Origin of the sequence: Streptomyces sp. NPDC090022, assembly GCF_044748145.1 — a bacterium.
Classification (GTDB): domain Bacteria; phylum Actinomycetota; class Actinomycetes; order Streptomycetales; family Streptomycetaceae; genus Streptomyces.
This window is the reverse complement of the sequence record NZ_JBIVFN010000019.1, coordinates 57,672-115,342: the sequence shown is the minus strand read 5'-3', so window position 1 is coordinate 115,342 and position 57,671 is coordinate 57,672. Positions and strand designations below refer to the sequence as shown.

Genomic DNA, 57,671 nt, shown 5'->3' with positions numbered 1-57,671 from the left:
GCTCGCGGGCGTATTCCGTCGAGATGCCATGGATCGCCGACGCCTGCTCGGGTATGGCTACCCCGGGATTCAGCAACCAGGTTCGCTCGGCCGAGACGGCCCCGGCCGAATCCAGGCGCACGACCGCCGCCGTCACAATGCGGTCGGTTTCGACGTCGGTGCCCGTGGTCTCCAGGTCAAAGGCCACCAATGGACCACTGATCCAGCTCATCACGCGGCCACCATTCCGGCGTGGGCTGCCGGCTGGCGCCGCGCTTCGCCATGAGACACCTGAGACGTGACTGGCGTGCGGGGATAAAACGCCGCGTTGTACGCGACGACCACCGCCCCCTGCCGCCAGCACGCGACCAGCGCCGCCGCGACCTCGTCCGCGACCTCCCGCGCCGGCCGGCCCTGCGCGACCGCTCGCTCGGTCGAGATCCCGTGGATCGCCGACGCCTGCTCCGGGATCGCCACGCCCGGGTCCGCGAGCCAGCCGCGCCGCTCGCCCACCACGCCGTCCCGTACCTCGACCACCGCGGCCGTCACGATCCGCGACCGCGCCGGCTCCGTGCCGGTCGTCTCCAGGTCGAATCCGACCAGCACTCCCCGGTGCCACTCCCCCATGGCGTGCCCCTCCCCCGCTTCTTTCGGTCAACGGCTTTCAGCCTGCCACGGGCCACTGACACCCCGGTCGCCCCGCACGGCAAGCGCGCCTCAGGACACCGGCCGGGAGTCCTCCCACACCGACTCGAACTCCTCCCGGTACGTCGTGAACAGCCCGTGGTCCGCGTCCCGCGGCACCCCGCGACCGCCCCCGCGCAGCACCAGGACCGGCGCCTCCATGCCCCGCGCCCGCCGCAGGTAGGACTGGACGACGGCGATCCCCGAGTTCTCCCCCTCCACCAGGTAGGCGGTGAAACGCGGCGTCTCGTCGAAGACGTGGATCGCGAACCCCGACGGGTCCCGCAGTCCGGCGCGGACCCGCCGTACGTGCAGGATGTTCATCTCCACCGAGCGGCTCAGCTCGCCCTTGCGCAGGCCCAGCTCCCGCTCGCGCCGCTTGACCGCGCTGCTGGCCGGGTTCAGGAACAGCAGCCGTACCCGGCAGCCGGCCTCGGTGAGCCGCACGAGTCTTCGGCCCGAGTAGTTCTGCACCAGCAGGTTGAGGCCTATGCCGATCGCGTCCAGCCGGCGCGCGCCCCCGAAGAGGTCCTCGGCCGGCAGCTGCCGCTGCAGGCGCACCCGGTCGGGGTGCACGGAGATGACGTCCGCGTAGCGGTCGCCCACCAGGTCCTCGACCGCGTCGATGGGCAGCCGGTCCGCGCCGGGGCTGCCCGCACCGCCGCCGAGCACCTCCAGCAGCCGCGCCGAGGCCCGCTCCGCCTGGGAGAGCACGGCCTGCGACAGGGCGCGGTTGCGCGAGACGACGTTGCGCGTGACCTCCAGCTCGTCCAGGGCCAGCTCGATCTCGCGCCGGTCGTCGAAGTACGGCTCGAAGCAGGGCCAGTGCTGGACCATCAGCTCCCGCAGCTGCGGGAGCGTCAGGAAGCTGAGCACGTTGTCGTCGGCCGGATCCAGCAGGTAGCCCTTGCGGCGGCTGACCTCGCGCACCGCGACCGCCCGCTGCACCCACTCCTGCCCGGCGGGGCCCGCGGCCGCGACCACCCAGTCGTCCTCGCCGTGCACCGGCTCGTAGATCGGGCGCAGCACCGCGCCGACGACCGCCCGCAGCCGCTGTTCGATGAGATTCAGCCAGATGTACGCACGGCCCGCGCGCTGGGCGCGGGTGCGGACCTCGGTCCACGCGTCCGCACCCCAGTCCAGCTCGGCCCCGGTCCGTATCGTCCCGGCCGGCTCCGGACCCGCCAGGGACACCGCTCCGGCGGCGACCCCGCCGGAGCCGCCGCCCGGTGCCTGCTCCGCCGGGCCGCCCTCGTGACCGCCGTCACCAGGGGGCAGCTCCAGACCTCCCGAGCTCACCCGTGCACCGCCTTCCGCTACCCCTCCAGTGATCAAGGAAGGGTACTCCGCGTACGCGGCCCGATGCAGCCGGATGGTCCCTACACCGGCCGTCCGTTGACCCGATCATGCGATGCGCGCATCGTCGGCCGACCTGACTGTCAGGTCTACGGGGTCACCCGGTAGGCCCAGCCCAAGTCCCCACGCGCCGCCCCTCTTTCGGGGAAGATCTGGAGCGGACGTAAGTGACCCATGCCGGATCGGGAGTGGAAGAGTCGCAGCTATGCAGGTCTGGCCGGGACAGGCGTACCCCCTCGGCGCCACGTACGACGGCGCCGGCACCAACTTCGCGGTCTATTCGGAGGCCGCCAGACGCATCGAGCTGTGCCTGTTGCACGACGACGGCTCGGAGACCGCCGTCGAACTGCGCGAGACGGACGCGTTCGTGCGGCACGCGTACCTGCCGGGCGTCATGCCCGGTCAGCGGTACGGCTTCCGGGTGCACGGCCCGTACGAGCCGGAACGCGGCCGGCGGTGCAATGCCGCCAAGCTGCTGCTGGATCCGTACGCCCGTGCGATCAGCGGGTCCATCGCGTGGGGGGAGGAGGTGTACGGCTATCACTTCGGCCGCCCGGACTCGCGCAACGACCTGGACTCGGCGCCGCGCACGATGAGTTCGGTCGTGGTCAATCCGTACTTCGACTGGGCCAACGACCGGCCGCCGCGCACCGAGTACCACCACACGGTGCTGTACGAGGCCCATGTGAAGGGCCTGACCATGCGCCACCCGGACCTGCCGGAGGAGCTGCGCGGGACGTACGCCGCGCTCGCGCACCCCGCGGTGATCGGGCACCTGACCAAGCTCGGGGTCACGGCGCTGGAGCTGATGCCGGTCCATCAGTTCGTCAACGACCACCGGCTGGTGGACGACGGGCTGAGCAACTACTGGGGCTACAACACCATCGGCTTCTTCGCCCCGCACAACCGCTACGCCTCGGGCGATCGCGGGCAGCAGGTGCTGGAGTTCAAGTCGGCGGTCCGCGCGCTGCACGAGGCGGGGATCGAGGTGATCCTCGACGTGGTCTACAACCACACCGCCGAGGGCAACCACCTCGGGCCGACGCTGTCCTTCCGGGGGCTGGACAACGCCTCGTACTACCGGCTGGCGGAGGACCCGCGCTACTACACGGACACCACCGGCACCGGGAACTCGCTGCTGATGCGGTCCCCGCACGTGCTCCAGCTGATCATGGACTCGCTGCGCTACTGGGTCACCGAGATGCACGTCGACGGCTTCCGCTTCGACCTGGCGGCCACGCTGGCGCGGCAGTTCCACGAGGTGGACCGGCTGTCGTCGTTCTTCGACCTGGTGCAGCAGGATCCGGTGGTCAGCCAGGTGAAGCTGATCGCCGAGCCCTGGGACCTGGGCGAGGGCGGCTACCAGGTGGGCAACTTCCCGCCGCTGTGGACCGAGTGGAACGGAAAGTACCGCGACACCGTACGGGACCTGTGGCGGGGCCAGCCGCGCACGCTCGCGGAGTTCGCGGGGCGCCTGACCGGCTCCTCCGACCTCTACCAGGACGACGGACGGCGGCCGCTGGCCTCCATCAACTTCACCACCTGCCACGACGGTTTCACGCTGCACGACCTGGTCTCGTACAACGAGAAGCACAACGAGGCCAACCGGGAGGGCAACCGGGACGGCGAGAGCCACAACCGGTCCTGGAACTGCGGGGTGGAGGGTCCGACCGAGGATCCCGAGGTGCTGGAGCTGCGGGCCCGCCAGATGCGCAACTTCACGGCCACGCTGATGCTGTCGCAGGGTGTGCCGATGCTCAGCCACGGCGACGAGTTCGGCCGCAGCCAGGGCGGCAACAACAACGCCTACTGCCAGGACAACGAACTGTCGTGGGTGGAGTGGCCCGATCCCGGCAAACCGCCGCCGGTGCTGCTGGAGTTCACCCGTCAGATGGTGTGGCTGCGCCGCAACCACCCGGTGTTCCGGCGCCGCCGGTTCTTCCACGGCCGGCCGGTGGAGGGCACCCACGACGAGCTCTCCGACATCGCCTGGTTCACCCCGCACGGGGAGGAGATGCGGGCCCGCGACTGGCAGGCGCAGAACACCCGTGCGCTGGCGGTGTTCCTCAACGGCGAGGCGATCTCCGAGCCGGGCCGGCGCGGGGAGCGGCTCACCGACGACTCGTTCCTGCTGATGTTCAACGCGAGCCCCGATCCGCAGGACTTCACCCTGCCGGCCGGGCACGGCGCGCAGTGGCGGGTGGTCGTGGACACCGCGCGGGCGGAAGTACTGGCACCCGGTACCGGGCCGCAGTACGCGGCCGGGGACCGGGTGGCGTTGACAGGACGGAGTCTGGTGGTGCTTCAGCGGCCGGCGTAGGCCGCCGCGTCACCCGGGAGAGCGGGGGTGCGGATCGGCGCGCCCGCCGGGACCGCGGGGCTGTGGGTCCGGGTCGCGGGCACCCGGGTGGCCAGCGCGATCGTCAGGCAGGCCGCGGCCGCGCCGACCGCGACCGCGAAGGCCCCGGCCGGCCCGTACCACTCGGCGAGCCGCCCGGACACGGCCAGCGCGGCCGCCTGGCCCGCCACCAGCGAGCTGGCGGCGAAGGCCATCGACTCGGCGAGCCGGGCCGGGGCCACCACCCGCTCGGTGAGCGCGAACGCGGTGATCAGGTGAGGTGCGTACGCCGCGCCGAGGACGGTGACGACGGCGTACAGGCTCCACAGGCTGTCGGCGAACAGCAGCGGGACCGACAGCACCAGGGCGGCGCAGGTCGCCGCCCGCCAGCGCAGGCAGAGCCCGTAGCGGGCGGGCAGCGCGCCGAGGGCCAGGCCCACGCCGGCACTGGCCACGCCCATGGCGGCGTAGACGACACCCGCCTGTCCCGGCGCGCCCGACCGGGCGGTGAGCGCGGCGATTCCGGCCTGGCAGGCGCCGAACATGGCGCCCTGCAGGGCGAGCGAGCCGCGGACTGCGTACACGACCCCGTGCCGGCGGCCGCGGCGCGGCTTCCCGGCCCGCGCGGGGGGCTGCCCGGCCGTGACGGTGGCGGTCGGGTGCAGGGCGTACGCGGCTCCGAAGCAGGCGACCAGGGCGGCGGCTCCGCCCAGGGCGACGGCGGGGTGCGCGACGAGCGCGGCGAGGCCGACCAGGGCCGGGCCTATGACGAACGAGACCTCGTCCAGGGTGCCTTCGAGCGAGTGCACGGCCGCGACCACGCCCTCGTCGGCCTTCGTGCGGTGGGCGAGGGCCACGGAGCGGGCCCGGGCCAGCGGCCCGATCAGCGGTACGGAGGCGCCGGTGACGGCACCCAGCGCGGCGAGCGGGACCGTGCCGAGGCCCGCGAGGGCCCCGGTGACCAGGGCGCCGGTGGCGAGGGCGTTCACGGCGGCGGCGGCGAGGACGACGGGCCGCTGCCCGCGGCGGTCGGCGAGGCGGCCGAGGAGGGGGCCGCACACCACCTGCCCGGCGGAGAGGGTGCCGCCCACGATGCCGGCGGCCGCCAGGGATCCGCTGGTCTGCGCGACCAGCAGCACGCTGCCGAACTGGGACATCGCCACGGGGAGTCGGGCGAGGAAGGAGACGAGCGGGAGAAGGGGCCCGGTGAGGGCGATGACTTTGCGATAGGTGTCGACGGTTCCGGCCACTCGAGGAACGCTAACGCGGCGCAGTCACCCGGATGCACTGGGCAATGGCACGGAAATCGTCAGGCTGGGTACGTACGTTCTCATGACCCAGCAGTACTCGAGCACCCGTCGGGGCCGCGTACGCCCCGCCGCCACCTACCGCCTGCAACTGCGCCCGGAGTTCCCCTTCGCGGCGGCCGCGGCAGCCGTACCGTACCTGGCCGCGCTCGGCGTGTCCCACCTGCACCTGTCGCCGGTGCTGGAAGCGGTCCCCGGCTCGGCGCACGGCTACGACGTGGTCGACCACACCCGGGTGCGGGAGGAGCTCGGCGGGGAGGAGGGCCTGCGCACGCTCGCGGCGCGGGCGCGGCGGCACGGGCTGGGGCTGGTGCTGGACATCGTCCCGAACCACATGGCGGTCCCGGCGCCGCTGCGGCTCAACGGGCCGCTGTGGGAGGTGCTGCGCGCCGGGCCGCAGTCGCCGTACGCGCGCTGGTTCGACATCGACTGGCCGGCGGGCGGGGGCCAGGTGCTGCTGCCGGTGCTGGAGCGGCCGCTGGAGGGGTGCGGGCCGGTGGTGGCGGACGGCGCGGTGCTGCGCGTCGGCGACCACGAGTTCCCGCTGCGGGAGGGGACTGCGGGGCTGGCGCTGCCGGAGCTGCTGGCGGCGCAGTTCTACCGGCCGGCGTGCTGGCGCGAGGCCCGGACGTCGCTCAACTACCGCCGGTTCTTCACCATTTCGGAACTGATCGGGGTCCGTGTGGAGGATCCGGAGGTGTTCGCGGCCACCCACGCCAAGGTGCTGGAGCTGGTCCGGGACGGGGTGGCCGCGGGACTGCGCATCGACCACGTGGACGGGCTGGCCGACCCGGAGGGCTATCTGCGGCGGCTGCGCGCGGAGGTGGGGGACGACTGCTGGGTGGTGGTCGAGAAGATCCTGGCCCGGGACGAGCGGCTGCCGGCCTCGTGGGCGGCGGCGGTCGCGGGCACCACGGGCTACGACGCGCTGCACCGGCTGGACGGGGTGTTCCTGGACCCGGCGGGGGTGGTGGAACTGGCGCGGGCGTACGCGGAGTTCACCGGCCTGCCGGGGTGGGAGGCGACCGAGCGGGAGTGCGCGCGGGAGGTCCTGACGGTTGACCTGGCGGCGGAGCTGGCGACGCTGGAACGGATGGCGGGGGCCGGCCCGTACCACGATGTCCCCGAACTGTCCTCGGCGATCAGGGAATTACTCATCTCCTATCCCGTCTACCGGCCCTATCCGGGTGCGGCGGCACTGCCGGAGGCGGCCCTGGTGGGGGCCCGGAAGCGGGCGCCGGCGCCGGCGGTGGACGCCGTGGCGGAGCTGGTGCTGCGCGACGCGGCGTTCGGCGCCCGGTTCGCCCAGACGTCGGCGGCGCTGCGCGCCAAGTCCCTGGAGGACCGGGCGTTCTACCGGTTCGCGCCGCTGCTGTCGGCCACGGAGGTGGGCGGCGAGCCGGGGAGCCCGGCGGTGTCGGTGGCGGAGTTCCACGCGTACGGCGCGCGCACGGCCGCGCACTGGCCGGACGCGGGCACGGTGCTGTCGACGCACGACACCAAGCGCAGTGCGGACGTGCGCGCCCGGATCGCGGCGCTGAGCGAGGACCCGGCGGCGATGGGCCGCCCCGACGGCCGTGACCCCCAGCTGGCCTGGGTGGCCCGGCAGACCTCGCTGGGCCTGGGTCCGGCCCCGGACCGTGAGGAGCGGCTGGCGGCGGCCCTGCTGAAGGCGGCCCGGGAGGCGGGGCTGCGCACGAGCTGGACGGAGGCCGACGAGGCGTACGAGGCGGGCATCGCGGAGCACGTCCCGGCCGGGTGGGAGCTGCCGGCCGGGCTGGAGGCGGCCGCCCGCGCCAATGTGCTGGGCATGACCGCGCTGCACCTGACCGTGCCGGGCGTGCCGGAGGTCTACCAGGACTGCGAGGCCGGCTACCGGGCCCTGGTCGACCCCGACAACCGGCGCCCGGCCCGCTTCCACCGCGAGGCGCTGGCGCGGCTCGACGCGGGCACGCGGCCGTCGGGCCTCTCGGAGGAGAAGCTGGCCCTGACGGCGGCACTGCTGCGGCTGCGGCGCGACCGGCCGGAGCTGTTCACCGGGTACGCCGCCCTGCGCCCCGCGGGTCCGGCGGCGGACCACCTGGTGGCGTACGGCCGCGGGCCGGGCCTGGTGGTGGCGGTGACCCGGCTCTCGCACCGCCTGCGGGCGGCGGGCGGCTGGCGCACCACGACCCTGGAACTCCCCCCGGGCACCTGGCTCCCCCTCCTGCCGGGGGCGGCCGGGGCTGCGGAACCGGGACCGGCGTACCGGGGCACGGTGCCGGTGGCCCGGCTGCTGCGGGACACCCCGGTGGCGGTCCTCACCTCGCCCCCCGCCGACGGAACGCGGGACGCGCCGCCGACATGACCGGCGCGCGGGCGGCCGGCTGGGGGGCGGACGCGAGGGGCGGCTGGCAGCGGGCGGGCGGGGGGCGGGCGGTGGCCGGTCGGGCGGGCCGGGGGCGGGCGGTGGCCGGTCAGGCGGGCCGGACCGTTCGGTCAGGACGGGCTCAGGAGGCGGACGAACTCCCGGGCGGATCCGCTCGGTTCCACCCGGGAGAACACGGCCGGCTCCCGGCGCCACGGCGGGTCCACCGACAGCTGGACGCGGTCCTCGCGTGTCCGAGATGATCGCCGAGAGCCAGCTGATCGTGGGATGGGACGCCGAACCGGGGGGACGTCGCACGGCACGTCCACGCCCACCCGACGCTGTCCGAGGCCGTCGGGGAGGCGTTTCCTGAGACCGGCGGGGCGGGGCTCCACCAGCAGTAGTGCGGATCCGGCCCCATCGCGTGGCCCGCACAGCAGTACATCGGCCGCCCGGCGGGCACAGCATCCCTTGTGACCCTCATCCGTGACATGTGTTACCCCACACCGCATGAACTCGCCCTGGCCGGACGCGCACTGGCCGACGAACATCCCGGACTGGTCCGGCTCCGCCAGGCCGGCACCTCCCGGGGCGGGCGGCCGCTGTGGCTGCTGTCCGTGGCCGGCCGGCCGACGGGCAACGGCAACGGCCGGGCGGGCGGCGGACAGGCGGGCGGCGGCGGCGGCCGGCGCAACGTACTGGTCGTCGCCGGGGCCCACGCCAACGAGCCCGTCGGCGGCGCCACCGCGCTCTCCGTCGCCCGCCGGGTCATCCACGATCCGGCCCCGCGCGCCGGGTGCGGCTGGCATTTCCTGCTGTGCGCCGATCCGGACGGCGCGGCCCTGCACCGCACCCCCCGCCCGTACTCGCTGCTCGACTACCACCGCAACTTCTACCGGCCACCGGGCCCCGAACAGCCCGAGTGGGCCCCGTCTTTACTGCCTCCCGACCGGCTCCCGCCCGAGACCCTGACCCTGACCGCGCTGATCGACGAGCTCCGGCCGCTGCTCCAGGTCTCCCTGCACGGGACGGACCTCGGGGGCAGCTGGGTCCAGCTGACCCGCGGCATACCGGGGCTCGCCGAGCCGTTCGCCAAGTCCGCCGCCGAGCTGCGCATCCCTGTGGAGACCGGGGCCTCGGACGCGGCCGGCTGGCCCTCGCCCGGTCCCGGCATCTTCGTGATGCCGCAGCCCGGTACGGACGCCTCCGGCGTCTTCCACCCGGAGGACACCCGGCTGAGCACCTGGTACCACGCCCATGCCTACGACGGGACGACCGCGATCGTCGAGGCCCCCATGTGGGCCAGCGACCTGGTGGACGACCCCGCTCCGCACCCCGACCCCCGGCAGGCCCTGCGCGTCCTGGCCCGCCGGCTCACCGAGGACGCCGCGCAGGTGACCCGGGTCCTCGACGCGGCCCGGCCCGACCTGCCCGCCCATGACGAGGCCCTGGCCGCCCCGCTGCTGCGGGCGGTGGACTGGACGCTGGCCCTGATCCCCAAGATCACGGAGGCGTGGGCGGGGGGCGCGGCGCCGGCCGAGGCGACCGCGGCGTACATCGGGAGCATCGACGCCTTCGCGCGGCGGCTGGCGCTGCGGGCCGCCGCGATGCTGCTGCGGGTGCTGCGCTCGGTCGGGCACGGCGCGGCCGCGGAGCTGGACCGGCTGGTCACGGGCTGGTGCGAGGCCTTCGCGGCCCGGTTCCAGGCGCGCTGGGTTCCGGTGGCCACCCAGGTGGAACACCAGTCCCGGACGGTCCTGGCGGCGTACGCCCGGCTGGCCGCGGCGCACGCCGCCCGCGGCGTCGGCGCCGGCGTCGGGACCGCCATCGGGAACGGTGCCGGGACCGGCGTCGGGACCGGCGTCGTTCCGGTGGCCGCTCCCGCCGTCAGACCGGCGGCCGGTCCGTAGCGGCGGCGGGGGCAGGGGCGGCGGCCGCGGCCTCGGCCGGTACGGCCAGTCCGTACCGGCGCTTGGGCATGCCCACCGCGCCGGACCGGTCGTAGAAGCGGATCGCGCCCTCGTTCCACTCCGGGGTCTGCCACTGGACCTGCTCCATGCCCAGCGTACGGGCGAGCTCGGCGACCGCGTCCAGCAGCGCGGCGCCCAGGCCGTGCCCGCGCGCGTTCTCGGCGAGGTAGAGGCAGTCCATGTGCAGGAAGTACGCGGCGTCCCAGAACGCGAACTCCGGGGAGCAGGCGGCGTATCCGGCCACCGGGCCGGCCGGGTCGTCCGGATCCTGCGCGACCAGCACCCACAGCCTGGCGTCCGGCGCGAACAGCTGGGGGCCGAGCCGCTCGGCCAGGCCGGGCGGGCGGGGCGCCGCCTTCTCGTAGGCGGCGTGTTCGTGGACGAGCTCGACGAGCCGCGGCAGGTCCTCGGGGCGCGCGGGGCGCACCATCGGCATATCGGTCATGAACATCCGTTCGACAGGAGGTGGATCGCCGGACGCCGTCGGGCGGCCCGTGCCGGCGCTCAGTTCGCGGACAGCCGGTAGTTGACGCGGCCGAAGCCCACCTGATCCCCGTCGCGCACGACCGTGGCCCCGGTCACCCGGCGGCCGTTGACCGTGGTGCCGTTGGTCGAGCCGAGGTCGCGCAACACCCACAGGCCGTCCCGCAGGCTCAGTTCGGCGTGCATCCGGGAGACCGTCTCGTGGGTCAGCCGCAGCCCGTTGCCGGGGTCGCGGCCGATCCGCAGGGTCTCCGCGCCGAGCTGGGGCAGCAGCAGCCGGGGGAGCTTCTCGGCGTGCCAGGCACGGCGGACGCCGACGCTGACGGCCGAGGCCCTGCCGACCCAGGCGAACAGCCGCTTGACCCAGGGACTCTCGGGGGTGTCCAGGTCGGCGGTGAGCACCGCGAGGTCCTCGGAACGGCGGGCGACCAGGGCGAGTTCCATCCGGCGCAGGAAGGTGTCGTGCGAAAGCCGGCCCTGCGCCGCTCCTTCCCTGAGCAGGCCCAGGGCCCGGTCGCGCTCGGCATCGGTGAGCCGCGGCGCGGGGTAGGCGGGAAACTCGAAACTGGACGTCACAGGGTGATTGTCGGCCCGTCCTGCCCAGAGTGTCCAGAACTCCCCGGCCGCGCCCGGGATGATGGGCTCGGCAAGGCCGCAGGGCACCGTGGGCTACGAGGGGAACGTCCGTGCAGTTCGAGGTGTGGGCACCGCAGGCGGGACAGGTCGGGTTGCGGCTGGACGACGGCACGCACGCCATGGCGCGCGACCCGGAACGCGAGGGCTGGTGGGTGGTGTCGGCCCCGGCCACCGACGGGGACCGGTACGGCTTCCTGCTGGACGACGACCCGGCCGTACGGCCCGACCCGCGCGGGCGGCGGCTGCCCGACGGACCGGACGGGCTCTCGGCGGTGGTCGACGTCGAGGCCCTCGCGCCGGATCCGGAACGCCAGGCCCCTCCGCCGCGCACCCCGTTGCAGGACGCGATCCTGTACGAGCTGCACATCGGCACCTTCACCTCCGAGGGCACCTTCGACGCGGCCGCCGCCCGGCTGCCGCACCTGGCGGCCCTGGGCATCACCCATGTCGAACTGATGCCGGTCTGCTCCTTCCCCGGCCGGCACGGCTGGGGCTACGACGGGGTGGCGCCCTGGTCCGTGCACGAACCCTACGGCGGACCCGCCGGGCTCGCGCGCTTCGTGGAGGCCGCGCACACGCACGGCCTGGGCGTGGTGCTGGACGTGGTCCACAACCATCTGGGTCCCTCGGGCAACCACCTCCAAGCCTTCGGGCCGTACTTCACCGACACCCACCACACCCCGTGGGGCGCGGCCGTCAACCTCGACGCACCCGGCTCCGACGAGGTCCGCGCCTACTTCCTCGGCAGCGCCCTGGCCTGGCTGCGCGACCACCGGATCGACGGACTGCGCCTGGACGCCGTGCACGCGCTCGCCGACGGCCGGGCGCTGACCTTCCTCGAGGAGCTGGCGGCGGCCGTGGACGACCTGGCGGCCGAGCTCGGCCGTCCGCTGTTCCTGATCGCCGAGTCCGACCAGTGCGACCCCCGGACCACCGCGCCGCGCGCGGCCGGCGGCCTCGGCCTGCACGCCCAGTGGAACGACGACTTCCACCACGCCGTGCACTGCGCGACGACCGGCGAGTCCCAGGGCTACTACGCCGACTTCGCCCAGGAACCGCTCGCCGCCCTGGCCAAGACCATGAACCGGGTCTTCTTCCACGACGGCATCTGGTCATCCTTCCGCGGCCGCACCCACGGCCGCCCGGTGGACCGCCGCCACACCCCCGCGCACCGCTTCCTCGGCTACGCCCAGACCCACGACCAGGTCGGCAACCGTGCCCTCGGCGACCGCCTCTCCGCCTCCCTCTCCCCCGGCCTGCTGGCGTGCGCCGCCACCCTGACCCTGACCGGTCCCTTCGTGCCGATGCTGTTCATGGGCGAGGAGTGGGGCGCGCTCACCCCCTGGCAGTACTTCACCGACCACCCCGATCCGGCACTGGGCGAGGCCGTACGCACCGGCCGCCGCCGGGAGTTCGCCGCCCACGGCTGGCACGCCGAGGACATCCCGGACCCTCAGGACCCGGCCACCCGGGAACGCTCCTGCCTGGACTGGTCGGAGCCGGAGAAGGCGCCCCACGCCCGACTGCTGGACTGGTACCGCACGCTGATCACCCTGCGTCGCACCCACCCGGACCTGCGCGACCCGGACCTGGCCGCCGTCCGCGTCGCCTTCGACGAGGAACGCCGCTGGCTGACCTTCCGCCGGGGTGACGTCCGCGTGGTCGTCAACCTGTCCCCCGACCCGACGACGATCGCCCTGGGCCGCAACGGCGTCCGGGTCCTGGCCGCCTGGGAGCCGTTGGAACATCCCGGCCCCGACGGGCGCATCCACGTCCCCGGCGAGTCGGCGGTGGTCCTGGCCCCGTAGGCCCGTCGCACGGCCGGCCGTTCGACGCCGGCCGGCCGTTCGACGCCGGCCGGCCGTGCGGCGCGGCGGCCGTACGGCGCGGCGGCCGTACGGCGCGGCGGCCGTACGGCGCGGCGGCCGTACGGCGCGGCGGCCCGGGAGACCCCTGTACCCCCGGGCCGCCGCGAGTCAGGGGGCGTCCTGCGGGTGGGCAGGGTCCTCGGCGGAGTCATATATGAGCGTGCCCAAGGAGTCGTACCCCTTGATCCGCGGCGGGCGGTCGTCCTTGCGGTCGATGACCCCCGACGCCGCGTATCTGCCGTCCTCCACCCCGGCCTCCACGGTCTTCCCTCCGTAGGTGACGGTCACCTTGACGACACTGCGGTCCACGGTGCCGAAATCCCCCCACCGGTACGGCAGTTTCCAGGGCGCACCCTTGGGCACCGCCTGGCGCCACAGCTTGGCGGCGTTGGCGTCCTCCACCACCAGCGGGCTCTGCGCGGCGCGCGGCGCCCCGTGGCTCCCGGCGAAGCCGGCCACCCTCCCGCCGACGATCCGGCACATCATGGTCATCTCCGGAGCACTGTCCTTGACCGCCACGACCCAGTGGCCGTCGTCCGCCGCGGCATCGCCCGCCACCCGGTGGGCGAGGAGTATCCGCAACTCGTCCAGCCGGGCCCGCGGCCAGTCGTCGCCGGACACATGGCCCTCGTCCACGTAGCGCAGGCACTCGCCCAGCCAGTCCGAGGCCTGCTGGTACGTCACGTCCACCAGCTGATTGGCCGAGGCCGGCAGCTTGGGCCCATGGGTCACCGAGGCGCTGGCCGTGGGCGTGGCCGGAGCCATCGCCACATACCGCGCCGGGCCCCCGCCCTCGTCGGTCATCACGGTCAGCGCCACCGCGGGCACGGCCGCCAGCGCCGCCAGCCCGACCAGGGCGGCCGCCGTCACCGCCAGCTGCTTGCGGCGCTCGTGCCGGCCCTGGACGACGATCTCCGGGAACGGCGCCGGACCGGGCCGGACCTCCTGCGCGTCCTCGGCCAGCATCTCCCTCAGCCGCCGCTCCAGAACGGATTCCTGCTCCTGCTCGATCATGAGGTCGCTCCTTGCATTCCGCGCGCACCGCGCAGACGGCGCATGCCGCCGGCACGCACGGGTTCATCGACGATCTGGGCCAGGCCGGGGCAGGCCCGTAACTTGGCCAGGGCCTTGGACGCCTGGCTCTTGACCGTCCCCGGGGAGCAGCCCAGCGCCTCGGCGACCTCCGCCTCGGAGAGGTCCTCCCAATACCGCAGGACCACCACCGCCCGCTGCCGGGCCGGCAGCCCGGCCAGCGCCGTCATCAGCGCGTTGCGCTCGTCCGCCCACGCCACCGCGGGATCGGGCGAGGCGTGGGTGTCCGGCGGGACGGCAGTGAGCCGCTCCGTGACCCTGCGCTTGCGGAACCGGTCGCTGTTGCAGCTCACCAGCATGCGCCGGACGTACGCCTCCGGATGGTCGGTGCGGCAGACTCGCCGCCACGACCGGTAGGCCTTGGCCAGGGCTGTCTGGGCAAGGTCCTCCGCATCGTGCGGATCGCCGGTCAGCAGGTACGCCGTACGCACCAGATGGGACCACCTCGCCCTGACGAACGCCTGGAACTCGGCCTCGTCCTCTTGGTCTTGCGTCTGCATCTCACACCCCCTCGCCCTCCAGAACCACCACTCACCACGATTCGGTTGCCCGCGGACGGGACAGAGTCCGGACGGAGCCCCGGGGCGGCCCGCGGGCCGGCTTGCGAGCCCTCCCGCGGGCGGGCGTCACTCCACCACGGCGCGCCGTGACGGCGTACCCGTCCGGGCGGCGCGCATCACTCCCGCGCCGTGAGCCGCCGCACGAGACCGGCCGCCGCGCCGGCCGGGGTGCCGGGCGTGAGCAGTTCCGTACGGTGCACCAGGCGCGGCTCGGACAGCGGTACGGCGACCCCCGCGCCGGCGGTCCGCGCGACCCGGAGCGGAAGCAGGACCAGCCCGTGCCCGGCGGCGGCGAGCGTGCACAGGGCGCGGGTGTCGGTGCCGTCGTAGCGCAGGGCGGGGGCCGGGGCGGGACCGGGGACGCCGAGCGCCGCGCGTACGGCGGCGACCGGGATCCCGGCGTCGGGGGCGTCGAGCCAGCGGGCGTCGACGAGGTCCCCGAGGCGCACGGCGGCGCGGCGGGCGAGGGGGTGGCCGACCGGGAACAACACGGCGAGCTCCTCCTCGTCGACGCCGGCGACGGTGAGCGGGGCGACGTCCGGGAGCCGCAGCGGGTCGCTGGGCGCGGCGAGTCCGTCGACGAGCCCGAGGTCGCAGTCCCCGGCGGCGACGGCGGCGGAGACCTCCGCACGGGCGACGACGCGCAGGGTGACGCCGGTGGCGGGCAACGCGGCGAGCAGGCGGGGGCCGACGGCGAGCGGTGCGGCGGCGAGGGTGACGTGGGCGGCGGGCGCGGTGACGAACCGTGCGACGTCGGCGCGGGCCGCGTCGAGGCGCAGCAGGAGGGGGCCGGCGTGTTCGAGGAGGCGGGCGCCGACGGGGGTCGGGGCGACGGGACGGCGGGTGAGGAGCTCGGCGCGGAGGTCGCCCTCGAGGGTGGCGATGTGCTGGGAGACGGCGGACTGGGTGTAGCCGAGGGAGCGGGCGGCGGCGGAGAAGGAGCCGAGGCGGGCGACGGCGACGAAGCTGCGCAGGAGGTGCGGATCCATGCCGCCCAGCATGCCGCCGCCGACCCCCCGCCCGGCACCGCCCACCACCCCGGGCTCCGCCGGGACCGCGCCTCCGCCACGGGGCTTCGGCCCCGGGCCCCGGCCTCGGCGGCATGGGCCCGGGCCCCCGGGTGCCGGGGTGCGGGCCGGGGCCGGAATGCGGGCCGGGTCCCGGAATGCGGGCCGGGTCCCGGAATGCGGGCCGGGTCCCGGAATGCGGGGTGCGCGGGCCGCGCCCGGCCACAGGACCTGAGCCTGGATCCGCAGGGCCGCTGCCGCGCGGGGCCTCTTCCCCGGGCCGAGCCCGGGTCCGTAGGGCGGAGTGCGAGCCCGGAGTGCGCGGTGCGGGGTGCGGCCCGCCACGCCCCGCCACACGACCCGACCCTGGATCCACAGGGCCGCTGCCGCGCAGGGCCTCTTCCCCCGGGCCGCCCTTCTTCCCCGGCCATCGCTGGGAGGTGCCCCCTGGAACCAGGGCCGGCCCCGGCGCCCGCGCCTCGATCGCCGACGAGACGGCGGGACAGCGGATGGCCGGACGGCGGACCTGGCGGTATCAGGGCGGCTTATCGGGGGGTCAGGAACCGTCGTTGGCCAGGGTGCGGGCGGCGGGGTCACCATAAACGGCATGGCCACCGCGACACTCGCCCTCGTCGGCGACCGTTCTCCCCATGTCACCTCTCACCGCCGCGTCCCCGCGCTGCTCGACGCCCTCGCCCGGCGCGATGGCCTCGTCCTCGACGCCTACTGGATCCCCACGCCCGACGCCGCGACCGAGTCCTTCGCCGGGTTCGACGCCGTCTGGGTGCTGCCCGGGAGTCCGTACGCGAGCGAAGCCGGCGCCGTCGCCGCCGTGCGGGCCGCACGGGAGGGCGGGATTCCGTTCCTCGGCACCTGCGGCGGTTTCCAGCACGCGCTGCTCGAGTACGCCCGTAACGTCTGCGGCCTCGCCGGGGCCGGTCACGCCGAGAACGATCCCGATGCCGAGGACCCCCTGATCGCCCCGCTCGCCTGTTCGCTGGTCGGGCACGAGGGCGTCGTACGGACCGAGCCCGGTTCGCTCGCCGAGGCCGTGCTCGGCGCCGAGCGGTCCACCGAGCGCTACCACTGCGCCTACGGGCCCGCGCCCCGCCACCTGCCCGCCCTCGCCGCGCACGGCCTGCGGCTGTCCGGGCACGACGAGGACGGCCAGGTCCGCGTCGTCGAGCTGCCCGGCCACCCCTTCTTCCTCGCCACGCTCTTCCAGCCCGAGCTGCGCGGGGCCGACGGCGACGGCGACGGCGACGGCGGCCGGCCGCATCCCGTCGTACGGGGCTTCGCCGCGGCCGCCGTCGAGCACGCCCGCTCCGCCGTGCGGCCCTCCGCCGGACAGCGCGGCGCGGGAGCGCCCCGCTGATCGGCTATGCTGTGCGTGCACATCGAACGGGCGGTCCGCCGCCCTTCGTGGTGGGTGTAGCTCAGTTGGTAGAGCACCTGGTTGTGGTCCAGGTGGCCGCGGGTTCGAGTCCCGTCACTCACCCTGTGATCCCGTGGGGGGTACGAGGTTTTCCTCGTACCCCCCACGGGCTTTTTCGTCCCCCGTGCCCGTGCCCGTGCCCGTTCCCCCATCCCCACCCCCACCCCCACCCCCAGGATTGCGATGCGGCGACCCGTCCCCACCCCGGCCGGCCTGCTCCTCGCGGGCCTCTGCGCCGCCCTGTGGGCCGTGGACTGGGCGACCGTCGCCGACCCCCGTGCCTGGGTGGTCCTGGCCGCCGGTCCTGTCGTCGCCGGCGTGGCCCTGCTGCCCTGCGGCCCTCCTGAACGGCGGGGCGTGGTCGCCGCCGTGCTCTCGCTCGCCGTCACCGCCGCGCTGCTGCTGCCCAGCCGGGGCACCGGCGGCAGTTGGGGCCTGCTGGAGTCCGGGGCCCTGCTGGTGCTGCTGGCCCACGCCGCCCGGCACACCGCCCCGCGCCGCGTCGTGCCGTTGTGCGTACTGCTCTGGATCGCCGCCGCGGGCGCGCCGCTGCGCATGCCCAGCGACCGCGCGGCCGAGACCGCCGCCTTCGCCCTGACCCTGCTGGCCGGGGCGGCCGCCGGCCTCGGCGGCTACCTGCGGATCCTCGATGCCCGCCGGGCCCGCGCCATCGCCGCCGTGCGCGAGCACGAACGCCACGAACTCGCCCGTGACCTGCACGATTTCGTCGCGCACCACGTCACCGGCATCGTGGTGCAGGCGCAGGCCGCGCAGGCCATCCGCGCCACCGCCCCCGAACGCCTCGAGCCGCTGCTGCGCTCCATCGAGCAGGCCGGCGCCGAGACCCTCGACTCGATGCGCCGGCTGGTCCGGGTGCTGCGCGAGCAGGACAGCGGGTCCGTCCGGCCGCAGGACCTGATCGCCGAGCTGGGCCGGCTGGTCGCCGACCGGCCCGGCGCGGTGCTGGAGCTGGCGGAGGGGGTGCGCACCGGCGTACGGCTGGCGCCGGAGGTGGAGACCTCGGTGCACCGGCTGGTCCAGGAAGCGCTGACGAACGTGACGCGGCACGCCCCGGGGTCACCCGTCACACGGGTGAGCCTGAGCACCGACGGTGAGCGGCTGACCGTCGAGGTGGTCAACGACGCCGGTCCCGGACGCGGCCAGGGCCCGCCGGGCGGACGGGGCGGGCTGGGCCTGATCGGGCTGCGCGAGCGGGTCGAGGCGGTCGACGGGACGCTCTCCGCCGGGCCGCTCCCGGCCGGGGGCTGGCGGGTGACCGGCGTCTTCCCGTTGCTCGGCCTGGCAGGATCGAGGCCATGAGCAGCAGCGAGATCCGGGTCCTGATCGCCGACGACCAGGAGATGGTCCGCACCGGCTTCGCGCTGATCCTCGGCGCCCAGCCGGGCATCGAGGTGGTCGGCGAGGCGGCGGACGGCGCGGAGTGCGTCGAGCTGGCGCGCCGGCTGCGGCCGGACGTCTGCCTGGTCGACGTACGCATGCCCCGGCTGGACGGGCTGGAGGTGACCCGGGCGCTCGCGGGTCCGGGGGTCGCCGACCCGCTGCGGGTGGTGATCGTCACCACCTTCGACATGGACGACTACCTCTACGGGGCGCTGCGCGGCGGTGCCAGCGGGTTCCTGCTGAAGGACGCGGGACCCGGGCTGCTGGTGGAGGCGGTACGGGCGGCCGCGCGCGGGGACGCGCTGGTCTCCCCCGCCGTCACGGTACGGCTGCTGGAACGGCTCCGTGCCGCGCCCGGCCATCCGGGCCCGGCGCCGGGGACGGGCGCCGGCGGGGAGCCGCCGGTGTCGGGGCGCGAGCTGGAGGTCGTACGGCTGGTCGCGCGCGGCCGGACCAACCAGGAGATCGCCGACGAGCTCTTCATCTCGCTGTCCACGGTCAAGACGCACCTGGTGTCGGTGCAGGCGAAGCTGAGCCTGCGCAACCGGGTCGAGATCGCCGCCTGGGCGTGGGAGACCGGCGCGGTCGGCTGAGCACGGCGGGGCCGCCGGGCCGCGGGGCGCGGGGCGCGGGCGGGCGGCGGGCAGACGGCCGGGGCGGGCACGGCACGTACGACCTGCGGGGTCGTCCGTTCGATGGAGGCGGGCCGGGAGTCCTGCCCGTGCGGCCGAGGTCCGCGAAGCCGGGCCCGGACATCCTGGAAGGGTCCGGTCCCGCCCCCCGATGCCGAAAGCCGTGTATGCCCCTCGCCCCGCCCACCCGGCCCGAACCGCCCACCCGGCCCGCGCCGTCGGCGGCCCCGGCCGCCGCCCCCGCCCCCGCCCCCGTCGCGTCCGGATCCGCGGCCGCGGCCGCGGCCGCGGCCGCGACGCCCGGCAACCGCATCGGCCGGCTGATGTTCCTGAGCCGGTGGCTGCAACTGCCGTTGTACGTCGGGCTGATCGTGGCGCAGATGGTGTACGTATGGGTCTTCCTCAAGGAGCTGACCCATCTCGTGGGGGCCTTCGACGACCTCGACGAGACCCGGACCATGCTGGTCGTCCTGGGCCTCGTCGACGTCGTGATGGTGGCGAACCTGCTGCTGATGGTGATCGTCGGCGGTTACGAGACGTTCGTCGCCCGGGTGGGGCTCAAGGGCCACCCCGACGAGCCGGAGTGGCTCAGCCACGTCAACGCCAACGTGCTCAAGGTCAAGCTGGCCACCGCCATCATCGGGATCTCCTCGATCCACCTGCTGAAGTCGTTCATCGAGATCTCGCGGGAGGGCTGGCAGTGGCAGCAGACGATGTGGCAGGTGATCGTGCACCTCGCCTTCATCGTCTCGGCCCTCTCCCTGGCCGCGATCGACCGCCTCCTGCCCAAGGCGCACGAGCCGGCGATGATCCACCGGACGGACCCCTAGCCCCGCAGGAAGGTCTCCACCACCGTCACGAAGGCGACCGGGGTCTCCTGTGGCGGGTAGTGGCCGCAGCCCGCGAGGCTGTGGATCCGGCAGTTCGGGTACCAGACCTTCCACGTGGCCCGCATGACGTCGGCCGTCAGCGCGAGGTCGTGCTCGCCGACCAGGACCAGCACCGGGACCGTACTGCCCTTGACGGCGTCCGACAGGTCCAGCGGCTGCCAGCTCGCCAGGTAGCCGGCGAGCGCCTCGGGCAGCGCCGTGTCGAGGGAGCGCGCGACCATGCCGGCGAGCCAGTGCCGGCTCGTGCGCTGCCCGGTCACCAGGTCGATGATGGCGCGGCGCTTGTCGGGGTCGTCCGGGGCTCCGTAGAAGAGGGTGCGGGTGTCGTCGTCCATCGCGTACGGCGCGGCGGGCACCGGCGCGACGCCGACGAGCTTCTCGATCCGTTCCGGCGCGCGGACCAGGACCTGCTGCATCGCCTTGCCGCCCATGGAGTGGCCGACGAGGGAGAAGGTGTCCCAGCCCAGTTCGTCGGCGAGGGCGAGGACGTCGTCGGCGATCTCGGGGAGGGTGTAGCGGCCGGGGACCTCCTTGCGGTCGCCGTAGCCCCGGTAGTCGAGGAAGGCGTAGCTGAAACCCTCGGGGTCGAAGTGGTCCAGCACGGAGCCCCAGTGGGCGGAGGTGGTGAACCAGTCGTGCAGGACGATGGCACGGACGGGTCCGGTACCGATCCTGCGGTGGGCGATGGCCATGCGTTCTCCCTCGGTGGCGGGGGCGGAGCCGACGCCGTACGTACTGCCCAGCCGGCCCCGCCTCACACCGTGGAGCGCGGAGCGCGGAGCGCGGAGCACAGGATCAGGCGGTCTTGATCGCCGGGTCGGCCAGCCGCAGGTTGCCGGCGGTGCCGTCGTGGCGCGTCCCGTGCCTCGAGGGCCGGTTGAGGCATGGCATTGGGCCGGATACGGCGGAGGGCTCCCGTTCCGCGGAACGGGAGCCCTCCGCCGTTCACGTCCGTGAACGCGCGCCTCAGCCTTCGTCGGCGTCAGGCGTCAGGCGTCAGGCGTCAGGCGTCAGGCGCAGCGAGATCGAGTTGATGCAGTACCGCTGGTCGGTCGGGGTGGCGTAGCCCTCGCCCTCGAAGACGTGGCCCAGGTGGGAGCCGCAGCGGGCGCAGCGGACCTCGGTGCGGACCATGCCGTGGGAGGTGTCCGCGACGAGCTCCACCGCGTCGGTGTCCTTCGGGTCGTAGAAGGACGGCCAGCCGCAGTGCGACTCGAACTTGGTGTCCGAGCGGAAGAGCTCCGCACCGCAGCCGCGGCAGGAGTAGACGCCCGCGGTCTTGGTGTCGGTGTACTCACCGCGGAAGGCGGGCTCGGTGCCGGCGAGGCGCAGGACCTGGTACTCGGACGGGGTCAGCTCCGCCTGCCACTGCTCATCGGGCTTCTCGACTTCGTATGCCATGGCTGTGCTCCCGCTCCCTCGGTTCCGTTCCGCCGCCCGCCGCGTCAGTGCGACAGGTGGGCGAGGATCTGCGGACCGATGTCCGTGACGTCCCCCGCGCCCATCGTGAGAACAAGATCGCCGGGCTTGGTCATTCCCGCCACCACGGCCGCGGCCGCGCTCTTGTCGTGCTCGGCGGTCACGTCGGCGCCGGCCGCGCGGGCGGCGGCGATGATGATCTCGCTGGTGACGCCGGGGACCGGGTCCTCGCGGGCCGGGTAGATGTCCAGGACGACGGAGGCGTCGGCCAGGGTCAGGGCCTGGCCCATCTCCTTGCCGAGCTCCTGGGTGCGGGAGAAGAGGTGGGGCTGGAAGAGGACCAGGATGCGGGCGTCGCCGGCGGCGCCGCGGATGGCCTGGAGGTCGGCGGTCATCTCGGTCGGGTGGTGGGCGTAGGAGTCGATCACCTGGACGCCGGCGGCCTCGCCCTTGAGCTGGAGGCGGCGCTTGACGCCGGTGTACTTGCCGAGGGCGGCCGCGAGCTCCTCGGCCGGGATGCCGAGGGCGACGCCGGCGGCCAGGGCCGCGACGGCGTTGTGGGCGTAGTGGCTGCCGGGCACGGAGACGGTGAAGACGATCTCGCGGCCGTCCAGGACGACGCAGACCTCGCTGGTCAGGCCGCGCGGGGTGATCTTGCGGATCCAGACGTCGGCGCCTTCGTGCTCGCCGTACGTGACGATGTTCAGGTCGCGGTTGCCGCTGACGCGGCCGGCGATCTCGGCGGCGCCGGCCTGGTCCGAGGAGACGACCAGGGTGCCGCCGGGGACGACCTTGCCGACGAAGGTCTCGAAGGACTCGTAGATCTCGTCCATGGAGGCGTAGTTCGCGTGGTGGTCGAGCTCGGCGTTGAGGATGATCGCGACCTGCGGGGCGTACTTGTGGAAGCTGCGGTCGCTCTCGTCGGCCTCGGCCACGAAGATGTCGCCGGCACCGTGGTGGGCGTTGGAACCGGGAGCGTCGAGGTCGCCGCCGATGGCGTACGAGGGGTCCAGGCCCAGGGCCGAGAGGGAGACCGCCAGCATCGAGGTGGTGGTGGTCTTGCCGTGCGTGCCGGCGACCGCGATGGGGCGCAGGCCGTGCATCAGGCCGGCGAGGGCGTCGGAGCGGTGCACGACGGGCACGCCGAGCTCGGCGGCGCGGGCGAGCTCCGGGTTGTCGGCGCGGATGGCGCTGGAGATGACGACGCAGGTGGCGTCGTCGGAGAGGTGGCCGGGGGCGTGCCCGATGTGCACCGTGGCGCCGTGGGCGCGCAGCGCGTCGGCGGTGTCGGAGTCGCGGGAGTCACTGCCGGCGACCTGGGCGCCGCGCTGGGCGAGGATCTTCGCGATCCCGGACATCCCGGCCCCGCCGATGCCGATGAAGTGGGGGCGGTCCATGGCGGTCGGCAGGCCGGGCGTCATACGGGTTGCTCCAGGATCGAGGTCGACATGTCGCACCCCGGGGCCGGGGTGTGGCACCCCAGCCTAATTCCTTGGCGGGGCTGCGGCGGCGTCGTGCGGATGGCGCGCGGGTGTCGCGCGCCGGGATGCCGAGGGCACGCGCCGGGATGCCGAGGGGACGCGCCGGGATGCCGAGGGCACGCGCCGGGATGCCGAGGGGACGCGCCGGGATGGCGAGGGTACGTGCCGGGATGACCAAGGCGCGCGCCGGACGCGCGCGCCGGCATCGGTGTCACTCGTTGTGCGCGAAGAGCTTGAGCACCGGGACGCCGACCTTGTGGCGGGCCCGCGAGGCCCAGTCGCGGTGGAAGAACTCCTCCACGAAGTGCGGAGCGGTCAGGACGATCACCTCGTCGGCCCCCGTCTCCTCCACGACGGACTTCAGCTTGTCCAGCGGGTGGTCCTCGATGAGCTGGCCGACCGCCCTGGCGTGCTTCTTGCGCAGGGCCTCCAGGGAGTACTCCAGGGCCTGCGCAGCGGGCCCCCGCGCGGCGTCCCCCTCGGGCTCGTCGCCCTCGTGGATCGCCTCGGGGAGCTCACCGAGGGCGACGTCGTCGATGGCGCGCAGCAGCCGGTCCTGGTCGCCGCGGGGCTGCATGAGGACGAAGAAGGAGACCGGGTCGTCTCCGTGCAGGGTGGTGACGAAGTCCACGTCTACGGGTGTCAGAGGCTTCTCGATCATCAATACGCTCGTGAACACGGACGCCCTCTCCTTCATGGGCCGTGGTCGGCCCCTGCGGAAACCATCCTGCCCCGCTGTGCCACGGGGCCTGCGCAGATATATGTGCCCCGCAGGAGCTAAGCGGAACGACAAATTCCGCCTCTTGTCAGATCCGACGGTAGCTGGTGTAGAGGAACCCGGCCTCCTCCAGTACGGAGCCCAGCCCGAAGCGGCTCGGTACGGCCACCCGCGGCCCGCCGGCGATGCGCTGGGCGTCCCCCGCCGTGAGTGTCGGGGACACCGTCAGGCACAGCTCGTCCAGCACCCCGGCGGCCACGAACTGCCCCAGCAGCCTCGGCCCGCCCTCGGTGAGCTGGCGCCGCAGCCCGCGCTCGGCCAGGGCCCGTACCGCCCGCCCCGGCTCCACCCCGGCGCCCTCGCCCGCGATCACGACCTCGGCCCCGGCGTCGGCGGCGGCGGCCAGCCGGTCCGGCGGGGCGGCCGCGCCCGTGACCACCAGGGTCGGCACCAGCGGGGAGGTGAACAGCGGCAGGGTGAAATCCAGGTCCAGGCTCGCCGTGACCACCGCGATCGCGGGCGCGGGGCCCTGGCCGGCGGCCGCGCGCCGGGCGGCGAAGGCCTCCCGGGCCCGGGCCGGGCGGTAGCCCTCCAGCCGAACCGTTTCCGCGCCGACGACCACCACGTCGGCCAGCGCCCGCAGGGTGCCGAAGATCCGCATGTCGGTGTCGCTGGAGATCGGCTGCGAGCGCCCGTCGTGCTGGGCGGCCCCGTCCAGCGAGGAGACCATGTTGGCGCGCAGCCAGTGGGCGTCCGGGGCGAGCCCGGGATAGGCGTAGGCCTCCGCGATCTCGTCCAGGGACCATTCACGGTCGTCCGGGAGCGGTGTCTGATCGGTCACAGGGAACAGGCGTCGCATCGGTGCAGTGTGACACGCCCCGTAGAGTTAAGAGCTGTGTCAACATCTCTCACCGCGTCCGGTTCCGGCTCCGGGCGGAGCCCGATACCCAGCGCGGGCCCGCAGTCCCTGTGTGCCCGCGAGCCCCACGTGCCCGCCGAACGGCTGGTCGCGGAGATGGTGCCGCCCCCGCGTTTCGACGGGGTGCGCTTCGACACGTACGACCCGGACCCGAACCAGCCCAGCCAGGCCGAGGCCGTCACCGTGCTGCGCGGCTTCGCCGCCGGGCTCGGCGGGGCCCACGCCAGCGGCTCCGGCAAGCGCCGCTGGTTCACGAGGACGCCGAAGAACACCGCCCCGGCCGCCCCGCGCGGGGTCTACCTCGACGGCGGCTACGGCGTCGGCAAGACCCACCTGCTGGCCTCCCTGTGGCACGCCACCCCGGCGGCCCCCTCCCTCAAGGCCTTCGGCACCTTCGTGGAGCTGACCAACCTGGTCGGCGCGCTCGGGTTCCAGAAGACCGTGCAGACCCTGGGCGGGCACCGGCTGCTGTGCATCGACGAGTTCGAGCTCGACGACCCGGGCGACACCGTCCTGGTCTCCAGCCTGCTGAGCAAGCTGGTCGAGCAGGGTGTCGCGCTCGCCGCGACCTCCAACACGCTGCCCGGCAAGCTGGGCGAGGGCCGGTTCGCGGCCGTCGACTTCCTGCGCGAGATCCAGGGCCTGTCCGCGCACTTCCGCCCGCTGCGCATCGACGGCGAGGACTACCGCCACCGCGGCCTGCCCCAGGCGCCGGCGCCGTACTCCGAGGAGCAGGTGGCCAAGGCCGCGTACGCGACCCCGGGCGCGACCTTCGACGACTTCCCCGGCGTGCTGGAGCACCTGGCCCGCGTGCACCCGAGCCGCTACAGCGCGCTCACCGAGGGGATATCGGCGGTCTGCCTGACCGACGTCGTACCGGTGCCGGACCAGTCGACCGCGCTGCGCCTGGTGGTGCTCGCCGACCGGCTCTACGACCGGGAGATACCCGTGCTCGCCTCGGGCGTCCCCTTCGACCGGCTGTTCAGCGAGGAGATGCTGAACGGCGGCTACCGCAAGAAGTACTTCCGGGCCATCTCGCGGCTCACCGCGCTCGCCCGCGACGCAAAGGGGCTGGTGGCGCAGTAGGTTGGGGGACGCCGGACGGCCCATCGGCCGGATCCGGCGACCGCATACCGCTGCGATTCTCTGCGAAGGGACCCATCATGGCCACCACGCGTCACGCGCACACCGTCTGGGAAGGCAACCTGCTGGAGGGCAAGGGTGTGGTCACCCTCGACTCCTCGGGCATCGGCTCCTACGACGTCTCCTGGCCCTCGCGCGCGGAGGCGGCGAACGGCAAGACCAGCCCGGAGGAGCTGATCGCGGCCGCCCACTCCAGCTGCTTCTCGATGGCCCTGTCCCACGGCCTGGCCGGCAAGGGCACCCCGCCCACCCGCCTGGAGACCAAGGCCGACGTCACGTTCCAGCCGGGCGAGGGCATCACGGGCATCCACCTGACCGTCGAGGGCGAGGTGCCGGGCCTGGACAACGACGGCTTCGTCGCGGCGGCCGAGGACGCCAAGAAGAACTGCCCCGTCAGCCAGGCGCTGACCGGTACGACGATCACCCTGAGCGCGAAGCTCGCCTGAACGCGAGGCTCGCCTGAACGGGCGCTGACCGGTGCCGGTCCGGGGGCCGCCGCACCAGCCCCCGGACCGGTGCCGGGACCGGCGCCGGGTCCGCCGCGCGGAGCGCCCCGCCGGGCGTGCTCCGCGCGTCGCCGCCGCGCGGGCGCGGCGCCCGTGGTACCACGGCTCGGTCACATCTCCTGTCCCGTTCCGGGGAGTTGCCGATGCCCCTCGACCGACGCCGGGTGCTCGCCGGTGGTGCCGTCGCGTTCAGCGGGGCCCTGGGTGCCCTGTTCGCCGGGAGTCCGAGCGCCGGCCCGCAGGCCACCGGCGGCGGGTACGGGCCGCTGGTGCCCGATCCGCACGGACTGCTCGACCTGCCGGAGGGCTTCGGCTACCGGCTGCTGTCGCGGGCCGGGGACACCCTGCGCTCGGGCGAGGGCCGGGTCCCGGCCAACTGCGACGGCATGGCCGCCTTCCGCGCCGGCCGCGGCGGCGTACGGCTGGTGCGCAACCACGAGAACCGGCTCACGGCCGCCCTGCGGGTACCGGCGGTCAGCGGGCTGACGTACGACCCGGCCGCGCTGGGCGGCTGTACGGTCCTCACGCTCGACGCACGGGGCGCGGTCTTCGGGGAGCGGGTGGGGATCGCGGGCACCGCCGTCAACTGCGCGGGCGGCCGCACCCCTTGGAACACCTGGCTGACCTGCGAGGAGACCGAGGACCGCGCGAGCGCCGGCGGCTACGCGCGCGACCACGGCTACGTCTTCGAGGTGGACCCCGCCGATCCGCGCCGCACGGGCGCGGTGCCGCTGACCGCGCTGGGCCGCTTCGCGCACGAGGCGGTCGCCGTGGACCCGTACCGCGGGATCGTCTACGAGACCGAGGACGCCTTCATCAAGCCCTTCGGGCTCTTCTACCGGTTCCTGCCCCGGCGGCCGCTCGGCGGCACCGGATCGCTGCGCGCCGGCGGCGAGCTCCAGGCGCTGCGGGTACCGGGCATCGCCGACCTGGCCGTCGTACAGGAGCCCGGGGCCGAGTTCCCCGTGGAGTGGCGTCCGGTGCCCGACCCGTCGGCGGCCCGGACACCCGTACGACTCCAGGACTTCGGGCGCGGCGGCGTCACGCACGCGCAGAAGTTGGAGGGGTGCTACTGGGGCGGGTCGGGGGTGTACGTCGTCTCCAGCTACGCCCGCGGCCGCGAGGGCGCGGCGGCCGACCACTCCGGGCAGGTGTGGTTCTACGATCCGCTGCGCACCCGGATCCGGCTGGAGGTGGTCTTCGGCCCGGCCACCGACGTCCGGCTGCCCGGGGAGTCGCCGGACAACATCTGCCTGGCGCCGGACGGCGGGCTGATGGTCTGCGAGGACGGCGGCGGCGAACAGTACGTCTTCGGTGTGACCCGGCACGGCGCGGTGTACGTCATGGCGCGCAACGCCGACAACATCGGCACCGCGGCGGCCCCGGAGTGGGGCGAGTTCGCCGGGGTCACCTTCTCGCCCGACGGGCGGACCATGTACGTCAACGCCTACGCGCCGGGCACGACGTTCGCGGTGACCGGCCCCTGGCACTGACCCCCGCCCGCCGCCGCCCCGCGTCGCGGTTCCTCCCGATGTGACGGAAGATCGGACGGAACCGACGGGATTGGGGTTGCGGTGGCCAAGAAGGACGATTCCCCGGACCGGAAGCCGCGCGGGAAGCCGGACCGGAAGAAGGGGCCGAAGACGGCCGGGAAGCCGGCGGAGGAGGGGAAGGCCGCGCGGGAGCGGAAGGGCCCCGCGCCCGGGAAGGCGCAGCAGGCGGTCGCCGCGGAGCGGGACGAGGCCCGGCGGGCCGCACCGGCGGAGGAAGCGGGCCCCAAGGCCCTCCAGGGCGACCTGCCGGAGGCACGGGTGCGCGATGTGTTCCGGGTGCCCGTGGGCAAGCCGGTCGACCTCGCGGGCGTCGACCCGGCGGGCACCCCCGTGGGCCCGGGCGGGAAGGCCGCCGGAGTGGCCGCCACCGCCGCGCTGGGACCGCGGCTGGCCGCGCTCCAGGACCGGCTGTACGCGGCGAGCACCGCGGGCGACCGCCGCAGCGTGCTGCTGATCCTGCAGGGCATGGACACGAGCGGCAAGGGCGGTGTGGTCGCGCACGTGGTCGGGCAGTTCAACCCGTCCGGCTGCCGCATCACCGCCTTCAAGGCGCCGACGCCCGAGGAGCTCGGCCACCCCTTCCTGTGGCGGATCAGGCGGGCCCTCCCCCGGCCGGGCCAGATCGGCGTCTTCGACCGCTCGCACTACGAGGACGTCCTGATCACCCGGGTGCGCGAACTGGTGCCGCGCCGGCTGCTGGGCCGCCGCTACGGCCAGATCAACCGCTTCGAGCAGAGCCTGGCCGACGACGGCGTGACCGTGGTGAAGGTGTTCCTCCACCTCGGCTTCGAGGAGCAGCGCAAGCGGCTGCTGGCCCGGCTGGACGACCCCGGCAAGCACTGGAAGTTCCACCCGGGCGACATCGACGAGCGCGCCTTGTGGCCCGCCTACCAGCACGCGTACGAGCTGGCGCTGGAACGGTGTTCGACGGACGCCGCGCCCTGGTACGTCGTGCCCGCCGACCGCAAGTGGTACCGCAACTGGGTGATCAGCCGGCTGCTGCTGGAGCACCTGGAGGACATGGCGCCGCGGTACCCGGCGGCGGACTTCGACGTGGCGGAGTGCCGCGCCCGCCTCCTGGCGCAGTGAGGTGGCTGCCACCGGCGGGTGATTTCGGCGCAAACGGACGCCACCTCCGTCCGATTTGCAGATAGTCATATATTTTGCGTAGGTGACCACTTCACTGCGCACCGCGGCCGTCGTCGCCGCGCTCGGTGCCGTCCTCGCCGGCTGCGCGGGCGGCACCGCGACCCCGGACGGAGCCCGCGCGGGAGCCCGTATGGGGGCCTCCGCCTCGCCCGCCGCCCCCTCCTCCGCCTCGGCGTCGCAGAGCGCCGCCCCGCAGGCCGCCCCGGGCCCGGCCAGGCCGCCGACCCTGGCTCCCGGCCCGAACGGCCTGACCCCGGTGTTCGCGCGGGCGAAGCAGCAGACCGAGAAGACGGTCGCCCTGACCTTCGACGCCGACATGACCTCCGATCAGGGGCCGCGCGCGGCCTCGGGGGAACGGTTCGACAATCCGCAGCTGATCACGACCCTGCGCAACCTGAAGGTGCCGTCGACGATCTTCATGACCGGGCGCTGGGCCGAGGAGTACCCGGACCAGGTGAAGGCCATCGGGACCGATCCGATGTTCGAGATCGCGAACCATTCCTACAGCCACCACGCCTTCACCTCCCCCTGCTACGGGCTGCCCGTGCTCGACCCCGCGGCGGGCCGCGCCGACGTGGACCGGGCCTTCGCGGCCTTCCGCAAGGCGGGCGCGGTCAACACCGTCCCCTACTTCCGCTTCCCCGGCGGCTGCTACGACGAGGCGGCACTGCGCGCGCTGGCCACGGCGAAGGTGACGGCCGTCCAGTGGGACGTGGTCAGCGGGGACGCCTTCGCCACGGACCCGGCGGCGGTGGCCGAACAGGTGCTGGCCGGGGTGAAGCCCGGGTCGGTGGTGGTCATGCACTGCACGCGCAGCGCGGCGCCGGTCACCGAGGAGGCGATCGCGAAGATCGTCCCGGAGCTGCGCAAGCGCGGCTACCGCTTCGTGAAGGTCTCCGAGCTCGTCGGACGCTAGGACCCCGGACTCGGCGCTCAGCGGGACCCGGCGCTCAGCCGGACCCAGCCCCGGAGCCGGACCCGGCGCTCAGCCGGAGCAGGCGGTGCGCTGGGCCTCCTGCCACTCGCACACCGGGCACAGCACCACACCCGGCGTGGCCACCCCGTATTCGGTGGGCCGGCCGCAGGCCAGGCAGTCCGCGTACGGCGGCCCGTCGGCCTGTGCGGCGGGGGCCGCCGGGGCCGGGGCGGGACAGTACGACGCGTTCTCGTCCATGCCTCCACCCTACCGAGCGGCCCGCCCCCTCAGCCGCGCCGCCGGACCCGGGCACAGGCCACCGCCCCTGCCCCGCCGGCCAGCAGGGCCGCGCCGGCCAGGGCGGCGTACGGTACCGCGACCGGGCCCGGACCCCCGGCGGTGACCAGCCCGGACACCGCCGCGCGGGCCGGCGACCCGCTCGTCACCAGGGCCAGCAGGGTGGCCAGGCACGCCGCGGTGACCGCGTAGCCGGGGGCGCGCAGCAGCGGCCGGTTGCACAGCGCCCCGACCGCCGTGCCGGTCAGCGCGCACACCAGGACGGCGGCCGCCCCGGCGGGCGCCGCGCCGCGCCCGGCCGGGGCGCCGGTGAGGAGGACGGCCACGGACGCCACCGCTCCGGCGAGCACCGCCCCGCCGAACCCGGTCAGCAGGGCCGCCGCGTGCATCCGCACCGCCCCGGCGGGGCCGGCCGCGACGGCCGCGCAGTCCCGGGCCGCGTCCGGCTCGTTGGTCAGGCAGACCCGTACCAGCCAGGCGGTCACCGGGAGCAGGGCGGCCGCCGCGACACCCAGCGAGTCCGGGACCGGGTCTCCCGGCCGGACACCGACCACGAGCACGGCCGCGTACAGCAGCAGGGGGGCGAGCCAGCGCTGCGAACGCAGCAGCAGGGCGGCCTGATAGCGCAGCAGCGCGGTCACCGGCGGTCCTCCACGGCGGCGACGCCCCGGATGTGCCAGGGCGGATCAGCGGTCAGAAGCACCCTCAGCACGGCGTCGGAGCGCGCCGCGGGCACGGTCAGGCGGACCCCGCCGCCCGCCGCGGGACGCACCGGCAGACCGTCGGGCAGCGCGGCGGGCGGGGCCGAGCCGGGCGGGCCGAGCGCGTCGATCGTCAGGTACGGGCCCCGGTCGTCGTCCGGCCGTACGGGCGCCAGGGCGGCGCCCCCGACCCGGTAGCGGGCGTCGCACCGCCCCGCCAGGCGCCGGGGGTCGTGGTCGACGAACACCACGGTGGCTCCGTCGGCGGTGCGCTCGGCGACCGCCTGGTCGAGCTCGGCCCGGGCGGCGGTGTCGAGGCCGGTCCACGCCTCGTCCAGGACGAGCAGTGCGGGGGCGGCGAGCAGGGCCTGGGCGACGGCCACCTTCTGGCTGCTGCCCTTGGAGAGGTCGGCGAGCGGTGTCCGCGCCCGGTCCCCCGCGCCGAACCGCTCCAGCCAGTACGCCGCCCGCTCCGCCGCGCCGGTGGCCGTCAGGCCCTGGATCCGGCCGAGGTGGGCGAGGTAGGCGCCGACGGTCAGCGGCAGGGCGGGCGGGAAGCGCTCGGGCACGTACGCCGTGCGGCGCGGGCGGCCGGTGATCCGGCCCACGGCAGGGGTGTCCGCCCCGGCGATCAGGCGCAGCAGGGTGGACTTGCCGCCGCCGTTGCCGCCCTCGACGCGGACGAGCGTGGCGGGCGGGAGTTCGAGGTCCACGTCGCGCAGGACCCACGGCCCCCGCGCGCCGTGGCGGTGGCCCACGCCGGTCAGCCGCACGCTCAGGAACCCGCGCCCGGGGCGGCGGACGGCTCGGCGGGGTGTTCGGACGCGAAAGGGTCGCTCTTCATTCCTCGATCCTCCCCCGGGGCGAAAGCCCCAGGCATCCTTCTGGAGGGGGAGCCCGGCGGCGGGAACGTGATCCGTGCCCTCCTCCTGGGGTCGGAGCCGCGCGGCGGCCCTGGCAGACTTGGCCGGATGAACAGCAGTGACAGCCCGGCCGGAGCCGGTCCGGCCACCGACGGTCCCGTCGAGGAGAGTCCCTTCGCGCAGCGGCGCCTCGCGCGGGACGAGGCCCCGCAGTTCGTCCTGCCCCTGGTGGTGCGGATCGAGAAGGCGGAGCCCCCGGCCCGGACGGACGCGCTCGAGACGGCGGCGCGCGCGGTGCTCGTCCTGCTCTCGGACGAGCGGGCGCACGGCGAGGGCGAATGGGCCCGCGCGGTCAGCGACTGGCAGGACGCGCGGATCCGCAAGGTCGTCCGGCGGGCCCGGGGCGCGGAGTGGCGCAAGGCGGAGACGCTGCCGGGCATCACCGTGCACGGTGACATGTCGCAGGTGCGCGTGTTCCCGCCCGTGCCCCTCGACGGCTGGCCGAAGGAGCTGGCCAAGCTCCAGGTCTCGGGCACCGATCTGGACGACCCCGAGCCGGCCGGACCGGCGGAGCCCGGAATCCCGGTGCTGTGGACCAACCCCGGGCTGGAGATGTCGGCGGGCAAGGCGATGGCCCAGGCCGGACACGGGGCGCAGCTGGCGTGGTGGGAGCTGACCGGCACCGAGCGCAAGGCCTGGCGCGAGTCCGGCTTCCGCCTGGCGGTCCGTACGGCCACGCCCGATCGCTGGGCGGAGCTGACCACGAGCGGACTGCCGGTGGTCCAGGACGCCGGCTTCACGGAGATCGCCCCCGGGCCGACTGTCGCACTCGAAGGCGGCACGCGCTACTGCCCTACCCCCCGCCTCCGGCGCTCGTGATGCCTCGCGGCCCTGTGTCCTGGACCCGCAAGCGCCCCCCGATGGCGGGGCCCGGCTCTCCGGCCTTGCCGGAGAGCCGGGCGGATGTCAGTTCTCTATTCCGAAGTAACGGGTGAGGTAGTCGATGATCTCGGGTGCGTGCGGTACGAGTTCGGGCAGTTGGGCCGCGAGCACGTCGCGGGTGGCGGCGGCCAGGCTGCCGGTGCTGGTGGCGGCGCGGCGCACGTACGGTTCGAGGCGCTTGATCAGCTCGTAGTTGCTGTCGATGTTCTCGGCGCGCATCGCCTTTTCCAGCGGCGGCGCGCCGGGCGGCGGGACGGGTGCGAGTACGCGGCTGACGTAGGTGACCCGGTGCAGGATCCGCCAGCACGGGGGCTTGGTGGTGTTCTGGCGGGACTGCCGCAGGGCGGCGGCGTCGGGCACGTCGCTGCCTGCGAGCCACTGGGGGTCGACGACCTTGTGGTAGAAGTCGTCGAAGTTGGCGCTGGTCTCGCCGAGGTAGAAGGTGAGGAAGCGGTAGGCGTCCACCTTGCCCGGCACGAGGACGGGTTTGCCCGCCGCGTCGTAGAGCGGCTTGCCGTTGGTGTCGCGGCGTTGCAGGTCACCCGAGGGCGCGCACTGGACGTCGAGGCCGAAGGCCCGGGAGGAGTCCTTGCCCTTGGCCCGGGTGACGCTGAAGCCGCCGCCCCGGGAGGCGTCGAGCGAGCCGCTCCAGCCGAGGTCGAGGAAGCCGAAGCTGAAGGAGAGGTTGCCGCCGACGTGGTGGTTGAAGCTGTAGGAGCCGGAGGTGGTCTCGCTGACGGCGTCGGTGGCCTCGGTGGTCTCGGCGAAGAAGCCGCCCTGCGCGGTCCAGACGTAGGTGTTGACCAGGTCCCGGTGCGAGAAGCCGCGGGCGGCGGAGCCGGTGCCGCCGCGGCGGCTCGTGGCCTGCGGGTCCGCCGTCATTCCCATGCCGCGCAGGATCGACGTGGCCTGGGCCTCGGCCGGGTCGTCGCCCGTGTGGTGGCCGGTCTCGGTCGAGACCGACTCGTAGAAGGCGTGCATCCGCTGCTGGTCGCGGGTGATGCGGCGCTTGAGTGCGTAGGCGTCTCGGGGCTTGAAGTAGCTGTACTCGCCGTAGCCGGTGGCGGTGGGGTAGTCGGGGTCGGTGACCTTGCCGCGGTCGTCGAAGCCGACCGCGCCGTCGAGGGTGCCCTGCTTGACGTAGCGGGGGTTGATCGGGAAGTGGATGATGTTCCAGTCCAGCGGGATGTCCGGGTTGGGCAGCATCCGGTACGCGACCAGGGCGCCGGTGTGTGCCAGGCGCAGCGCGAAGACATCGGCGGTCTGCGACTGCACCAGCGCAAGGCCGGTGTTGGCGGGGACGAAGCGCCGGCCGATGGCGGAGTTCAGCACCTTGGCGGAGTCCTCCGGGTACCCGGTCAGCGCCAGCTTGGTCTTGCGGGTGGTGTTCTGGCCCTGGCTGACGCTGGTGTCCTGGCTCCAGGTGTTGGAGAACTCCAGGCCGCCCGAGACCCCGACCTTCATCTGGCCCTCGGCCAGTGGTTTCGCGATGCCGACGCCGAGCGGCGCGTTGACCGACATGACGCTCGCGTCGGTCTCCCCGGCGAGCGCGAACTCGAAGGCGGTGTTGACGCTGCTGGTCCTGCTGGAGGACAGGCTGCGTACCACCTGGTCCGCCTCGGTGAACTCCACCGAGGAGGTGCCGGCGTAGCCGTCGGGCTTGTCGGTGAGGTTCTCCGAGGGCACCGGCGGGGCGCCCTCGATGTAGCCCATGAGCTGCGGGTCGAACTGGGCCTGGCCGACCCATTCGGTGGTGAGGTCGCCCACCTTGTAGCCAGTGACGAGGTGCCAGCGGCCGTCCCGGACGAAGCCGTAGCAGCGCTTGAGCACGCCGAGCGGCGTCTCGCCCTTGGCGTCGTACTGGAGGTCGGCGTACTCGGTGGCGCCGGGGGCGCCGGCGATGGTGTCGTGGAAGGGCGTGCGGACGTCGGCGAGCGCGGAGCGCACCTGGGCGGTGTCGGTGGAGACGGGCGCGGTGGAGAGCAGGATCCGTGGCCGCTTCGGGGAGAAGGCCAGGTTGTTGCCGCGCAGGCCCTCGTCGCGTACGGAGGTGGTGCCGGGTTCGGTGGAGTCCCGGTCGAAGGGCCAGTAGCCGAGCAGGTCCTGCTTGTCCCCGCGCAGGCGGGCGAACAGGTTGTCGGAGATCTGCTCCCGGGTCCTGACGGTGCGCCAGATGCGCACCTCCTCCAACGTGCCGGTCAGCGGGTCGGCCGGCTTGCCGCCGACCAACCGGGCGCCGAGGGTCAGTTGCGCGTCGCCCCAGGGGGCGGTGTCCTGCGCCGTGACCTGGCCTTCGGCCAGCGGCTCGCCGTTGCGGTAGAGCCGCAGCGGGCTGGCGGCGGGGTCGACGTCACGGGTCCAGCGGGCACCCCGGAGCTTGGCCGGGAAGGAGCCGGAGACGTCGGAGGTGACGTTGCCGGTGTTCTCGTTGAACGGCCAGCGGGCCAGCAGCCCCTTGTCCCGCGCGGTGGCCGGCAGCCCGAGCTGGACGGCCGGGCGGGCGGCGTTCCACAGCCGGACCTCGCACAGCACGCCGGTCAGCCCTCGTCCGATCTCCACTTCCTGACCGTTGGACTGTGCGCCGGGGCCCCGGTACACGTGGCTGCCGGCCGGGGCGCCGTCCAGGTAGAAGCGAATGTCCTGCTCGGGCTGGGCGGCGGCGCCCGCCTGGGCCCCGGTCACCTCGGGCTTGCGGCGCTCCCGCACCACCGTGACCCGGGTGAGGACGCCGGCCGCGACGGCCCGCTCGGAGGTGTACCGGACGGCCTTGCCGTCGGCCTCGGCGAAGGCGAACTCCAGCCTGCCGTCGGCGGTGAGGCCCAGCTGGTAGGGGACGCCGTCGCGGCCGCCGTCGACGACCGTGCCCTTGGCGAGCAGGCCCATCGGCTTGCCGAGCTTGTCGAGTTGCACGAAGGCCTCGATGGTGAGGTCCTCCAGGACGTCCAGCGCGTTCTGTGGGGCTACCGCCAGGCCCTCGCCGCCGTCCAGGCGCAGCGCCCAGGACTGGGTGAAGGTCGCGGCCAGGTGGGCCCACTCGTTGCACGGGAAGCGCTCCGCCGACCTCAGCACGCGCTCGCCGACCCGCGCCACCACCTGGTAGCCCTTGATGGGTGAGGCCGGGGTGCTCGGCCCGTCGAAGGTCCAGCGGCCGAGGAGGCCGGGCTCCCGGTCGGACAGGCGCTGGTAGCGCTGGGCGGATATCTCCTGGGCGGTGCGCACCCGCCCGAAGACGCGCACCTCGTCGATCTGGCCGTCGAGGTAGAGGTTGGTGAAGGCCTGGTGGCCGAGTACGAGCGGCCCGTTGCCGGTGTAGGGCCCCGCGGAGGTGCCGCGGGCGACCTCGGTGCCGTCCCGGTAGAGGATCAGCTCACGGGTTGCGTTCTTGTACACCGCTGCCCAGTGGTGCCACTCGAGGTCCGGATAGGGCTGGGTGGTCTTCACGGCGTCGCCGTACAGGGCGAACATGAAGGTGTCGTCGGGTTCGAAGCACAGGTGCAGGGTCTGGTCGACCCGGCCGTCCATGGCCCCGTGGGTCAGCAGCGGTTCCCGGCGGCCCCGGGCCTGGTTGCGCTTGGCCCACAGCTCGACGGTGAAGTCGCGGTTGGACAGGTCGAGCGAGCCGGTCAGCTCGACCTTGGTGTCGCCGATGAACTGTTTCACGGGCAGGCCGACCGGGACGAGCGCCAGGGAGTACCCCGACGCGTCCGTCTTGGCGTGGATGATCCGGCCCTGGCCGGACTCGGGGTTGACCCAGGCCTCCATGGTCAGGTCGCCGGTGGTGGCGACGTTCTGCTGCTTGCCGGCGGGCAGCGCCAGGTACTGCTCCTTGCCGTCGAACAGGAAGGCCCGGCCGGGCATCTCGGCGCGCCATCGGCAGCCGCGGCCGGTGATCGTCGGCTTGGCCGTGCCGTTGGGTACGGAGTCGACGTCGCCGGTGGTCAGCCCGACCAGGCGGGAGCCGGCGGAGAGCAGCACGCCGGGCCGGGTGGACTCCGCCCGGGCCCAGTCGTAGCCGACCAGGCTGACCTTGTCGCCCGGTTTGACCGTGGTGGCCGCGGCCGTCAGCGTGAGTGTCTTGGAGCCGATGGGGGCGTCGGAGTCCGCGGCGTAGCCGTTGCTGCCGATCGTCAGGTGGGCCTTGGCGGGGATCACCACGGTGGTGGCCCCGGTCAGTTCCACGGTGCTGCCGGTCAACCGGGCGACCGCGCCGACCGTCACCGGGCGGCCGGGGTTGCCGGCCAGTGCGGCGGCCATCTGGTCGGCCTTGCGGGGCAGCGACCGCCAGGTCTCGGTCTCGTTGCCCAGCGTGATGGTCAGGTCGCAGCGGCCGGGGGCGTCGCCGTCGGCGACCTTGATGGTGCAGTTGCCGAGGGCGATGCCCGGGTCACGGGCGAGGAATCCGAGTGTGCCGCCGCTCCCGGCCAGGCTCTGGGTGCCGCGGATGACGGCGGTGTCGTAGTAGGCGGCGAAGAACTGGTCGTTGGTGCCGCGGAAGTACAGCACGACGTTGCCGGTGCCGCTGTCGAGCAGTGCGGGCCGGTCGGTGCCGCGGGCGAATTCGAGCAGGCCGCCGGACAGGCTCAGGCCGGTGGTGTCCACCGCGAGCAGCGGCATGGCGACCGTCAGGTCGTCGTCGCCCTGGAGGGCGGTCGACAGGTTGGCCAACTTGGCCTGTGCGTCCTTCAGTTCGACCTGGTGGGCGGCCAGCATGAGGGTGAGTTCGTCGGCCCGCTGCTTGGCTGTCCGGGCCTCCTGGAGGAGCTCGCGCGCCGCGTCCATCTGCGCCTTGGCCGCCGGGTACGTCACGTCCAGGCCCGAGCGCATGCCGGCGCGCAGCATGCGCAGCAGGCCCGTCTCGGCCGTCAGGAACTCCTTCGCCTGGACCACGAAGATCTGCTGGGAGGTGACGGGCAGGCCGATCGCGAGCCGGCTGCCGCGGTTGACGATGCGGACGAAGTCGCCCTCGGTGACCAGCTGGAACTGGGCGCCCGGGTTGGCCGGTTCCCGGGTGATCACGTTCAGCTGGGCGTTCTCCGCCATCGAGTTGCCCATGACGTGCAGGTCCTGGCCGGACCGGTTGTTGACCACCCAGTAGCAGGGCCTGCCGTCCTGGCTCTGGCCGACGGCCTCCACCCGCCAGCTGGAGCGGACGTCAGGGGTGACCATCACCGAGGCGCCGCCGCCGGCCGAATCGATGGAGTGGATGCTCCGGTGCGTGTATGCGCCCAGCACCCGCGGGTTCTTGAGGTCGATGGTGTAGTTCCACGAGGTGACCAGGTCCTTCTCGGCGAAGTAGCGCCGCTCCACGTCGTCGAACGCCGGCTTCAACCGGTCGTGCTCCGCCTGCCGCTCGGCCAGCAGGCCGGCCACACCGGACAGCCGGCCGATCTTCAGCTGCAGGTCGGCGATCTCCGGCTCCAGCCGCTTGATCAACTGCTGCAGCGAGCTGACCTGCTCCGAGTCCGTCCCCTTCGTCGGCCGTCTGAGCACCGCCGGGTCCAGCACGTCCGGCGCCTGGGCGAGCCGGCCGTCCCGGCCGACGGCGAAGTCCAGGGTCACCACGGCCGGGTCCTGGCCGTACTTGGCGGCGAAGGCCAGCATCACCCGGGCCTGCCGCTTGGCGGGCTTGGCATCGGCCCGGTACCCGGCGACGACGTTCTCCTGCTGGTGGTAGAGCAGGGCCGACATGCCGGACGTGATCGTGCGCCCCTTGATGACGAAGCTGTCCCGCCGCACTCCGGGGTGGTCGCCGACCGGGGCGTCCGAGCCGGTCCACCTGGCGTCGCCGTCGAGCGTGCCGTGCAGGCCCCGGTCCGTCTGGTCGTAGACGGTGTTCCCGTCACCCTCGTCGAAGCGGTAGTAGGCCACCAGGCCGGCCTCGTTGCCGATCAGACGGTGGTTCAGCTGATCCTTGATCTCGGTGTCGGACCGCACCCGGTTCCAGATCCGCAGCTCGTCGAGGTCGCCGTCGAACAGCTCGCCCGTGCCGCCGGTGACGTCCTTGCCGATCAGGGTGTCCGCGCCGGTCACCGGGGCGAAGGGTAGCGCTCCGCTGCCGCACGGCACGCCGTTGACGTACAGCCTCGCGGTCGTGCCGTCGAAGGTGGCGGCGATGTGGGTGTAGACGTCGGTCGGCACCGTCTCGGTGGAGGTGAGCGCCGACGGCGCACCCTCGTGGGTCAGGGTCACCGCCCCGGAGGCGTCCAGGCCCAGCCGGTACTCCCCGCTCCGGGCCAGCACCGGCCCGTCGAGGCCAACGGGCTTGACCCAGGCCTCGATCGAGTAGGCCCGGCCGCCGAAGCGCAGCGCCGCCGGATCGCCGAGGTCGATGTGGGTGTCGTTCGACCCGGTCAGCCGCACCGCGGTCTCCGCGTGCCCCTCGCTCCCCGTGACCGGCACCAGTTCGCGCCCGGTGAAGGGGCACGTGCCCGGGCTGCGCTCGAACACCGAGTCCCGGTAGGACGGATCCGGACTGGTGTAGAAGCGGGTGCCCTGGGTGTTGAACAGGCCCTGGGCGCCCTGCTCGACGTTGAAGCAGTCCACCCGGCCGGTGGAGTCGTTGTGGGCGAACAGCTGCCAGCGCTGGACACTGTTGATCGCGGTGGGCACCAGGACGGCCGCGAACCGGCCCCGGGTCAGGTTCCGGACGAAGGACAGCTCCTGGGTGGGTTCGTAGAACGGCCTGCCCTCCATGTCCTCGGTGCCCAGGCTGTCCTTGGCCGACTCGGGACGGGTGGCGTGCCGGCTGCGCTTGTAGCGCACCTCCAGGACCGGCTTGAGCTTGCCGTCCACCAGCAGGAACCGGTCGACCAGCAGGGTGTCGCGCACCAGCGGCACCTTCTTCGTGCCGCTGAGCACGTAGTCGGTCCGGGACGCGTTCCCTGAGCAGCCGCCACCGGTCAGCTTGTACACCGCGCCCGGGTCGGACTCGCCGACCGACTGGCGCAGCACCACCACGTACGTGCCGTCGGAGAGCGCGTGGAACGGGGCGTCCGCCGTCAGCCGCGCGGTCGTGGACAGGTACGGGTCGATCTCGCCGGCCGTGGGCCGCTCGTCGGCGGCCGCCTCGGCGCCGCCGCGCTTGACCGTGGGCATCGCCGTCGCCCCGACGACGGCGTACCCCACCTCGGTCAGTTCCCGGGGAAAGGCCAGCTCGACCGGGTTCTCGCTCCAGTACGCCGCGTCCGTATCGCCCTTCACCTGCTGTCCGGCCAGGTCCAGCACGGAGTAGACGATCCGGCGGGCCGCGTCCATCGCGAATGCGATGGTCGTGCCTTGGTGCCGGGCCATCGTCACGTGCCGGTAGGACCGGTCTCCGTACACTTTGAGCAGGGATTCCTGAGGTGCCACTGTTCCCCTCCCACGAGCATGGACGCCTGCTCCGGTTCGTCCCCGACCCGGAGCGGCGATGATTCGCCGCGCACTCCTGACGGAGCAGCAAGCAGTGTGGCAGGGCGGCGCCGGCGCGGAATCCTGGCTGAACTTGTTTGCCTTACAAGCGACTTGAACGACGCATCCCATGGCCGGAACATCGCGCTGGGGGTCGTGGGACTGGACGCCGTCCCCGGTCGTGCGCTCTGCCGGGCGGTGGGCGACCCACCCGCTCGCACCGATCGACCCCTCCGGTGATCGCCGGTGCCACCTGGGACGCCGGCGGGACTCGTTTTACACGCTTACGAACGGGTTGGGAAGCAGATCGTCCGGCGTCCAGCCGGATTACCTTCCGTGGCATGGCCGCGGTCGGTTCGCCGGTACGACGATCTTCCGGGCCGCCTGGGTCGCGCGCCTGACTGTGCGGCGTCGGCCCGACATTGCACAGCCTGCGTCGGACGTGCTCTGCGGCCACCTGAATCCGGGCTCCTGCACTCACTGAGATCGCCCCGGGCTCGGCGACCGTGGTGGCCGATCACCCGGCGCTGCGCGCACGGTCGTGACCCTACGGTGACCGCCGCGCTGCCACCTGCCCGACCCCGGTAGTTCCTGGACGCCCCTCTCGCCTACAGGCGGGAGGGGCGCCTTCGGCGTCCGGGGTCAGTCGAGAGGTAGCGCCTGGTGCGCTGCGACGATCGCGTCGATGCGCTGCGCGAGGTCGAAGTCCGCGGCTGTCAGTCGGTACCCCGCATCGTGCGTCGTGATGCTGGCGCGCAGGTGATCGATGCGCAGGTCGAGATCAGCATGGTGCTGGATACGCCGGGACCGGTCAGTGATCGTCACGATCGCAGCCACGGCGGCGTGGTAGCGGATCGGATAGGTCCGGGTGATCTGGTCACCGACCTGCTCCCACCCCGGCAGCTCCGCCAGGCGCTCGGCAATCTCCTCATGTGTCAAAGGCTTCGGCACACCCATGTTCAGCTCCCCTCGGTTACGAACCCCAGAACCTCGGCAAGGTCCCGGCCGGCCGAGGAGCTGGCGGAGGGGCAGTTCCCGGACGCCCCCTGGCATGCGCCCTGCGGGCGGGAGGGGACGCCTTCGCGCTTCCTGGCTCAGTCCAGCTCCGTGAGCCGATCGACCAGCGCCCGGCCTTGGGGGGCTCCCTGCCGTAGGAGGCGCCCTCCGACGGTGTGCAGCTCGCGCCAGGCGTGGGGGCGGCCGATCTCCGATGCGTCGTGGATAACGCTGAGCGCCGTGGAGAGTGCGGCCTCGGCCTCGCCTGCGCCCGCGTACGCATGAGCCAGGCAGGCGCTGTACCAGGCCCGGTCGCGGCGGTAGGACGTCGCGAATCCGGACAGCCCGACCGTGAGGTTCTCCACGGCGCTGGTCCACTGTTTCAGGTGCAGGTCCGCCATGCCGTGCTGTGCCGCGAACCAGGACTCGCCGTAGAAGGGGTGGCGCGCAGGACCGCGAGCACACCTCCGCCTGAGACGGGACCGCCCCGCCCGGCGCTGCGCGCGCGGTCGTGACCCTATGGTGACCGGCGTGCCGGAACCTCAGATGTTGCTCTGATCGTCCCCCTCCGCGGTTGGCCCGGCCCTGCCGGGGTCATCACATCGGCACGGACCGTTGGAAGGGGGCGAGGGGGACATGGAGCCCATGGACCGTCTGGGGGTGGGGATCGGCTGGCGGCCGGAGATCGCGGACGCCGTCGAACGCCTGCCGGGCCTGGACTGGGTCGAGGTGGTGGCCGAGAACGTCTGTCCCGGCCATCTGCCGGAGTCGCTGCTGCGGCTGCGCGAGCGCGGGGTGCGCGTCGTACCGCACGGGGTCTCGCTGGGGCTGGGCGGCGCGGACCGGCCCGACGCGGGGAAGCTGGCCGAGCTCGGCGAGCGGGCGGTGGCGCTCGGCGCGCCGCTGGTCACCGAGCACATCGCGTTCGTACGGACGTCCTCGCCGGTGCTGGAGGCGGGCCATCTGCTGCCGGTACCGAAGACGTGGGACGCGCTCGGCGTCCTGTGCGAGAACGTCCGGATCGCGCAGGACGCGCTGCCGGTACCGCTGGCGCTGGAGAACATCGCGGCCCTGCTGTCCTGGCCGGACGAGGAGCTGACGGAGGGGCAGTTCCTGGCGGAGCTGGTCGAGCGCACGGGCGTACGGCTCCTCATCGACGTGGCCAACCTGCACACCAACCGCGTCAACCGCGGCGAGGACCCGGTCGCCGTCCTGGACCGGCTGCCGCTGGAGGCGCTGGCCTACGTGCACGTGGCGGGCGGGGTGGAGCGCGACGGCGTGTGGCACGACACGCACTCCCACCCGGTGCCGCCTCAGATCCTCGACGTGCTGGCGGAGCTGCGGGCCCGGGTGGACCCGCCGGGCGTCCTGCTGGAACGGGACGACGACTTCCCGCCGGAGGCGGAGCTGGCGGGCGAACTGGACGCGATCCGGGGCGTGCTGGGACGCTCCCCGGCCCGCCGCCCGGCCCCCGCCGGCGACGCGTCCGCCGGGGACCGCGCAGTCCAGGGCGCCGGCAGAGCCGGGCGCCACGGCGGGGACGGGGCCCGGGGGCGGGTGGCGGTGCGGCAGGCCGCGCTGCTCTCGGCGTTGGTGGCGGGCACGCCCGTCCCCGAGGGGTTCGACGGCCGGCGCGTGAAGGTGCAGGCCAAGGCGCTGGTCGCCAAGCGGGCCTCGGTGGTCCGCAAGGTCGCGCCCGACCTGCCGGAGATCCTCGGCGCCACCGCGTACCGGACGGCGTTCTTCGCCTACGCCCACAACCGTCCCATGACCGGCGGCTACCGCCGGGACGCGCTGGACTTCGCCGAGCACCTGCTGGTCCAGGACCTGCCCGCGGACGCGGCCGCCCGGCGCCGGCTCACCGCCTGGTGGGAGTACCGGGCCGGGTCCCGGCCGCCCGGGCGGGCCGCGCGGCTCCTGGGGTGGCTGCGGCCGGTCCGGCGCCGGGCGCGGGAGCTCGCCGGGGGGCGCGGCACGTGAACGTCGTCGCCCTGCTGGTGTGGGCCGCGGTCCTGTGGTCGTCGCTCACCCTCGTGCGCGGGGTACGGCGCGAGCGGCCCGCACCGGCCGCCGCGCCGCCCCGGCTGTACGACCTGTACGAGGCCGCGTTCCTGTCCGGCGGTCCCGGCCGGGTGGTCGACACGGCGCTCGTGTCGCTGCTCGGGGACGGCCGGCTGGAGCTGGGCGGTCCCGGGATCGTCCGGATGCACCCGGATGCGCGGGCGGCCGATCCGGCCGAACAGGCCGTCCTGCACGCCTGCCTGGCCGCGTCCTCCGGTGCTCTGCACATCGTGCGGTACGAGGCCATGTGCCACCCCGCCGTTCAGGAGATCGGTGACGCCCTGGCCGGACGCGGTCTGCTCGCGCCGCCCGGATGGGGGCGGCGGTGGCGGCGCCGGGCCGTCCGCCAGGCGGTGCTGTGCGCTCTGGCGATCCCGGTCTCGGTCGTGGCGACCGTCGTGCAGGTGGTCACGGCGGAGCGGCCCGGACTGCCGTTCGTCGTGCTGGCGCTGCCGGCCCTGATCGGCGGCCTGGTCGTGGGCGCGGTCCACGCCGCCCGGGCGCGCGCCCGGGTCACCGTACCGGGGCTGCGGGCGCTGGCCGAGGTCCGGGCCTTCCACCGGGGTGACCCGGCCGCGCGCGTGGTGACCGCCCTGAGCGGGCCGCGGGCCCTGCCGGACTCGGGGCTGCGCGCGCAGATGGCGGCCGCGGCCCGGCACACGCCGGCGGTGGCGGCGGCGCACCGCCGCCCGGGTGACTCCGCGTCGGACGGCGCATCGGGCGACGCGTCGGGCGCCGCCTTCGTGCCGGTCGTGTGGTGTGCGGCGAGCGACGGCGGCGGATGGGGCGGAGCGGATGGCGGCGGGTCGGGTGGCGACGGGTCGGGTGGCGGCTCGGGCTGCGGATCGTCCTCGTCGAGCTGTTCCAGCGGTTCGAGCTGCGGCAGTTCGTCCAGCTCCAGCTGCGGCAGCAGTTCCTGACACCGCATCGCACGGTGTGCGGATCACGGGATGCCGGTGCGTCCGGCTCCGGTACGGCCGGCTTCGGCGCGTCCGCCGCATCCGGAGCCCGCGACGGTGTCGCTGGACGACGGGGCGGCGCGACCCTCGGGGGTCGCGGCTGCCGCCGGTCGTCTGAACTTCCGTGCGCGGTCTCCGGCTGCGTCGGTTTCGGGGGCGGACGGCCTCCCGATCCACCGGAGGAGGTCAGTCCTCCGGTCCTTCCCCCCAGGGGAGGTATCAGGCGAGTCCGGCCACCAGATCGGCGACGGACTTGCGGCGTCCGGTGTAGAAGGGGACCTCTTCACGGACGTGCATACGGGCCTCGGAGGCACGCAGGTGACGCATGAGGTCGACGATGCGGTAGAGCTCGTCGGCCTCGAAGGCCAGCAGCCACTCGTAGTCGCCCAGCGAGAAGGAGGCGACGGTGTTGGCGCGGACGTCGGGGAAGCCGCGGGCCATCTTGCCGTGGTCGGCGAGCATGCGGCGGCGGTCCTCGTCCGGCAGCAGGTACCAGTCGTAGCTGCGCACGAACGGGTAGACGCTGACGTAGTCGCGGGCGACCTCGTCGGCCAGGAAGGCCGGGATGTGCGACTTGTTGAACTCCGCGGGGCGGTGCAGCGCCATGTTCGACCACACCGGCTCCAGCGCGCGGCCGAGCCGGGTGCGGCGGAAGAGGTTGTAGGCGCTCTGCAGCTCGTCCGCGGTCTCGGCGTGCCACCAGATCATGACGTCGGCGTCGGCGCGCAGGCCGGAGACGTCGTAGGTGCCGCGGACGGTGATGTCCTTGGCGGCCAGCTGGTCGAACAGCTCCTGGACCTCGTCGGCGTAGCCGGTGCGGTCTGACTCAGAGACGGGCAGCACGTCCTTCAGCTTGAAGACGGACCACAGGGTGTAGCGAATGACCTCATTGAGGTCCTTGGCCTTCTTCCCCGCGTTGGGGATCTTCTCTGGTGCAGTCATGTGCCTATTGTCCCGTGTCCGGATCAGTGCTCTGCGCCAGGGGTCCCGATGATCGCGTCGGCGGCCGCGCGGGCGCTCGCGATGCAGGCCGGGATGCCCACGCCGTCGTAGAGGGCGCCGCACACCGCGAGGCCGGGGACGGCGGCGACGGCGGTCCGGATCCGCTCGACGCGGGCGAGATGGCCCACCGGGTACTGGGGCAGTCCGCCGTCCCAGCGGGTGACGGTGGCGGCGACGGGGCGGGCCGCGAGGCCGACGGCGTCGCCGAGGTCGGCGAGGGAGACGTCGACCAGCTCGGCGTCGTCGCGCTCCAGGTCCTTGTCGTCGCCGTGCCGGCCGACGGACGTGCGCAGCAGGAAGAGGTCCGGGTCGGCGCCGGCCCAGGCCCACTTGTTGCTGGAGAACGTGGAGGCCTTGACCGTACGGCCGTCCACCGGCGGGACCAGGAAGCCGCTGGCGCCGCCGCCGCTGACGGACTCCGGCAGCTCGGCGCGCCGGAAGGCCATGGTGACCAGGGCCATCGAGGCGTACTCGACGCCGCGCAGTTCGGCGGCGGCCGCGGGCGCGGCCGCGTCCAGCAGGCGTGCGGCGGGCCCGGCCGGGGTGGCGACGACCACGGCGTCGGCGCCGAGGACCCGGTCCCCGGCGGTGACCTGCCAGCCGTCCGGCGTACGGCGGATCGCGCGGACCTCGGCACCGGTCAGCAGGGTGGCTCCGGCGGCCCGGCAGGCGTCGGCGACGGCGAGCGGGAGCCGGCCGATGCCGCCCGCGATCCCGGCGAAGACGGGTCCGGTGGCGGCGGCGCCGATGACGGTGGCCTCGGCGGCGGCGTCGGCCTGGACGGAGCGGACGCTCTCGGCGAGGGTGCGGTGGGTGCGGATCGCCTGGTAGAGCTTCGGGACGGCGGCGCGCATCGAGATGCGGTACGCGTCCCCGGCGTAGACGCCGCCGAGGAGCGGTTCGACGAGGCGGTCGACGACCTCGTGGCCGAAGCGCGCGGCGACGTAGGCGCCGACCGCAACGTCCTCGCCGACCTCGGTGGGCGGCAGTTCGGCGTCGGCGGCGATCCGGGCCAGCCCCTCGGCGGAGAGCACGCCGGAGGCGGCGAGCGGGCCGGTGTCGCCGGGGACGCCCATCACATGGCCGCGTGGCATGTCGCACAGGACACCGCGGTTCCACAGCCGGGCGGTGGCGGTGGCGGGCGGCTGCAGCGCGTCGCCGAGACCGACGGCGCGGGCGAGTTCGACCGCCTCGGGGCGGCGGGCGAGGACGGACTCGGCGCCGAGGTCGACCGGGAGCCCGGCGAGTTCACCGGCGTACAGCTTGCCGCCGAGGCGCGGACCGGCCTCCAGCAGGGTCACCCGGGCGCCCGCCGCGAGCAGCCGGTGGGCGGCGGCCAGGCCCGCGATCCCGCCGCCGATGACAACGACGTGGCGGGGGCCACCGGGTCCGGGACGGCTGCCGGGACCGGGCTGCGGGCCGGTTCCGGCCGGCTGATCCGTACGCGTGTCCGCTTCGTGCATGGACACATCGTCTCAGACCGATCACCGAGGCCGGACCGTGACCGCATCGGAACCGGCTCGGGACCGCCGGTTCGAAACCCGGGACAGGACTCTGGACGTCGAAACGGCGACATCGACGCGTCGGTCCCGGGGGGACTCATGAAGCTTGCGCACAGACACCGTTCCGCCACCGCCCTGGTGGTCCTCGCGCTGACGGGGACGCTCGCGCTCACCGCCTGCGCGGCGGACACCGCCACGGACACGGCGGCCGGCTCCGACAAGGCGGCCGCCGCCCCGGCCCCGGCGGACGCGGGCCGGGCCGCACCGGGCGGGGCGGCACAGGAGGGCGCCAAGGGGGCGGCCCCGGCGACCGGCAAGGCGCCGGGCACGGCGGCTCCGGCGGCCCCGGCCGCGCCCGTCGTACGGCCGCACGTGATCCGCACGGCCACGGTGGGCATCGAGACGGCGGACGGGCAGCAGGCGCTGGCCACCGCCCGGACCGCCGCCGAGGGCGCGGGCGGGTACGTCGGCAACGAGACCACGCAGCGCGGCAAGGACGGCCGGGTGACCTCGACGCTGACCCTGCGGGTGCCGGGCGAGCGGTTCGACGCGGTCCTCGGCGCGCTGGAGGGCACCGGCAAGCTGCTCAGCCGCAAGGTCGAGGCGCAGGACGTGACGGAGAAGGTCGCGGACGTCGACAGCCGGGTGAAGTCGGCACAGGCGAGCGTGGTGCGGGTGCGCGAGATGATGGACAAGGCCTCCGCGCTGAGCGACGTCGTCATGCTGGAGAGCGAACTGAGCAGGCGTCAGTCGGACCTGGAGTCGCTGCTGGCCCAGCAGACCGCGCTGAAGGACCAGACCTCGCTGGGCACGATCACGCTCCAGGTCGCGGAACCGGAGCCGGTGGCGGAACCGGAGAAGAAGAAGAAGAAGAAGGAGGACCCCGGGTTCCTGGACACGCTCGCGGGTGGCGCGGGGGTCCTGCTGACGGTGCTGAAGTGGGCGCTGCTGGTGCTGGGCGCGGTGCTGCCCTTCACACTCGCGGCGGGTCTGCTGTGGCTGCTGTGGCGAGCGGTGCGCTCGCTGCTCCCGGAGCGCCCGAAGCCGCGGCAGGCGCGGCCGGTCCCGGCGTGGCCGCACCAGCGGACCGTCCCGGGCCCGGGGAGCCGTCCCCACGACGGTGCGGACGACCTCGACGACGACCCCGACGAGGACGGTACGGACGACGGCTCCACCACCGGCCCGGCGGGCGGCCAGCCCGGCGGCCGGGGCTGAGGCAGTCCCGCGCGAACTGACCCCGTCCTCACCCCCGCCGTGATCTTCTGGAGTCCGGAGCACGACGGCGGAGGGACGGAACGGACATGGGTGGGACGCAGCGGCTGGTGGTCGTGGGCGGCGACGCGGCGGGGATGTCCGCCGCGTCGCAGGCCCGCCGGCTGAAGGGGCCGGCGGAGCTGGAGATCGTCGCGTTCGAGCGCTCGCACTTCACGTCGTACTCGGCGTGCGGGATCCCGTACTGGATCGGCGGCGGGGTGCCCCGGCGCGACGACCTGATCGCGCGGAGCCCCGAGGAGCACCGGGCGCGCGGTATCGACCTGCGGATGCGGACCGAGGTGGTGGAGCTGGACCTGGGCGGGCAGCGGGTGCGCTCGCGCGACCTGGAGTCCGGAGCCGAGGCCTGGACGGGCTTCGACCAGCTGGTCCTGGCCACGGGCGCCCGCCCGCTGCGCCCGCGGCTGCCCGGTATCGGCGCGGCCGGGGTGCACGGGGTGCAGACGCTGGACGACGGTCAGCGGCTGCTCGACACCCTGGAGCGGACGGCGGGCCGGCGGGCGGTGGTGGTCGGCGCGGGCTACATCGGCGTGGAGATGGCCGAGGCCCTCGTCGAGCGCGGCTACGAGGTGACGGTGCTGCACCGCGGCGAGCAGCCGATGGCCACCCTGGACCCGGACATGGGCGGGCTGGTGCACTCGGCGATGAACGCGATGGGCATCGTCACGGTCGCCGGCGCCGAGGTCACCCGGGTGCTGACCGACGAGGAGGGCCGGGCCCGGGGCGTGGCGACCGCCAAGGGCGAGGAGTACCCGGCGGACGTGGTGGTCCTCGGGATCGGCGTCGAGCCGCGGACCGCGCTGGCTCGCGCGGCGGGCCTGCCGCTGGGCACGTCGGGCGGGCTGCTGACGGACCTGGCGATGCGGGTACGCGGATACGAGAACGTCTGGGCGGGCGGGGACTGCGTGGAGGTCCTGGACCTGGTCGCGGGCCGCGACCGCTACGTCCCGCTGGGCACGCACGCGAACAAGCACGGCCAGGTGATCGGCTCGGGCGTGGGCGGCGGCTACGCGACGTTCCCCGGGGTGGTCGGCACGGCCGTCAGCAAGGTGTGCTCGCTGGAGATCGCGCGGACGGGGCTGCGGGAGAAGGACGCCCTCGCGGTGGGCCTGCGCTTCGTGACGTCCACGATCGTCTCGACGAACACCGCCGGCTACTACCCGGGCGCCGAGCCGATGACGGTCAAGATGATGGCCGAGCGGCGCACGGGCCGCCTGCTGGGCGTGCAGATCGTCGGCGGGGCGGGCGCGGCCAAGCGCGTCGACATCGCGGCGGTCGCGCTGACGGCCGGGATGACGGTGGAGCAGGTCGCCGCCCTGGACCTGGGCTACGCCCCGCCGTTCTCGCCGGTGTGGGACCCGGTCCAGGTGGCGGCCCGCAAGGCGGTGACCGCCGTACGGGCGGCGGGGGTCTGACCCCGGCCGCCGCCCGCGCGGGTCAGCGTGCGGTGCGGGTGTGGACGTAGTCCACGAGGCGGGTCAGGGCGTCCGGGTCCGTGGTGGGCAGGACACCGTGGCCCAGGTTGAAGACGTGGCCCTCCAGGCCGGAGGCGGCGGCCAGGACCTCGTCGGTCTTGGCCTCCACGGCCTCGGGGGTGGAGAAGAGGACGGCGGGGTCGAGGTTGCCCTGGAGTGCCTTGCCGGGGCCGACACGGCGGGCGGCCTCGTCGAGCGGGACCCGGTAGTCGACGCCCATGACGTCCGCGCCGGCCTCGCCCATCAGGCCCAGGAGCTCGCCGGTGCCCACGCCGAAGTGGATGCGCGGGACTCCGTAGGAGGCGACGGACTGGAGGACCTTCGCGGAGGCGGGCATCACCGAGCGGCGGTAGTCGGCCGGGGCGAGGGCGCCGACCCAGGAGTCGAAGAGCTGGACGGCGGAGGCGCCGGCCTCGATCTGCACCTTCAGGAAGGCGCTCGTGATCTCCGCGAGGCGGTCCAGCAGGTCGGCCCACAGCTGCGGGTCGCCGTACATGAGCGCCTTGGTGTGCTCGTGGTTGCGCGAGGGGCCGCCCTCGACGAGGTAGCTCGCGAGGGTGAAAGGAGCGCCGGCGAAGCCGATCAACGGGGTGGCGCCGAGTTCACCCGTGAGCATGCCGATCGCCTCGGTGACGTAGGAGACGTCCTCCGGGGTGAGGTCGCGCAGCTGTGCGAGGTCCTCGCGGCGGCGGATCGGCTGGGCCACGACCGGGCCGATGCCCGGCTTGATGTCCAGGTCGATGCCGATGGCCTTGAGCGGGACGACGATGTCGGAGAAGAAGATCGCCGCGTCGACCTTGTGGCGCCGCACCGGCTGCAGCGTGATCTCCGTGACCAGGTCGGGCCGCATGCAGGACTCCAGCATGGCGGTGCCCTCGCGGACCTTGCGGTACTCGGGGAGGGAGCGCCCGGCCTGCCGCATGAACCACACCGGGGTGTGCGGGACCGGCTCGCGCCGGCACGCCTTCAGGAAGGCGGAATCGTACGTCTGGCTCGGCTGGCCCGTGGGGCGGTGGTTGGCGCTCACGGCCCAAATCTTCGCACGTACGGCGAAGAGGCCGCCCGGCGGCGGGTGTCCTTGCGCCGAACGCCGCCCCGTTCCGCCTAGTCTTCCCCGCATGGCTGCGGCTCAGGGACGATTTTCAGATGGCGCTGACGGTGTGGACAGCGCGAAGGAGACCTCCGTCCCGCTCCCGTTCCGGCGGGCGGTCGACGGCTTGAAGAAGGCCCGGCTGCGTCCGGGGATCGAGATCGACCCGACCAGACCGCCGCAGAGACTCGCGCCGCACGCGTACGCGCTGGAGGCGGCCGTGGTGGACGGCGAGGACGACCTCGCCGACGGCAAGCTGATCCTCCTGCACGACCCGGCCGGGCACGAGGCGTGGCACGGAACGTTCCGGCTGGTGACCCTGGTACGGGCGGAACTGGAACCGGAGATGGCCACCGACCCGCTGCTGCCGGAGGTGTGCTGGTCGTGGCTGACCGGGGCGCTGGAGGCGCGCGGGCTGGGGTACGGGGAGCCGAGCGGGACCGTGACCATGGCGAGCTCGCACTACTTCGGCGGGCTCGGGGAGCGGCGGCCGGCGACCCAGATCGAGATCAGGGCCTCGTGGACGCCGCGCGAGGGCGCGGGCGGGGTGCCGGACACGGGGGCCCACCTGGCGGCGTGGTGCGAACTGCTGTGCCAGATCGCGGGGCTGCCGCCGGTGGGGCCGGCCGAGGCGGGCGTGGTCTCGCTGCCGCAGCGGCGCGGCCCGCACCATCCGTAGCGCGGAGTACGGGGCGGACGGGGCGGACGGCGTCCGCGGCCGGCGGGCTCGCACGAAGGATGGAAATGACCCCTCTGTCCCTTTGTGCCGCAAGCGCACCCTCATCGGGGCGGGCGGTGCGGGCTTCTGATCGTCACCTGATCGATACCCCGCCGTTCGCACGGCGGCCGCCGATCGTTCGGTGATCGATCGCCCGTCCGAATTGCCCGAATTGTTACTCACCAAATCGTGATCATTCTCTAAAGCCGGGCGGGTGACGTGCCGAAGGAGTCAGTGACCATCCGCACGGAGCGCACCGGCTCCTTCCCCAGCCGGCCGTCCCGTCCACTCCCCCAGGAGGCCTGGTGTCCGTTCTTCTTGAGCAGCCTGCAAGCCTGGTCGCCTACCGCCCCAACAAGCCGACCGCCATGGTCGTCGTGGCCGACCCCCGCGTCCGTTCCACCGTGACCCGCCACCTGTGGGCCCTCGGGGTGCGTGACGTCATCGAGGCGTCGTCCATCGCGGAGGCCCGTCCCCGCGTCGGCAGCCCGCGCGACATCTGCGTGGCCGACGTCCACCTGCCCGACGGCTCCGGTCTCACCCTCCTGTCCGAGACCCGCGCCGCGGGCTGGCCGAACGGCCTGGCCCTGTCCGCCGCCGACGACATCGGCGCGGTCCGCAACGCCCTCGCGGGCGGGGTGAAGGGCTACGTCGTCACCGGAACGCGTACGAACATCGGGCTGCCCACCCGGCCCGGCGCCGCCCCCATCGGTGCCGCCGCCGCCCGCATGCACCGCCGCCCCCCGGGTGCCCCGAGCCACCCGGGCGGCTACCGCGAGCTCTCCGGCCGCGAGGTCGAGGTCCTGCGCCTCGTCGCGGAGGGCCAGTCCAACAAGGCCATCGGCGTCTCGATGGGCCTGTCCGCCCTGACCGTCAAGTCACACCTCGCCCGGATCGCCCGCAAGCTGGGCACCGGCGACCGCGCGGGAATGGTCGCCGTCGCGCTGCGTACCGGGATCATCCACTGAGCCCGGCCCGCGGCCCCCGGATAGCCCGCCCCCGCACCCCGCGCGGGGGACCGCCGGGCAGACACCCGGAAAACTCCCCGCGACCCGACCGCGCCCGTCGACGGAACGTTCCGGCGACGGGCGCGCCGTATCCACGGATACCCTTGACCGGTGACCGACGCCCAAGAGACCGCAGCAGACCTGCGCACCACCACCGGGGGCGGCCCCCCGGACGATGTCGATGTTCCGTCCGATGGGCAGCCGATCCCCTTGCTCGAACCCCGAGAGGGGATCCCTCCGGTGGTCGCCGACAACGATGCCCTCGCCCGGGTGATCGCGGCCTTCGCCGCGGGGACCGGGCCCGTCGCGGTGGACGCCGAACGCGCCTCCGGATACCGCTACGGACAGCGCGCCTACCTGGTGCAGCTGCGCCGCGAGGGCGCGGGCTCCGCGCTCGTCGACCCGGTGGGCTGCCCCGACCTGTCCGGACTGGGCGAGGCCCTGTCCGGCACCGAATGGATCCTGCACGCCGCCACCCAGGACCTGCCGTGCCTGCGTGAAATAGGCATGGTGCCGACCTCGCTCTTCGACACGGAGCTGGCCGGCCGGCTCGCCGGGTTCCCGCGGGTCGGGCTGGGCGCGATGGTCGAGAGCGTGCTCGGGTACGCGCTGGAGAAGGGCCACTCGGCCGTGGACTGGTCCACGCGCCCGCTGCCGGAGCCGTGGCTGCGCTACGCCGCGCTGGACGTGGAGCTCCTGGTGGACCTGCGCGACGCGCTGGAGAAGGAGCTGGACCGCCAGGGCAAGCTGGAGTGGGCCCGGCAGGAGTTCGAGGCCATCGCCTCGGCGCCGCCCCCGCCGCCGCGCAAGGACCCCTGGCGCCGTACGTCCGGGATGCACAAGGTGCGCCGCCGCCGTCAGATGGCCGTGGTGCGCGAGCTGTGGGAGACCCGCGACCGGATCGCGCAGCGGCGTGACGTGTCACCGGGCAAGGTGCTCAGTGACAGCGCGATCGTCGAGGCCGCCCTCGCGGTGCCGGCCAATGTGCACGCCCTGTCGGCGCTGTCCGGTTACGGCCAGCGGATGGGCCGGCGGCAGCTGGAGCAGTGGATGGCCGCCGTGGACCGGGCCAAGGCCCTGCCGGAGAACGAGCTGCCGCAGCCCGGCGCGACCCCGGCCGGTCCGCCGCCGCCGCGCTCCTGGGCCGACAAGGACCCGGCCGCCGCGGCCCGCCTGGCGGCGGCCCGTACCGCGGTCTCCGCGCTGGCCGAGCAGCTGAACCTGCCGCAGGAGAACCTGATCACCCCGGACACCGTGCGCCGGCTGTGCTGGGAGCCGCCGTTCCACCTCTCGGCCGCCTCCGTGGAGGAGGCCCTGGCCGGGTACGGCGCCCGCCCCTGGCAGATCGAACAGGTCACCGTCCCCCTGGTCGCCGCCCTGGAGGCCACCGCCTGACGGCCTGACGTACCCCTCGAGGAGCCCCCGAGCCCGCCCCGCGGCCGGGGGCTCCCGCGCGTCCCGCACCCGTGGGCCGCGCCGGGCGGAGCACGCCGGGGAGTGTGACCTTCGCCGCTGTTCGGGGAGGGGGTGTGCACATTGGTTACCCGCAAGTAGCATGGGCCGGGTGAGCGCGCGCTCAGCCCAGTCGCGGCGGCGCCGCCGCGCAGCAGTGCACACCCGCACCCTGGAGGAGAGCCATCGTGCCTCGTACCGTCAGGGACGTCGTCTTCGTCGACGGCGTCCGCACCCCGTTCGGCAAGGCGGGCCCGAAGGGCATCTACCACGAGACCCGCGCCGACGACCTCGTCGTGAAGGCGATCCGGGAGCTGCTGCGCCGCAACCCGGACCTCGACCCGAAGAAGATCGACGAGGTGGCCATCGCCGCCACCACCCAGATCGGCGACCAGGGTCTGACGATCGGCCGTACCGCGGGCATCCTCGCCGGTCTGCCGGAGACCGTCCCCGGCTACGCCATCGACCGCATGTGCGCCGGCGCGCTGACCGCCGTCACCACCGTGGCCGGCTCCATCGCCTTCGGCGCGTACGACATCGCCATCGCGGGCGGTGTCGAGCACATGGGCCGCCACCCGATGGGCGAGGGCGTGGACCCGAACCCGCGCTTCGTGAGCGAGAAGCTGGTCGACGAGTCCGCCCTGTTCATGGGCATGACGGCGGAGAACCTGCACGACCGCTACCCGACCATCACCAAGGAGCGCTGCGACGCGTACGCGGTGAACTCCCAGGAGAAGGCCGCCAAGGCGTACGCCGACGGCAAGATCCAGCAGGACCTGGTGCCGGTCGCGGTACGCCGCACCAACGCGGACGCCGGTGAGACGGGCTGGGGCCTGGTCACCTCCGACGAGCCGATGCGTCCGGGCACCACCATGGACAACCTGGCGAACCTCAAGACGCCGTTCCGCGTGCACGGCCGGGTCACCGCGGGCAACGCCGCCGGTCTCAACGACGGCGCCACCGCCTCCCTCATCGCCTCCGAGGACTTCGCCCGCGAGAACAACCTCCCGGTCAAGATGCGCCTCGTCTCCTACGCCTTCGCCGGCGTCGAGCCGGAGGTCATGGGCTACGGCCCCATCCCGGCCACCGAGAAGGCCCTGGCCCAGGCCGGCCTGTCCATCGAGGACATCGGCCTGTTCGAGCTGAACGAGGCCTTCGCCGTCCAGGTGCTCGCCTTCCTGGAGCACTACGGCATCGCCGACGACGACGCGCGTGTCAACCAGTACGGCGGCGCCATCGCGTTCGGCCACCCGCTCGCCTCCTCCGGCGTCCGCCTGCTGACGCAGCTGGCCCGCCAGTTCGAGGAGCAGCCGCACGTCCGCTACGGCCTGACCACCATGTGCGTGGGCTTCGGCATGGGCGCGACGACCATCTGGGAGAACCCGCACTTCGCCGGAGGCAACAAGTGAGCACCACCGCTGAGCTCCTGAAGGGCGCGGCCGAGCTGTTCCCGGACGAGGTCGTCACGCAGGCGCACGTCCGCCACCTCGACCTGCCGTTCGGCGCCGGGCGCTTCGCGCTCATCACGCTGGACAACGGCTTCGACCACACCAAGCCGACCACGTTCGGCCCGCAGTCGCTGGCCAACCTGAACGCGGCGATCGACCAGGTCGAGCAGGAGGCCATCGCCGGCTCCATCGTCGGCGCGGGTATCACCGGCAAGCCGTTCATCTTCGCGGTCGGCGCCGACCTCAAGGGCGTCGAGCTCCTCAAGCAGCACGACGAGGCGCTGGCCATCGGCAAGGGCGGCCACGACGTCTTCAAGCGGCTGTCCTCGCTGGGCGTGCCCACCTTCGCGTACTACAACGGTGCGGCGATGGGCGGCGGCGTCGAGGTCGGCCTGCACTGCACGTACCGCACCGTGTCGAAGGCCATCCCGGCCTTCTCGCTGCCCGAGGTCTTCCTCGGTCTGGTTCCGGGCTGGGGCGGCTGCGCCATCCTCCCGAACCTCATCGGTGCGGAGCGCGCGGTCTCGGTCATCATCGAGAACTCGCTGAACCAGAACCGCCAGCTCAAGGGCAAGCAGGTCTTCGAGCTCGGCATCGCCGACGCGATCTTCGAGGGCGCGGACTTCCTGGAGCAGTCCCTGCTGTGGACCGCGCGGGTCCTGACCGGCCAGACCGAGGTCGTACGCGCCGAGATCGACCGCGGCGAGGCGTGGGACGCGGCCGTGGCCAAGGGCCGCTTCATCGCCGACTCCAAGGTGCACGGCGCGGCCCCGGCCGCCTACCGCGCGCTGGACATCATCGCGGCGGCCAAGGACGGCGACCTCCAGGCCGGCTTCGACGCCGAGGACACGGCGCTGGCCGACCTCATCATGGGCGGCGAGCTGCGCTCGGGCATCTACGCCTTCAACCTGGTCCAGAAGCGCGGCAAGCGCCCGGCCGGCGCCCCGGACAAGAACCTGGCCCGCCCGGTCACCAAGGTCGGCGTCGTCGGCGCGGGCCTGATGGCCTCGCAGCTGGCGCTGCTCTTCCTGCGCCGCCTGGAGGTGCCGGTGGTCCTCACCGACATCGACCAGGAGCGCGTGGACAAGGGCGTGGGCTACGTCCACGCCGAGATCCAGAAGCTGCTCGGCAAGGGCCGCATCAACCAGGACAAGGCCAACCGCCTGACCGCCCTGGTGACCGGTGTCCTGGACAAGGCCGAGGGCTTCGCGGACGCGGACTTCATCATCGAGGCCGTGTTCGAGGAGATGTCGGTCAAGCAGAAGGTGTTCGCGGAGGTCGAGGCGGTCGCCCCGGCGCACGCGATCCTCGCCACCAACACCTCCTCGCTGTCGGTGTCGGAGATGGCCTCCAAGCTCCAGCACCCGGAGCGCGTGGTCGGCTTCCACTTCTTCAACCCGGTCGCGATCCTCCCGCTGCTGGAGATCGTCCGCGGCGAGAAGACCGACGACGCCTCCCTGGCCACGGCCTTCGCCGTCGCCAAGAAGCTGAAGAAGACCGCGGTCCTCACCAAGGACGCCCCGGCGTTCGTCGTGAACCGCATCCTGACCCGCTTCATGGGCGAGATCCAGAACGTCATCGACGAGGGCACCCCGGTCGTCACGGCGGAGAAGGCCATCGAGCCGCTCGGCCTGCCGATGTCCCCGCTGGTGCTCCTGGAGCTCGTGGGCCCCGCGATCGGTCTGCACGTCTCGGAGACCCTCAACGGTGCCTTCCCGGAGCGCTTCACCGTCTCGCCGAACCTCAAGCGGGTCGTCGAGGCCGGCAAGCGCGGCTTCTACGTCTACGACTCCGGCGCGCCGGAGCTGGACCCCGAGGTCGCGGCGCTCCTGGTGCAGGGCGACTCCGTCCTGACCGAGGAGCAGGTCCGCGCGCGCGTCCTGGACGCGGTGGCGCAGGAGATCGGCCTGATGCTGGAGGAGGGCGTCGTGGCCGAGGCCCAGGACATCGACCTCTGCCTCATCACGGGCGCCGGCTGGCCCTTCCACCTGGGCGGCATCACGCCGTACCTGGACCGTGAGGGCGTCTCGGAGCGCGTGAACGGCAAGAAGTTCCTCGCCCCGGGCGTCGCGAGCGTCCCGGCGTAACACCCGGCGCGATCGCGCGAGAGGCCCGTCCGCACCTGGTGCGGGCGGGCCTCTCGGCACGTGGCAGGACCATATCTCCGCAATCGAGCGCGCGTACGTTTATCTTGTAGCCCGCGAGACTCCACCCACCCGTTCGGAAGGCCGGTCCCGGGCATGACTGCTGACACTCCGGAAACGAAGCCCCGCTCCCGGGGGCGGCGTGCCCTGCGGATCGGCCTGCTGGTCCTGGCCCTGCTGGTGCTGGGTACGGCGGGCGCCGGCTGGTGGGCGTACCACCGGCTGGACAGCAACCTCGCCAGCGTCGACCTGGACGCGGCGATCGGCGACAACCGGCCGCCGAAGGTGGTCCCGGGCGCCCGGAACATCCTGGTGATCGGCTCCGACTCGCGCGCCGGGGCCAACGCCGAGCTGGACCACGGGCAGGTCAGCGGCGCCCGTTCGGACACCGCGATGCTGGTGCACATACCCGAGGGCCGGGCCAGGGCGACCGCGGTGAGCATCCCCCGCGACACCCTGGTCACCCGGCCCGAGTGCAAGGACGCCGACGGCGCCACGGTGCGCTCCGCGAACCGGGTCATGTTCAACTCGGTCTACTCGCTGGCCGGTCCGGCCTGTGTGGTC

The 57,671-nt window shown here is 73.9% G+C and carries 46 protein-coding genes, 1 tRNA gene and 2 pseudogenes (2 of these 49 cut by a window edge); 26 read left to right on the top strand and 23 right to left on the bottom strand.

Going from position 1 to position 57,671, the window contains the following annotated elements:
- The 3 genes and pseudogenes from ACIPXB_RS27550 to ACIPXB_RS27540 form a co-directional block, all read right to left on the bottom strand.
- Positions 1–211: the beginning of a 3'-5' exonuclease gene (locus ACIPXB_RS27550; RefSeq protein ID WP_401454100.1), read on the bottom strand. The gene continues 503 nt to the left of window position 1, outside the view; the window shows 211 of its 714 coding nt (coding positions 1–211); it begins with the start codon at positions 209–211; its stop codon lies off the left edge, out of view.
- A gap of 86 nt (positions 212–297) precedes the next feature.
- Positions 298–606: pseudogene (locus ACIPXB_RS27545) on the bottom strand (exonuclease domain-containing protein); the annotation flags it as partial.
- Between the two features lie 90 nt (positions 607–696).
- Complete coding sequence (locus tag ACIPXB_RS27540; RefSeq protein ID WP_401454098.1) at positions 697–1,962, bottom strand: SAV2148 family HEPN domain-containing protein; 1,266 nt, start codon at positions 1,960–1,962, stop codon at positions 697–699.
- A 262-nt stretch (positions 1,963–2,224) separates the two neighbouring features.
- Here ACIPXB_RS27540 and glgX point away from each other — a divergent pair, with 262 nt between their 5' ends.
- Positions 2,225–4,339: a glycogen debranching protein GlgX gene (gene glgX, locus ACIPXB_RS27535; protein WP_401454097.1), complete on the top strand. Its 2,115-nt coding sequence runs from the start codon at positions 2,225–2,227 to the stop codon at positions 4,337–4,339.
- Here glgX and ACIPXB_RS27530 read toward each other — a convergent pair.
- On the bottom strand, positions 4,324–5,607 hold the full coding sequence (locus ACIPXB_RS27530) for an MFS transporter (protein WP_401454096.1): 1,284 nt from the start codon (positions 5,605–5,607) through the stop codon (positions 4,324–4,326). The two genes, glgX and ACIPXB_RS27530, sit on opposite strands and share 16 nt — an antisense overlap.
- An 82-nt stretch (positions 5,608–5,689) precedes the next feature.
- Between ACIPXB_RS27530 and treY the strand changes: the two genes are divergently transcribed.
- The 3 genes and pseudogenes from treY to ACIPXB_RS27515 all read left to right on the top strand — a co-directional run bounded on the left by treY (position 5,690) and on the right by ACIPXB_RS27515 (position 9,921).
- The gene (gene treY, locus ACIPXB_RS27525) at positions 5,690–8,011 is read left to right on the top strand and encodes a malto-oligosyltrehalose synthase (protein ID WP_401454095.1); all 2,322 of its coding nucleotides are present in this window, start codon (positions 5,690–5,692) and stop codon (positions 8,009–8,011) included.
- Positions 8,012–8,252: 241 nt separating this feature from the next.
- Positions 8,253–8,415 (top strand): annotated as a pseudogene (locus ACIPXB_RS27520) (dihydrolipoyl dehydrogenase); the annotation flags it as partial.
- An 87-nt stretch (positions 8,416–8,502) separates the two neighbouring features.
- Positions 8,503–9,921 (top strand): M14 family zinc carboxypeptidase, encoded by a 1,419-nt coding sequence (locus tag ACIPXB_RS27515; protein WP_401454094.1) that lies wholly within the window; start codon positions 8,503–8,505, stop codon positions 9,919–9,921.
- Here the strand turns inward: ACIPXB_RS27515 and ACIPXB_RS27510 are convergent.
- Positions 9,899–10,426: a GNAT family N-acetyltransferase gene (locus ACIPXB_RS27510; RefSeq protein WP_401454093.1), complete on the bottom strand. Its 528-nt coding sequence runs from the start codon at positions 10,424–10,426 to the stop codon at positions 9,899–9,901. The genes ACIPXB_RS27515 and ACIPXB_RS27510 overlap by 23 nt on opposite strands.
- 59 nt (positions 10,427–10,485) lie before the next feature.
- On the bottom strand, positions 10,486–11,040 hold the full coding sequence (locus ACIPXB_RS27505; protein WP_401454092.1) for an FHA domain-containing protein: 555 nt from the start codon (positions 11,038–11,040) through the stop codon (positions 10,486–10,488).
- 110 nt (positions 11,041–11,150) lie between these two features.
- On the opposite strand from ACIPXB_RS27505, the gene treZ reads away from it, so the two are divergent.
- On the top strand, positions 11,151–12,908 hold the full coding sequence (gene treZ / locus ACIPXB_RS27500; RefSeq protein WP_401454091.1) for a malto-oligosyltrehalose trehalohydrolase: 1,758 nt from the start codon (positions 11,151–11,153) through the stop codon (positions 12,906–12,908).
- Between the two features lie 168 nt (positions 12,909–13,076).
- On the opposite strand, the gene ACIPXB_RS27495 is transcribed toward treZ, so the two are convergent.
- From ACIPXB_RS27495 to ACIPXB_RS27485, 3 genes are all read right to left on the bottom strand, one after another.
- Positions 13,077–13,982 (bottom strand): hypothetical protein, encoded by a 906-nt coding sequence (locus tag ACIPXB_RS27495; protein WP_401454090.1) that lies wholly within the window; start codon positions 13,980–13,982, stop codon positions 13,077–13,079.
- Positions 13,979–14,560 carry a SigE family RNA polymerase sigma factor gene (locus ACIPXB_RS27490; protein ID WP_401454089.1) on the bottom strand — a complete coding sequence of 194 codons (582 nt, stop codon included), beginning with the start codon at positions 14,558–14,560 and terminating at the stop codon, positions 13,979–13,981. Before ACIPXB_RS27490 ends, ACIPXB_RS27495 begins: the two co-directional genes overlap by 4 nt.
- 176 nt (positions 14,561–14,736) lie before the next feature.
- A complete protein-coding gene (locus tag ACIPXB_RS27485) occupies positions 14,737–15,609 on the bottom strand; it encodes a LysR family transcriptional regulator (RefSeq protein ID WP_401454088.1) in 873 nt (290 codons plus the stop codon).
- Positions 15,610–16,234: 625 nt separating this feature from the next.
- Here ACIPXB_RS27485 and ACIPXB_RS27480 point away from each other — a divergent pair.
- The 5 genes from ACIPXB_RS27480 (at position 16,235) to ACIPXB_RS27460 (ending at position 19,925) form a co-directional block, all read left to right on the top strand.
- Positions 16,235–17,002, top strand: a complete 768-nt coding sequence (locus ACIPXB_RS27480) for a hypothetical protein (protein ID WP_401454087.1) — start codon at positions 16,235–16,237, stop codon at positions 17,000–17,002.
- A gap of 50 nt (positions 17,003–17,052) precedes the next feature.
- Positions 17,053–17,125: transfer RNA gene (locus ACIPXB_RS27475), tRNA-His, on the top strand.
- Positions 17,126–17,245: 120 nt separating this feature from the next.
- A complete protein-coding gene (locus ACIPXB_RS27470; RefSeq protein WP_401454086.1) occupies positions 17,246–18,382 on the top strand; it encodes a sensor histidine kinase in 1,137 nt (378 codons plus the stop codon).
- Positions 18,379–19,056, top strand: a complete 678-nt coding sequence (locus ACIPXB_RS27465) for a response regulator (RefSeq protein ID WP_401454085.1) — start codon at positions 18,379–18,381, stop codon at positions 19,054–19,056. The genes ACIPXB_RS27470 and ACIPXB_RS27465 overlap by 4 nt, the downstream gene beginning before the upstream one ends.
- A 206-nt stretch (positions 19,057–19,262) precedes the next feature.
- On the top strand, positions 19,263–19,925 hold the full coding sequence (locus tag ACIPXB_RS27460; protein WP_401454084.1) for a TIGR00645 family protein: 663 nt from the start codon (positions 19,263–19,265) through the stop codon (positions 19,923–19,925).
- Here ACIPXB_RS27460 and ACIPXB_RS27455 read toward each other — a convergent pair.
- The 5 genes from ACIPXB_RS27455 to ACIPXB_RS27435 form a co-directional block, all read right to left on the bottom strand.
- Positions 19,922–20,677 (bottom strand): alpha/beta fold hydrolase, encoded by a 756-nt coding sequence (locus tag ACIPXB_RS27455; RefSeq protein WP_401454083.1) that lies wholly within the window; start codon positions 20,675–20,677, stop codon positions 19,922–19,924. The genes ACIPXB_RS27460 and ACIPXB_RS27455 overlap by 4 nt on opposite strands.
- A 304-nt stretch (positions 20,678–20,981) precedes the next feature.
- Positions 20,982–21,386 carry a peptide-methionine (R)-S-oxide reductase MsrB gene (msrB, locus tag ACIPXB_RS27450; RefSeq protein ID WP_401454081.1) on the bottom strand — a complete coding sequence of 135 codons (405 nt, stop codon included), beginning with the start codon at positions 21,384–21,386 and terminating at the stop codon, positions 20,982–20,984.
- A 44-nt stretch (positions 21,387–21,430) separates the two neighbouring features.
- A complete protein-coding gene (gene murC / locus ACIPXB_RS27445; protein WP_401454080.1) occupies positions 21,431–22,825 on the bottom strand; it encodes a UDP-N-acetylmuramate--L-alanine ligase in 1,395 nt (464 codons plus the stop codon).
- 271 nt (positions 22,826–23,096) lie between these two features.
- On the bottom strand, positions 23,097–23,564 hold the full coding sequence (locus ACIPXB_RS27440; protein WP_401454078.1) for an indole-3-glycerol phosphate synthase: 468 nt from the start codon (positions 23,562–23,564) through the stop codon (positions 23,097–23,099).
- Positions 23,565–23,691: 127 nt separating this feature from the next.
- The gene (locus ACIPXB_RS27435) at positions 23,692–24,462 is read right to left on the bottom strand and encodes a pyrimidine reductase family protein (protein WP_401454077.1); all 771 of its coding nucleotides are present in this window, start codon (positions 24,460–24,462) and stop codon (positions 23,692–23,694) included.
- A gap of 84 nt (positions 24,463–24,546) precedes the next feature.
- On the opposite strand from ACIPXB_RS27435, the gene zapE reads away from it, so the two are divergent.
- The 5 genes from zapE to ACIPXB_RS27410 all read left to right on the top strand — a co-directional run bounded on the left by zapE (position 24,547) and on the right by ACIPXB_RS27410 (position 29,789).
- Positions 24,547–25,608, top strand: a complete 1,062-nt coding sequence (gene zapE, locus ACIPXB_RS27430) for a cell division protein ZapE (RefSeq protein ID WP_401454122.1) — start codon at positions 24,547–24,549, stop codon at positions 25,606–25,608.
- A 77-nt stretch (positions 25,609–25,685) separates the two neighbouring features.
- Positions 25,686–26,111 (top strand): OsmC family protein, encoded by a 426-nt coding sequence (locus tag ACIPXB_RS27425; protein WP_401454076.1) that lies wholly within the window; start codon positions 25,686–25,688, stop codon positions 26,109–26,111.
- Positions 26,112–26,314: 203 nt separating this feature from the next.
- A complete protein-coding gene (locus tag ACIPXB_RS27420; protein WP_401454075.1) occupies positions 26,315–27,664 on the top strand; it encodes an alkaline phosphatase PhoX in 1,350 nt (449 codons plus the stop codon).
- Positions 27,665–27,967: 303 nt separating this feature from the next.
- A complete protein-coding gene (locus tag ACIPXB_RS27415; protein ID WP_401454120.1) occupies positions 27,968–28,813 on the top strand; it encodes a PPK2 family polyphosphate kinase in 846 nt (281 codons plus the stop codon).
- Between the two features lie 82 nt (positions 28,814–28,895).
- Positions 28,896–29,789, top strand: coding sequence for a polysaccharide deacetylase family protein (locus tag ACIPXB_RS27410; RefSeq protein ID WP_401454074.1), 894 nt, complete (start codon positions 28,896–28,898; stop codon positions 29,787–29,789).
- Positions 29,790–29,858: 69 nt separating this feature from the next.
- Here ACIPXB_RS27410 and ACIPXB_RS27405 read toward each other — a convergent pair whose 3' ends face one another.
- From ACIPXB_RS27405 to ACIPXB_RS27395, 3 genes are read right to left on the bottom strand one after another with little or no spacing between them, the layout of a single operon-like run.
- Positions 29,859–30,047: a hypothetical protein gene (locus ACIPXB_RS27405; protein WP_401454073.1), complete on the bottom strand. Its 189-nt coding sequence runs from the start codon at positions 30,045–30,047 to the stop codon at positions 29,859–29,861.
- Between the two features lie 29 nt (positions 30,048–30,076).
- Entirely contained in the window at positions 30,077–30,727 is a 651-nt protein-coding gene (locus ACIPXB_RS27400; RefSeq protein ID WP_401454071.1) for an ABC transporter, read from the bottom strand.
- A complete protein-coding gene (locus ACIPXB_RS27395) occupies positions 30,724–31,560 on the bottom strand; it encodes an ATP-binding cassette domain-containing protein (protein ID WP_401454069.1) in 837 nt (278 codons plus the stop codon). Before ACIPXB_RS27395 ends, ACIPXB_RS27400 begins: the two co-directional genes overlap by 4 nt.
- Positions 31,561–31,758: 198 nt before the next feature.
- Between ACIPXB_RS27395 and ACIPXB_RS27390 the strand changes: the two genes are divergently transcribed.
- Positions 31,759–32,529, top strand: coding sequence for a peptidyl-tRNA hydrolase (locus ACIPXB_RS27390; protein WP_401454068.1), 771 nt, complete (start codon positions 31,759–31,761; stop codon positions 32,527–32,529).
- An 87-nt stretch (positions 32,530–32,616) separates the two neighbouring features.
- Here ACIPXB_RS27390 and ACIPXB_RS27385 read toward each other — a convergent pair whose 3' ends face one another.
- From ACIPXB_RS27385 to ACIPXB_RS27375, 3 genes are all read right to left on the bottom strand, one after another.
- A complete protein-coding gene (locus ACIPXB_RS27385; protein WP_401454066.1) occupies positions 32,617–39,915 on the bottom strand; it encodes a LamG-like jellyroll fold domain-containing protein in 7,299 nt (2,432 codons plus the stop codon).
- A gap of 708 nt (positions 39,916–40,623) precedes the next feature.
- The gene (locus tag ACIPXB_RS27380; protein WP_401454065.1) at positions 40,624–40,938 is read right to left on the bottom strand and encodes a 4a-hydroxytetrahydrobiopterin dehydratase; all 315 of its coding nucleotides are present in this window, start codon (positions 40,936–40,938) and stop codon (positions 40,624–40,626) included.
- 137 nt (positions 40,939–41,075) lie between these two features.
- Complete coding sequence (locus ACIPXB_RS27375; protein WP_401454064.1) at positions 41,076–41,378, bottom strand: hypothetical protein; 303 nt, start codon at positions 41,376–41,378, stop codon at positions 41,076–41,078.
- A 244-nt stretch (positions 41,379–41,622) separates the two neighbouring features.
- Between ACIPXB_RS27375 and ACIPXB_RS27370 the strand changes: the two genes are divergently transcribed.
- Entirely contained in the window at positions 41,623–42,957 is a 1,335-nt protein-coding gene (locus ACIPXB_RS27370; RefSeq protein ID WP_401454119.1) for a DUF692 domain-containing protein, read from the top strand.
- Positions 42,954–43,958 carry a TIGR04222 domain-containing membrane protein gene (locus ACIPXB_RS27365; protein WP_401454063.1) on the top strand — a complete coding sequence of 335 codons (1,005 nt, stop codon included), beginning with the start codon at positions 42,954–42,956 and terminating at the stop codon, positions 43,956–43,958. The genes ACIPXB_RS27370 and ACIPXB_RS27365 overlap by 4 nt, the downstream gene beginning before the upstream one ends.
- A gap of 258 nt (positions 43,959–44,216) precedes the next feature.
- On the opposite strand, the gene hemQ is transcribed toward ACIPXB_RS27365, so the two are convergent.
- Together hemQ and hemG are read right to left on the bottom strand one after the other, a co-directional pair.
- Positions 44,217–44,939, bottom strand: a complete 723-nt coding sequence (hemQ, locus tag ACIPXB_RS27360; protein ID WP_401454061.1) for a hydrogen peroxide-dependent heme synthase — start codon at positions 44,937–44,939, stop codon at positions 44,217–44,219.
- Positions 44,940–44,962: 23 nt separating this feature from the next.
- A complete protein-coding gene (hemG, locus tag ACIPXB_RS27355) occupies positions 44,963–46,462 on the bottom strand; it encodes a protoporphyrinogen oxidase (protein WP_401454060.1) in 1,500 nt (499 codons plus the stop codon).
- A 138-nt stretch (positions 46,463–46,600) separates the two neighbouring features.
- On the opposite strand from hemG, the gene ACIPXB_RS27350 reads away from it, so the two are divergent.
- Both ACIPXB_RS27350 and ACIPXB_RS27345 read left to right on the top strand, forming a co-directional pair.
- Complete coding sequence (locus tag ACIPXB_RS27350) at positions 46,601–47,716, top strand: DUF4349 domain-containing protein (protein WP_401454059.1); 1,116 nt, start codon at positions 46,601–46,603, stop codon at positions 47,714–47,716.
- Positions 47,717–47,802: 86 nt separating this feature from the next.
- Positions 47,803–49,188, top strand: coding sequence for an FAD-dependent oxidoreductase (locus tag ACIPXB_RS27345; protein ID WP_401454058.1), 1,386 nt, complete (start codon positions 47,803–47,805; stop codon positions 49,186–49,188).
- A gap of 22 nt (positions 49,189–49,210) precedes the next feature.
- Here the strand turns inward: ACIPXB_RS27345 and hemE are convergent, their stop codons facing one another.
- On the bottom strand, positions 49,211–50,275 hold the full coding sequence (gene hemE / locus ACIPXB_RS27340; RefSeq protein WP_401454056.1) for a uroporphyrinogen decarboxylase: 1,065 nt from the start codon (positions 50,273–50,275) through the stop codon (positions 49,211–49,213).
- A gap of 91 nt (positions 50,276–50,366) precedes the next feature.
- Between hemE and ACIPXB_RS27335 the strand changes: the two genes are divergently transcribed.
- The 6 genes from ACIPXB_RS27335 to ACIPXB_RS27310 form a co-directional block, all read left to right on the top strand.
- Complete coding sequence (locus ACIPXB_RS27335; protein ID WP_401454055.1) at positions 50,367–51,017, top strand: DUF3000 domain-containing protein; 651 nt, start codon at positions 50,367–50,369, stop codon at positions 51,015–51,017.
- A 344-nt stretch (positions 51,018–51,361) separates the two neighbouring features.
- Positions 51,362–52,024: a response regulator transcription factor gene (locus ACIPXB_RS27330; RefSeq protein WP_007267191.1), complete on the top strand. Its 663-nt coding sequence runs from the start codon at positions 51,362–51,364 to the stop codon at positions 52,022–52,024.
- A gap of 150 nt (positions 52,025–52,174) precedes the next feature.
- Complete coding sequence (locus ACIPXB_RS27325) at positions 52,175–53,458, top strand: HRDC domain-containing protein (protein ID WP_401454054.1); 1,284 nt, start codon at positions 52,175–52,177, stop codon at positions 53,456–53,458.
- A gap of 245 nt (positions 53,459–53,703) precedes the next feature.
- Positions 53,704–54,924 (top strand): thiolase family protein, encoded by a 1,221-nt coding sequence (locus tag ACIPXB_RS27320; protein WP_401454053.1) that lies wholly within the window; start codon positions 53,704–53,706, stop codon positions 54,922–54,924.
- A complete protein-coding gene (locus tag ACIPXB_RS27315; RefSeq protein ID WP_401454052.1) occupies positions 54,921–57,050 on the top strand; it encodes a 3-hydroxyacyl-CoA dehydrogenase NAD-binding domain-containing protein in 2,130 nt (709 codons plus the stop codon). Before ACIPXB_RS27320 ends, ACIPXB_RS27315 begins: the two co-directional genes overlap by 4 nt.
- 153 nt (positions 57,051–57,203) lie before the next feature.
- Positions 57,204–57,671, top strand: the 5' portion of a protein-coding gene (locus ACIPXB_RS27310; protein WP_401454050.1) for an LCP family protein. It continues 582 nt past the right edge of the window; 468 of the gene's 1,050 nt are visible here — the first part of the coding sequence; it begins with the start codon at positions 57,204–57,206; the stop codon falls past the right edge of the window.

Coding starts and splice junctions, on each gene's coding strand:
- ACIPXB_RS27515 (WP_401454094.1), top strand. CDS start 8,503: ATGTGTTACCCCACACCGCATGAACTCGCCCTGGCCGGACGCGCACTG.
- ACIPXB_RS27350 (WP_401454059.1), top strand. CDS start 46,601: ATGAAGCTTGCGCACAGACACCGTTCCGCCACCGCCCTGGTGGTCCTC.
- treY (WP_401454095.1), top strand. CDS start 5,690: ATGACCCAGCAGTACTCGAGCACCCGTCGGGGCCGCGTACGCCCCGCC.
- ACIPXB_RS27425 (WP_401454076.1), top strand. CDS start 25,686: ATGGCCACCACGCGTCACGCGCACACCGTCTGGGAAGGCAACCTGCTG.
- ACIPXB_RS27375 (WP_401454064.1), bottom strand. CDS start 41,378: ATGGCGGACCTGCACCTGAAACAGTGGACCAGCGCCGTGGAGAACCTC.
- ACIPXB_RS27370 (WP_401454119.1), top strand. CDS start 41,623: ATGGACCGTCTGGGGGTGGGGATCGGCTGGCGGCCGGAGATCGCGGAC.
- ACIPXB_RS27510 (WP_401454093.1), bottom strand. CDS start 10,426: ATGACCGATATGCCGATGGTGCGCCCCGCGCGCCCCGAGGACCTGCCG.
- ACIPXB_RS27485 (WP_401454088.1), bottom strand. CDS start 15,609: ATGGATCCGCACCTCCTGCGCAGCTTCGTCGCCGTCGCCCGCCTCGGC.
- glgX (WP_401454097.1), top strand. CDS start 2,225: ATGCAGGTCTGGCCGGGACAGGCGTACCCCCTCGGCGCCACGTACGAC.
- ACIPXB_RS27405 (WP_401454073.1), bottom strand. CDS start 30,047: ATGGACGAGAACGCGTCGTACTGTCCCGCCCCGGCCCCGGCGGCCCCC.
- ACIPXB_RS27470 (WP_401454086.1), top strand. CDS start 17,246: ATGCGGCGACCCGTCCCCACCCCGGCCGGCCTGCTCCTCGCGGGCCTC.
- ACIPXB_RS27420 (WP_401454075.1), top strand. CDS start 26,315: ATGCCCCTCGACCGACGCCGGGTGCTCGCCGGTGGTGCCGTCGCGTTC.
- hemQ (WP_401454061.1), bottom strand. CDS start 44,939: ATGACTGCACCAGAGAAGATCCCCAACGCGGGGAAGAAGGCCAAGGAC.
- murC (WP_401454080.1), bottom strand. CDS start 22,825: ATGACGCCCGGCCTGCCGACCGCCATGGACCGCCCCCACTTCATCGGC.
- ACIPXB_RS27490 (WP_401454089.1), bottom strand. CDS start 14,560: ATGCAGACGCAAGACCAAGAGGACGAGGCCGAGTTCCAGGCGTTCGTC.
- hemG (WP_401454060.1), bottom strand. CDS start 46,462: ATGCACGAAGCGGACACGCGTACGGATCAGCCGGCCGGAACCGGCCCG.
- ACIPXB_RS27345 (WP_401454058.1), top strand. CDS start 47,803: ATGGGTGGGACGCAGCGGCTGGTGGTCGTGGGCGGCGACGCGGCGGGG.
- ACIPXB_RS27335 (WP_401454055.1), top strand. CDS start 50,367: ATGGCTGCGGCTCAGGGACGATTTTCAGATGGCGCTGACGGTGTGGAC.
- ACIPXB_RS27460 (WP_401454084.1), top strand. CDS start 19,263: ATGCCCCTCGCCCCGCCCACCCGGCCCGAACCGCCCACCCGGCCCGCG.
- ACIPXB_RS27455 (WP_401454083.1), bottom strand. CDS start 20,677: ATGGCCATCGCCCACCGCAGGATCGGTACCGGACCCGTCCGTGCCATC.
- ACIPXB_RS27480 (WP_401454087.1), top strand. CDS start 16,235: ATGGCCACCGCGACACTCGCCCTCGTCGGCGACCGTTCTCCCCATGTC.
- ACIPXB_RS27495 (WP_401454090.1), bottom strand. CDS start 13,982: ATGATCGAGCAGGAGCAGGAATCCGTTCTGGAGCGGCGGCTGAGGGAG.
- ACIPXB_RS27435 (WP_401454077.1), bottom strand. CDS start 24,462: ATGCGACGCCTGTTCCCTGTGACCGATCAGACACCGCTCCCGGACGAC.
- ACIPXB_RS27380 (WP_401454065.1), bottom strand. CDS start 40,938: ATGGGTGTGCCGAAGCCTTTGACACATGAGGAGATTGCCGAGCGCCTG.
- msrB (WP_401454081.1), bottom strand. CDS start 21,386: ATGGCATACGAAGTCGAGAAGCCCGATGAGCAGTGGCAGGCGGAGCTG.
- ACIPXB_RS27390 (WP_401454068.1), top strand. CDS start 31,759: ATGAACAGCAGTGACAGCCCGGCCGGAGCCGGTCCGGCCACCGACGGT.
- ACIPXB_RS27465 (WP_401454085.1), top strand. CDS start 18,379: ATGAGCAGCAGCGAGATCCGGGTCCTGATCGCCGACGACCAGGAGATG.